Genomic DNA, 57,671 nt, shown 5'->3' with positions numbered 1-57,671 from the left:
CGTCGGAGAGCTTGAGCTTCATGGCGCCAAGATTGTCGGCCAGTTGCTCCGGCGTGCGGGCGCCGAGGATGACCGAGGTGATCGCCGGCTGCGCCGCCGTCCAGCCGAGCGCCACCTGCGCCATGCTGACGCCATGCGCCCTGGCGATCTCCTCGACAACGCCGATAATCGCCCAGGTTCGCTCCATCGCATTGCGCGGCGCATAGGACTCACCGCCGCGATTGGGATTTTCGCCGAGGCGGGTGGCGCCAGTCGGCATCTCGTCGCGCTTGTACTTGCCGGTCAGCCAGCCGCCGCCGAGCGGCGACCAGGGCAACAGGCCCATGCCGGCATCCTGGCAGGCGGCGACGATTTCGAGTTCGATGTCGCGCACCAACAGGTTATATTGCGGCTGCAGCGTCACCGGGCGGGTATAACCCCGCGCCTTGGCGATTTCGGATGCCTTGGCGATATGCCAGCCGACATAGTTGGAGAAGCCGTAATAGCCGATCTTGCCTGATGATACCGCATCGTCGAGGAAGCGCAGCGTCTCTTCGATCGGCGTCAGCGCGTCCCAAGCATGCATCTGGTAGAGATCGATCTGCTCGAGGCCGAGGCGGCGGAGAGAATCGTCGAGCGCCTGACCGAGATGCCGGCGCGACAGGCCGATGTCATTCGGTCCGTTGCCCATCGGAAAACGTCCCTTGGTGGCGACGATCGCCTGACGGGCTTCGGTCGGGCGGGCCTTCAGCCAGCGTCCGATGATCTCTTCCGACTTGCCGGCGCTATAGACATCGGCAGTATCGATGAAATTGCCGCCCCAGGCGAAATAATCGTCGAGCAGCTTGTGCGAGGCCGCCTCGTCGGCCTCCGCGCCGAAGGTCATGGTGCCGAGGCAATAGGCAGTGACGACGGTCCCGCTGGAACCGAGCTTGCGATAATCCATTTTTCCTCCTCATGCGGAGACCCACAGCCGACGTGCAAAACCGTCGGGGTAGAAGCCGGGGCTCCCGCAATCAATGTCAATATCGTGCTTGAGGCGGCCACTTGCCGCCGGATGACGTCTGGCGCCCTGGGCTCAATCTGGCGCAGGGGCGAGGGCAGCATAACCAATCCGACCGGTGCCACAAGTGGGAAAAAATATTCCCGCGGGCGCCACCGGCGACGGTTACGCTTTTCTCGAGAACGACCCGTCGATCAGATCGGCTGCAGCGACCCCGGTCTCATAGGCGCCGTGCGCCGTCGAGTAACGCGAGCGAGAACAGGCCTCGCCCGCAAAGAAGATCCGCTGGTCATGCGGTGCAGCGAGACGGCTGCGCAGATCGGAGGCGCCCGGCTCGGCATAGGAATAGGAGCCGCCGATATGGGGTGCAGCGGCCCAGGCCGACATTGCCGCCACCGACAATTCCTTGCGGATATCGGCGCCGAATGCTGCCGCCAGTTCATCCCCAGCGAAGGCAAAGGCGGCCTCTTTTCCCTCCCGCTCCAGATCATGCGCGAGGTCGCCGGCAAAATAGGCTTCGACGACGGCAGCGCCGAGTGGCCGGAGCTGATAGGTGCCGGTCGCGCCGCGGCTGATGGAGCCGAGCATATGGGTATCAGCCGGCAGCGCCTGCTGATTTGCGAGCCTGAGGAAGAGCTTGTCGGCGAGCCCGAGCGGCAACCGCGCCGCTGCCTCGATCTTCTCGGGCAAAGGCGGGTCGAAAACAATCTTGCCAGCGGCAAGCACATTCGTCGAAACCGTCACCAGCACCGCACGGGCACTGAGCCCACCCTGGTTCGTCTGAATGTCGATGCGGCCGGCATGGCGGTGATTTACGCGCGTCACTTCGACGCCGAGCCTCGTCGCAACCGGCCTGCCGTAACGGCAGATCAACGTCCCATAGCCCTGGCGCACCCGCCAATCGGGGCCAGGACCGGGGTCGTATCGGTTGTAGTCGAGGACCGACGAGCGTTCCAGCTCGGCGCCGGTGATATAGGTGCCGATCGCCCGGATCTGCCCGTTCCAGGAATTGCCGGGTTCGAGCATCTCGGCCAGATCGGTGTCATCGCCTTCATGGCTTTCAAGGCGTTCGAAATAGTCACCGATCGCCGCTCGCGCGGCGTGGGTCTCCGCATCGTCCCGCTGCAGCCGCCGGCCGCCGTTCCAGGGCGCCGGTGTATGGTCGACCGCCAGTCCGACCTCACCGGCGATCGCGGTCCAGGCGTTGGTCCGCGCCCCATGCAGCCAGCCGCAACCGAGATCGAGTGCGATATCGCCGGCTTCAGGCAGCCCGACGCTCCAGGCGCGGCCGCCGAGACGATCGCCCGCTTCAAGCAGCAGGATGGAAAGATCCGGGCGGATTGCCTGCAGGCGACGAGCAGCGGCAATGCCGGCGGCGCCAGCGCCGATGATGACGACATCCTTCTCGGCGCCCCTGCCGTTGTCACCAGGCATGCATTCTCCTCCCGCCGCTCACCGCTCAGCTAAGCCTCCGTGTCCCCGAAACGCAAGGGTGTATAGCGCCGCGCGCGATGGATTAAACTGCGTCTCCATGACATATAGATCCGATGAGCGTGAACAGAGATTCGCAACTCGACATGTTTGCCAAGGCATCGCCCGCGGTGGTCCAGCTACGCGACCCGTCGCGCCGGCGGCTATCGCAGCCGGCCGCCTATTCCGACGAAGAGATGGCGCGGGCGCTTGAAGAGAGCGGCAACTACCGCATCCTCAGGAAACTGACTGCCCGGCCGGTCGCAGCCGCCAGACGGCCGGAGTTTTCGCGGCTCGGCGTCATTCTCGATACGGAGACCACAGGTCTCAATCACCGCAGCGACGAGATCATCGAAATCGGCGCCGTCGCTTTCACATTCGACGACGGCGGTGCGATCGGCGACATCGTCGGCATCTATGGCGGCCTGCAACAGCCATCGCGGCCGATACCGCCGGAAATTACCCGGTTGACCGGCATCACCGATGCGATGGTCGAAGGCCAGGTCATCGATATAAGATCGCTAAGCGATCTGATCGAGCCGGCGGATCTGATCATCGCCCACAATGCCGGGTTCGACCGGCCGTTCTGCGAAGCCTTCTCGAAGGTTTTCGCCGGCAAGGCCTGGGCCTGCTCGGTTTCGGAAATCGACTGGAGCGCCCGCGGTTTCGAAGGCACCAAGCTCGGCTATCTCGTCGGCCAGGCCGGTTATTTCCATGACGGCCATCGTGCCGTGGACGACTGCCACGCGCTGCTGGAAATCCTCGATCGGGAACAAGGCGACGGCGAAAGCCCGTTCGCGGAGCTTTACAGCGCCAGCCAGTGCTGCCGCATCCGTCTCTTTGCCGAACACAGCCCGTTCGAGATGAAGGACCATCTGAAGGCGAGGGGTTATCGCTGGTCTGATGGAAGCGACGGCCGCCTGAAGTCCTGGTGGATCGAAGTCGGCGAAGACGATCTCGGCGACGAACTGTCCTATCTGCGCTCGGAAATTTACCGATGGAAAGAGGCGGAGCCGCCGATCGTCCGGCTGACGGCCTTCGATCGTTTCAAATCTTGAGCAGAAACGACTCCCAAATCTGACGACCCATGCAAGCGTCGCATAGGTGCAGTGATGCATTGGCGCTGCAACAATCGATCGGCTCGTATTATATACAAGTCATCGAAGCGAACGAAGCGCCAAGGACTGGCAGCTAGGCTTCGAAAGCCCATCGAAAGGGGATCATCATGAACGTAGCACGCTCTTTCAATAACTGGCGCAAGTACCGTCAGACGGTCGCTGAACTGGGCCGTATGTCCACGCGCGAACTGAACGACCTCGGCATCGGCCGCAGCGACATCAGCAACATCGCTCGCGCTGCCATCGCCCGCTAACGGCCCGCAGACTAAGCATTATCGACACTTGGCCAGCGCCTGCTTTCTCTAGAAGCGGGCGCTTTGCTTTTGGGCTCCCGGTTGATGGAACCACGGCGAGGGAGCCGCCCGCTTTTCGCATAGCGCATAGCTGCCTTGCAAAGAAATGCCTACCAACTAAGCACGAAATAAGTATGATTATTTCTATCGAAGCGATGCACCTCCTCCCGCATCCCTTCGACATGCGGGCGCCCCATCCTCCTCCTAGGGTCGTCTGCGGGAACGGCAGCATTCCTCCTCCCAGCTGTCGTTCGGTTTTTTTCGAAAGCCTGCCGCACCTCCTCCCGCGGCAGGCTTTTTCGTTTTTGGCCGATCGCGCCAAAACCGCCGCTCGCGATCCGTCGCCCGGCATTGGTGACTTTTTCCTGCTTATCGCTGATTTTACTCCCGATTCCTGCGGCCACCGCCCACTGCGAGCCGGTGCTGCAGAAACATATTGACTTCGAATTTGTCGTACAACTATGTAACCATTCGGTTCATTGCCGAGCGAAACGGCCGCCGAGCGGATCCGGCTCTCGCGGGAGCAACGACGCTTGACGACAACGAAACTGAAGGAATTTGACATGCAGATCGACGTGAGGCACTCCTCCCATCCCGAGGCCGTGCGCGAATACGACACGGAGACGCTGCGGCGTCACTTTCTGGTGGAAACCATCTTTGCAGGCGGCGAGATCCGGCTGACTTATTCCCACTACGACCGCATGGTCATCGGCGGCGCGACGCCGCTGGCCGATGGACTGGCGCTGACGGCGCCGACGGCGATCGGCCAGGAAACCTTCCTAGCCGAGCGCGAACTCGGCGCGCTCAACATTGGCGGCGCCGGCCGCATCGTCGTCGACGGCACCAGCTACGATCTTGCCAAGTATGATTGCCTCTATGCCGGCAAGGGCGCCAAGGACGTCCGGTTCGAGAGCGCGGATGCCGCCAATCCGGCAAAGTTCTATCTGGTCTCGACGCCGGCACATCAAGTGCACCCGACGGTGCTGCTCACCCGCGAGAAAGCCCGCCACCTGACGCCCGGCGACGCGGCAACGGCCAACAAGCGATCGATCTACCAGTTCATCCATCCTGAGGTTTGCCAGTCCTGCCAACTGACCCTCGGCTTCACCATGATCGAGCCGGGCAGCGTCTGGAACACCATGCCGGCCCATACGCATGACCGGCGCATGGAAGCCTATCTTTATTTCGATCTCGAAGCCGAGCAGCGCGTCTTCCACTTCATGGGCGAGCCGCAGCAGACCCGCCATATGCTTGTCGCCAACGAACAGGCGGTCATCTCGCCGCCGTGGTCGATCCATTCCGGCGCCGGCACCAAGAATTACAGCTTCATCTGGGCAATGGCCGGCGACAACAAGAGCTTCACCGACATGGACCATATCGCCATTGCGGATCTGAGGTGAGCACCGTGGCGAACCCCTTCGACCTTTCCGGCAGGACTGCCGTCGTCACCGGCGCCAATACCGGCATCGGCCAAGCCATCACGGCAGCGCTGGCCGAGGCCGGCGCCTCGATCGTCGCCGTCGGGCGCTCCTCGATGGACGAAACCGAGGCGCTGGTGAAGCGAGCAGGAAGCCGCTTCCACGTCGTCAAGGCCGATCTAGGCACGATCGAACCAGTCAAGGGGATCGTCGCTGAGACCATCCAGACCTTTGGCGGCCTCGACATCCTCGTCAACAATGCCGGCATCATCCGCCGCGCCGATGCGCTCGACTTCACCGAGGAAGACTGGGACGCGGTGATCGACGTAAACCTGAAGACCGCCTTTTTCCTGTCGCAGGCGGCCGGTCGCCATATGGTCGACAAGGGCAGAGGCAAGATCATCAACATCGCCTCGCTGCTCTCCTTCCAGGGCGGCATCCGCATCCCCTCCTATACCGCCTCGAAAAGCGGCCTTGCCGGCCTGACCAAGCTGCTCGCCTGCGAATGGGCCGGCAAGGGCGTCAACGTCAACGCCATCGCGCCCGGTTATTTCGTCACCAACAACACCACGGCGCTGCGCGAGGATGCCGACCGCAATACCGCCATCCTTGCCCGCATTCCGGCCGGGCGCTGGGGAACGCCGGATGAACTCGGCGGTGCCGCGGTGTTCCTGGCATCGTCGGCCTCCGACTACGTGCACGGCACGGTGCTGCCCGTCGACGGCGGGTGGCTGGCACGGTGAGCGGTGATCCGCATTATCCGGAGCTGCCGTGACTTACGTCGTTTTGCCTTTCCTGCCGGCATGCGTTAGCAAAAGGAAATGAGGCTGGCGCAGCCGCATCGGGGGCAGGATCGACACAAGATGACGGATAGGGACAACGCGGTTACCACCACTCGGCAGCCGCCGAACCTGCGCAGCGGCCTTGCCGACACGCTGATGGCGCAGATCGAATCCGGCGATCTGAAGCCCGGCCAGCGCCTGCCGACCGAACAGGCGATCATGAGGACGACCGGCGTCAGCCGGACGATCGTTCGCGAGGCGCTCGCCACCCTGCGCGCCAAGGGCCTGATCACCACGCGGCAAGGGCTTGGCGCGTTCGTCGCGAACGATCCGACCCCCAGATCCTTCTCGATCATTCCCAACGACCTGCAGTCGATCGACGAGGTTCTGCGCGTGCTGGAGCTGCGCATGGGGGTCGAATACGAAGCCGCCGGTCTTGCCGCGCTGCGGCGCACGCCTGAGGATCTCGACCGCATGCAGGATCGGCTCGATGCGCTCGACAAGGCGCTGGAGGAGGGCGGATACGGGGCGCAGGAAGACTACGCCTTTCACAGGTCCATTCTGGTCGCGACGCAGAACTCCTATTACGGCCGCCTCTTCGATACGTTCGGCGACCTCATGGTGCCGCGGCAATGGGCACGCTTGGACAAAATGACGGCGGCCGAGCGCAAGCGCCATGCGGCGCGCATGCGCCGGGAACACCATGCCATATTCGCGGCGATCCGCAACGGCGAAGAGGCCGCCGCCCGCCGCGCCATTCGAACCCACCTCTCGAAGAGTGCCGCCCGCTTCGAAGAACTGCGCGACGCCAGCACTTCGTCGTGAATATTACGCGTCGGGCTTCGGCTTCATTAGCCGCCGCCAAGCGGCATGATCCGTCCGCAACTCGACGGAGGCGTGAACCTCAGGCAACAGCGGTTTGCGTCTGCGCCGGCCGAAGCGCCGTTTGAAGCCGAGGATATTTTCGACAACGCTCCTGGTGTAGAGCCCGGGGCCGCTTGAATAGATCCGCCACCCGCCGTCGACGGCGATCTCTCCCGCCTTGACGCGCTCCCATTCGGCCGCGGCCTGATAACGGTCATGAAAGGCCGCATCGCTGCTGCTGAAATAGCTGTTGCGCTGGCGCAGCGAAGCATGCGGCAGCACTGGCGTGACCGAGATCGGGTTGACGACTGAAATCGCCTTCCAGAGTTCGTCGGCTTCGGCGTCCATTGCCAGTGTTTCGCAATAGCGCAGATGCGCATGCACATACATCAGCCCGATCTCGCGACCGACGAAGGAGGCGGATTCGGCGCGGCGAAACAGCGTCTCGGGTCCACCGGCATAGGTCGCGGGTTTCTCCATCAGCCGCACGCCGTCGGGGAAGCGCAGATGCTTGTCGATCAGCTTCATATGAGCGCGTCGCTGATCGGGTGTGAACAGGCCGCCGAGCATTGCCTGCGTCATCGAGATAAGCGAGTAGGACAGGCCGGTGCGCTTATCGCTCGGGTGCAGCAGCAATTCGACGCCGTCATGGGCGGGATCGAAGATGCCGTAGCCGGCAACGATGCCATCCCGCATCAGATGACGGTTGAAATCCCGGCGCATCGCCGTTGCTACCTTCCTCAACCCCTTGGCCTCGACGCCGTGGCCGAGTCGGCGCAGGATTGCGGAGTAACGGACAATCTGCTCGTAGAGCAGGGCAACGGTCCAACTGCTGACCATCCAGTCGCGCAGATGTGGATCGGCCGGCTGCAGGGAATCGTTCCAGTCTCCCTCGCCATAGCGGATCAGATGCGTTCCGGGGATGAAAGCTTCGCGGACGGTGTCAAGCAGTTTCTCGACATGGATCGCGATAGTGTCGGTTTGGGCCGCCCTCTGCATGGTTTTTTCATCGCGCCAGGAGAGCTTCTCGTCAAGGATGGCGAGATCACCCGTCGCTTCGATATAGTCGCAGAGCGCCTTCAGCGGCCAGACGACGATATCGCCGTGGCTGTCGCCCGCCCTGATGTTGGCATAGGGCTCCAGCATGAACCACTGCGGCCAGTCGCCCTTCTCAAGGTATTGTTCGCTGAAAACGGTCTTTAGCACCTCCTTGGCTTCGCGATCATGCTCATAGGCAAGCAGGAACTCGATCGGCCCCTGGCAGGCGTCGCGTGTGCCCCAGGCCGCACCGGTATATTGCTCGAGGCCGTGCGGCACGCTCACATGCACGATGGCATCATGCGCGAGCCAGGGCAGCAGGGTCGTCTGCGCGGCAAGGTCGGGCGAAGGGTCGCCGATCGCCAGGCCGCGCACGGTGTTGCGCCAGAATGTCGAGGCCGGCGCCAGCATGGCCTCATCGGTGACGCCGGCCTGATAACGCTCTGCCAGCCGCTCGGCTTCTTCGGCATCGGTCATCGAACCGACGACGGCCAGGGAGAGCGCCTGCGTCGGCCGGGATCTGAGCGCGACGAAGGCGCCGTTGCGCGTGACGCCATCGCCATAGAGCAGTTCGTCGCCGCCGATCTCCTCGATGGCATCGGGGGTCGCGCTCACCAGCCAATAGGCGGCCTCGGGATAACGTTCGCCCCAGAGCCAGGCCGGATCCGGCCGAAACAGGATGCGCTTGCCTGAGGTATCGAATTCGATCTGGCCGCCCGCGTCATATTCACGCTCGCCGAGCACGACATGGCCGAACACCAGGAAGCGGCACGGCTTGCCCTCGACCGAGACGGCCCACTGCATCGCCGCTTCCTCGCCGGAGGCGACCGCCGTTACAATGATGGTGCGGTCGGCGCACTTGTAGATCCAGCGGCAATCGCTGAGCCCCATTTCGAAAGCCGACGGCACCGCCAGCAGCTGCCAGCCGGCGCCAACATCCACCATGATGCGCAGCCCGCTGGCGCGCGTCAGGTTGTAGGGATCGCGGGAGACGGAAAACAGCTTGTGAAAGGAAGTGTTGCCGATCGTCAGCTGCGCGGCGAAAATGCCCTGCATCCAACAGGTGGCGGCAAGGGTCGAATCGTCGAGCAGCATATTCTGGCCGCTTCTGACGATCGCGCCGTGGCGGCGCGCCACCAAAAATTCCTTTTCGCGCAAGACGACATGGCGGTTGAGGACGCCGTCCGGCACGAAGAACGACAGCAGCTTTCCGTCGACGCGTTCCTCCAGGCTGCGCTGGGGATAGAGCCGGCCTATCGCCTTTTTGTCGAGCGGCTCGACCTCCAACAGTGACGCGTCCTGCAGCAGGCTGCGGGCCGGCGCCGTCTCCTCGATATCGGCGATCGCACCGTCTGCCGCCGCGAGCCCGCCGAGCCGCGCAAGATCGGCATCGCTCGACGCCTCGAGATGATCGGCGGCAAAGAGGGCGAAGAAGGTCGCGGTCGCGCCGCTTGCGGTGACAGACAGCAATTTCGACTGGATGGCGGAGCAGGCCGTTTCCTGCTGGCGCCGTTTGCTCGGCAGGCTGGTGCCGAAGCGGCCGACCAGCCGGTCGTCGAGACGGTCTCTCGCCTGCACCAGCTGGATCGCATCCGTGGCATAGGCAACTGCCCCGTCGAGGCAACCCTGCGCCAGCCAAGGATTGCGGCCACCTCCCTGTTTGAGATTTTGCCGGTTCATCACCACAGGTCCGAATGCCTGGTGATCGGCGATATGGTGATCGACATATTGCGAGGCATAGGCTTCGCTGTTCATCAGGAAGCCGCGATCGCCGAGACCGACATCCTGGATCAGCACCAGATCGACCGGCAACGTTCCATCCTTCAGATGCCGGATGGCGACACGCCAGAACCAGGCCGTCTCGGAAGGATGCAGCTCGAGCCGGACGTTATAGTGAATATCCCCGGCCTCACCACTCCAGGAGAAGCTGGTGGCCTTATGTCCGAAGCTGCCATTGGCGCGCGGCCCGACGATTTCGACGACATCGGGCCGAGCGCCGCCGACCCGCAGGTAAAGGCGGCCGATACCACCGATGAGCGGCGAGCCCTGGATCTGGTTGACCTGCACCGATCCCTTGTCGTCGGCATATTCGATGGCAAACAGCGTGCCGTTCGGCAGCGCCGATATCGACAGGCCGGAGCCGTTGCTGATCGCAAGGAGGCCAAGGTCGTCGCGGCGGGGCATTTGAAGACTGCGGTCAAGGTCCGGGGCCATTGAGATCTCGTCGATTGGCTTCAGAGGGGAACTGGAGGATGACGCAAAATGATTGAGAGAAATCTTACCGGCAGCCGGTCGATCGGGCAACCTGTCGTCCTATGTCACGTAGACGCCGGCCGCCTGGCGAAGGGCACGCAGAGCAGGGCGCAACTCGTGAGGACGGCGATGACCATCCAGGCTTCGTTGATCGCCTGCGCGCTTGCCGCGGTCTGGATCAGCGGATCGAGCAGCGCCGTGGTATCGGCGTCGAAACTGCCGCTATGTCCCGATATCGCCGGAAGGGGAGCGCCGACGAAGGTCGCAACCTCGATGTCGCCGGCTTGAAGACGGGTCCAGAGGCTTTGGCCCAGCGGTTCCGAGCGGGTGTAGATGATGGTGTCGATCAGCGCGATGCCGATCGCCCCGCCGAGATTGCGCATCAAATTGAAAAGACCGCTGGCATCGGGAATGCGATCGGCCGGGAGCGTGCCGAGCGCCAGCCGCGTCGGCGGCAGCAGGCAAAACATGATGGCGACGCCGCGCACGACCTGCGGCCAGAACATCGCGTCATAATCCGAACGCGGATCCTGAAAGGCGCTCATCCCAACGCCGATCGCAAACAGGGCGAAACCGGCGGCCGACAGCAGCCGCGCATCCAAACGCTTCTCCAGCGCGACCGCGACCGGCGCCGTGATCAGCTGGGCGATGCCGGTGACCAGCATTGTCATGCCGATCTCAAGGGCGTCGTGGCCCCTGACGAAAGCGAGAAAGACCGGCATCAGATAGACGGAGCCGAACAGGCCGATACCGAGCACGAAGCTCAGAACCGAGCCGACGAGAAAGTTCCGGTCAGTGAAATTGCCGAGATCGACGATCGGCCGGCCGCGGTGCAGCGTTCGCCGGATGAAAATACCGCCCGACGCCAGGCAGACCGCCAGCAGGCTCAGCACATAGGTCGAGGTCCAGCCGCTGGTCGGCGCCTCTTTCAGGCTGAGTTCCAGGGTCGTCAGCGCGGTTGCCATCAGCAGCAGCGACAGGCCGTCGAGATGCCGGAGTTCGGACGGATCGGCCGCCTGTCGCGGCAGGAAGAGCGCCGCCAGGATTGCCGAGGCAATGCCCGGCAGGATGTTGATCAGGAACAGCCAGTGCCAGGAATAGGTCTCGGTCAGCCATCCGCCGACGATCGGCCCGACGGTGGGCGCCAGCACCGCAAGCACGCCGGCGATCGTCGTCGCCAGCGCCTGCCGCTCGTTCGGGAAAAGGATGAACACGGCCGAAAACACCGAGGGGATCAGCGTTCCGCCGGAAAAGCCCTCCAGTACCCGCCAGGCCACCAGTTCACCGAAACTGCTGCTGGCAGCACAGCCAGCCGAGGCCGCAACGAAAACGCTGATGGCGGTAACGAACAGCCACCGCATCGTCAAAAGCCGCGTCAGCAGGCCGGTCAGCGGGATCGCCACCACTTCGGCGATGAGATAGGCCGTCTGTATCCAGCTCATCTGATCCGGATCGATACCAAGCGCTGACTGGATAGTCGGCAGCGATGTCGCCACCACCTGAACGTCGAGGATCGCCATGAACATGCCGATGCACATGGCGATGAAGCCGAGCCAGACGATGGCAGGCCTCGCATCGGGATGGGCAGGCTCAACTCGTTCCATGCGATGATCCCGCGCGCGCGGCATTTTCTGCCCCGGTGAGAAGACCGATCATGTTTGCGATCGAGACGATCGACAGTCAACAGGCATATCGGGGCAAAGAGCCATCTTTGGCCGGATGTCCGGCAGTTGCCGCGAAGGTGTCTGCTACGCACGGATTGGCTGCTTCGTCACCAAATGCGATCGCTCTGCGCCTTCGGTCCACCGGCCAATTTCTGAATGAAGCTCATCAAGACCCACCCGACGGTGACTTGCGGAAGATTTGAGATCGGCAATTGACGCGCCGGCGAAAAATTGGCTATCGATATTAAATCAATTTGATTGACTTCAAACTCCCAATTCGCTTCCGGCACTGCGCTGGAATGTTCAAGCCCTGATTTTCAAGAGGAAGAGAGACCATGTCCACACCGCGACCGAAAAACCTGCGGCTCGAAACCCTTTGGAACCCGGCTGCGGATGGCAAGGATTTTTCCTACGTCCTGCGCCTCAAAAATCTCGGCGCCGAGCCGCTTTCGAATTTCTCGCTCTGCGTCAGCGGTCCGGGCCGCGTCGATCCGGCCGGACGCGTCGAGGGCGCAACGGTCTCACAGCGGATCTCGAATTTCACCGAATTCCAGCCGCCGGCCAATTTCATACTCGGCGCCGGCGAGACGTGGACGATATCGGTCTACGCGCTGAGCCGGGATTTCCGGCACTGGACGGACGGCGCGACGAGCGGCTATCTCGCGCTTTCCGACGGCAGCACCATCGTGCTCGGCATCGAGCCGACGCGCTCTTCAGTCAGCAATGCGCCGCTGAAACGCGGCGCCGAGATCTATCCGGTACCCGTCAATGCGCCCGTCCAGGTGTCGATCATCCCTTGGCCGAACCATGTGGCCGTCACCTCGCGCCAGCCGCTGCCGGCCGGTTTTGCGCCGCAGGCACGGAGCGGGGAAGGGGAGGAGGCGGCGCGAAGCTTCGCGGCGCTGGTGGAGCATCTCTTCGCCGTCGAAGGCATCGTGCGGACTGAGGCGGAAGGCGCGGTCCCGGTTGCCCTGAAAGATGCCGCAGGGCTCAGTCCGGAGGCCTATCGGCTGAGCTTCGAGGGTGAGACGATCACGATCGAGGCAAGCAGCCGGACCGGCTTTCTCTATGGCCTCGTGACACTTGGCCAGATCTGGCGCGGTGCAAGGCTGCATCCCGGTGTCTTCCGGTTTCCGGCCTCGGGCGAAATTGTCGACGAGCCGTCGATGAGCTGGCGCGGCCTGCATCTCGATGTCGCCCGCCAATTTTACGGCGAAGCCGAGATCAAGAAGCTGCTGGCGGTGCTGGCCTGGAACAAGCTCAATCGTTTCCACTGGCATCTTTCCGACGACGAGGCCTGGCGCGTCGAGATCGACGCCTATCCCGCCCTGACCGAGATCGGCGCCTGGCGCGGCCACGGCCTTGCCGTTCCGCCGCTGCTCGGTTCCAGCCCGGCCCGTACAGGCGGCTATTACACCAAAGCCTCTGTCCGCGAGATCGTCGCCCACGCAAAGAGCTTCGGCATCGAGATCGTGCCGGAGATCGATGTGCCCGGTCACTGCTACGCGATGCTGCAGGCGATACCGGAGCTGCGCGATCCGGCCGAGGTCGGCAGCTATTATTCGGTTCAGGGCTTTCCAGACAATTGCATCAATCCGGCCCGCGAGAAGACCTACGAGATCGTCGAGACCATCCTTACGGAACTCATCGAGCTCTTTCCGTTCAAGACCATCCATCTCGGCGCCGACGAAGTTCCCCTCGGCGCGTGGTCCGGCTCGCCGGAAGCACTCGAGCGCCTGCGCACAGTCGCCGGCGGCGAGGTTGCCGATGCGCATGCCAAGCGGCTGAACGTCGTGACCAACACCCACGGCGCCGACGATATCCACGGCTCGGGTGCGGCCGTCCTGCAGGCGGAATTCCTGAACCGAGTCCAGCGCTTCCTGGCGAGCAAGGGCTGCATCACCGGCGGATGGGAAGAGGCGGCGCACGGCGATGTCATCGACAAAGCGAAGAGCTATCTCTGCAGCTGGCGCAATGTCGAGGTCTCGGCCGAACTCGCCGAACGCGGCTACGAGATGGTCGTCTGCCCCGGGCAGGTCTATTACCTCGATATGGCGCTCAGGCCCGACTGGGATGAGCCCGGCGCCAGTTGGGCGGGGACTTCGGATGCGGAAAAGCTCTACACCTTCGATCCCATCGGCGGCTGGACAGCGAGCCAGAAACAAAAACTGCTCGGCATCCAGGCCTGCATCTGGTCGGAACCGATGACGGATCGCGCCGTTTTCGACCGTCTGGTTTTCCCGCGCCTTTCGGCACTGGCCGAAACCGGCTGGACGAAACCGTCATCCAAGTCGTGGGAGCGTTTCAAGGCGCTGGCAGGGCTGATGCCGCTGCTTTATGGGCTGCAGGAATCCTAAAGCGCGTCGCATCAAACTTGATTCATGCGACGCGCTTTAGGCCTTTGTTTTTATGCGTGTCGTTATCCCGGAACCGCTGCACACTTCCGGGCGACATGCATTAAGGCGAGGATTGGGACCGTGATAGAATGTTCCTGGTCGGCGCCACCGAGCCGTCTTTCATACGCTTTGAGTAGGTCTGCGAGGTTGGCGGTCGGCCGTTGGGGCACCCGATCGGGTTAGCGTGGTAAGTATTGTAGAATATGCGAATGTGCGCATAATTTCTGCGGCTGGAGCTGCCAGGCAAGAACGATCGAGGGCTCTGGGAGATCCCAATGGAAACAATCGTCGAAGACGCCCATGTTGGCGTCGTGTCGCCCGAACTCGTGGTCGATGCCCTGTTTGCATGCCGAAAGACGGCGGCGATCAAGGCGGCCATCGAGCTTGATCTCTTTACTCATATCGGCGAAGGCAAAACGGCAGCCTTGTTGGCCTCGGCAACAAGCGCCTCGGAACGTGGAGTGCGCATCCTGTGCGACTACCTCGTGGTACATGGTTTCCTGACAAAGGAGAGCGGACAGTACCGGATGACTCCCGCGACCAGAATGTTCCTCGATCGCAATTCGCCGGCCTATATGGGCTCCGCTGTCGAGTTCGTCGCCGCACCCGAAATACTGGATAATTTTCTGCGCGATCCGGCCGCCGTCGTGCGAAACGGCGGTTCGGCCGGGCTTGCGAACATGTCGTCAGACAATCCCGTCTGGTTGAAGTTTGCGCGCGGCATGGGCTCCTTTACCGGGCTCAGCGCCAAAATACTGGCCGGCGAAATCTCCGGCTGGCCGAGGTCTCCCAAAAAGGTCTTGGACATCGCTGCAGGTCCAGGCATTTTCGGGATCGAAATTGCGAAAGCCTTTCCATCAGCGGAGATCGTCGCCATCGATTGGGCCGCCGTATTGGAGCTGTCGCGGCAGAATGCGGAAAAAGCCGGCGTGGCTGACCGGTACCGGACGATCGCCGGCAGCGCCTTCGATGTCGATTGGGGCACGGGTTATGATCTCGTCCTGCTTCCAAATTTTCTGCACCACTTCGATCTGCCGACATGCGCCCAGCTGTTGCGAAAGATCATCGCCGGCCTTGCAGAGGATGGTCGGATCGTCGCGGTAGATTTCGTGCCGAACGAAGATCGCGTGTCGCCGCCTTTTCCGGCAGCTTTCTCCTGGGAGATGCTCGCCAGCACCCCGGCGGGCCAGGCTTATACACAAAGTGAGCTGACTGAGATGGCAAGACAGGCCGGTCTTGCCGACGTCACAGTCAAACCGATGCCGCCGACTCCTTCAAGTATCATTCTGTTTGAATAGCCGGTCGACCGTCGCTGTGTCGCCGCGCGCGCCGTAGCCCGGCTCTACGACCAAGCCGGCTATCGGCTAAACTCAATTTAGCCGACCGGCTTTTGCAGAACGTCGAAGCGCGGATTGGTTTCGGAAAAGATCGGCAGGGCGGCGGCGCCGAGGATGGCGGTATCCTTGCCGGTCATGCCGATCATGACGCGGGGGATGGTCCGCTTCTGGCCGGGATCGATCGGGACGTGCAGCGGCTCCAGCCGTTCTGCGAGCCGGCGCATCAGCGATGTCGATACGCTGCCGCCGAGCACGATGGTCTGCGGATCAAAGGCCAGTTCCAGAAAGTCGAGGGTCTGTCGCAGCGGCTGGACGGCCTGATCGAGCCAGGCGTCCAGGCCTTCGCCGCCCTTGGCGATCAGCGCGTCGAGATCATCGGGCGAGAGTTCCTCGGCATTGGCAATGCCCATGAATTCGTAGGCGACGGTCGGCGAGATGTAACGATCCAGACAGCCGCGCTTGCCGCAGCTGCAGAGCTTGCCGTGCGGCTCGACGATGATATGGCCGATCTCGCCGGCATTGTTGCGGCTGCCCTTGTAGAGGTGGCCGTCGAGGAACATTCCGGCGCCGATGCCGCCGCCGCCGGCAAGAAACAGATAAACGAAGCTGCCCAAACCGCGGGCGACGCCATGAAGGCGCTCGCCGATCGCCGCCGCCGTCGCGTCGTTTTCGACCAGCACAGGCACCTTGACCCGCTGTTCCAGCTCATGCCCGACGGGAAAATCCTGCCAGCCGGGCAGGCTTTGCGGGCTGAGAGAGGTGATGCCGCTATCGGCATAGCGGCCGGGCAGGGCCATGCCGACGCCGAGCAGCCGGTTTCGGTCGAAGGCGAAGGCCTGCTGCAGATCCTCGACGATCGCCTGCAGGGCGGGCATTGCCCTTTGCGGATCGGCATGTTCGACGTGGCGCTCGATGCGCGCGCGGACGGCGCCGGAAAGATCCGTCAGAACCCCGCTTGCCCGTTGACGGCCAAGTTCCAGGCCGATCGAATAGGCACCGGCGGGATTGATCGAATAGGGGATGATCGGCTGGCCGCGCGCCAGCTTCTGTGCCTCGGCCGGGACGAGAAGATGCGACTTCTCCAGCTCCTCGACGATGTTGGATACGGTCTGGGCAGTCAGCGCGGTCATCCGGGCGATCGCCGCGCGCGACAACGGACCGTTCGTCCGCACGGCCTCGATCACCACACGCCGGTTGTGAGACTTGGCCTGCTCGAGATTGGTGCCGGAGATCGCCTTCATGTCGCCTTCAAAGCAAATGGTGCCCCACCCTTGTCACAAGATGGAAAACGATGAAAGCCGCATTCTTCGTCAGGCCTATTGAACCCCGGCGTCAACCGGCGCAACGGCATTGCGTCTCTGCAGCAGGCCGAGGATCGTTATCCCCAACAGGCCGGTGACCGCGCTCATCAGCGCGGTTCCGGAATAGCCTGTCACCCAGGTGCCGGCGGCAAAAACCAGCGCGCCGATCCCCGCACTGGCAAAGATATTGACGGAGATCAGCGCGCTGCCGAGGCCCGGCCGATCGGCGATGAGATCCTGCAGATAGGTGATCGGAATGCTGATGATCGCCGCGGCGCCGATGCCGGCGATCAAGGTCAGCGCATAGAGGTGCCAGGGCTCAGAGGCAAAGCCGAGAAGGCTGAGGAACACCGCATAGATGACGGTGCCGGCGGCAAGCGCCGTCATCTGCCCGGTTTTCCGTGCAATCCGCGACCAGACGATGATGAAGACGATTTCCAGCAATGCGACGATGCCGACAAGAATGCCGACATCGCTGAGCGCGCCATGGGCAGCACCGGTGGCGATCAACGGCAGAAGGGCGTCGTTCAGATGCAGCGTGCTGGTGATCAGCGCCACACCGGCGATATGCGCTGAAATCCGCGGCGAAATCACCTGCCGCAGGGCGCCGAGATAGGTGAGATGATGAACCGCGGCCATCTCCGTTCCCACCCGTTTCGGCAAGGCGAAGAGGATGATGCCCTGGCAGAGAAGGCAGGAGATGGCGGCAAAGAGATAGGCCGGCAGCATGCTCGATGCGCCCGAAAGCAGCAGGCCGGTCACTCCCGGAATCAGCACCCAGGAGAGCGAGATCATGGCGCGCACGCCTGAATTGGCCGTCACCATGTCGCTCCGGGTCATCCCGTGCATCGCCGCGCGTGCATTGGCAAACAGCAGCGAATTCAAAGCCCCGTAGATCGGCAGCGGCAGCAACCCGCTGATGATGAAGACCGCCGCGCTCGGAAAGGTATAGACCATGCCGTAGCCGACGATGCCGAAGATGCAGGCGCCGATCATCGCCGAACGGTACTCGCCGAGCCGATCGGCGAGATTGCCGAGCAGGATGCTGATGACCACGTTCACGGCCGCCGAGGCGAAGCTCAGCACGGAATAGAGACCGTCGCTCAAGCCCAATTCGCGGATGCCCACGATGGAACGATAGGGCGCGGTCATTGCGCCTGCCATTCCGAAGGTGAAAATGGCGATCATGCTGGCGCGGATCGCCGGTTTGCGGAAGACGTCGGGGAAAAGCCGGCTCATGCGCTCATCTGAATGTCAGTAATGTTCCGATTGCGAGAAGGTCCGCGCCAGCTCGGCCTGACCGGCCGTCAGGCCGCAATCGACGGGCAGGCAGACGCCGGATATGGCTGCGGCGAGCGGACCGGCAAGGAAGCCAACGGCATTGGCGACATCCTGCGGATCGACGACCCGCTGCAGCGGATACCAGCGGCGGGCTTCCTCGAAAACATTCGGATTGGCGGCGGCGCGTTTCTCCCAGGCCTGCGTCTTCACCGTGCCGGGGGCGACGGCGTTGGAGCGGATGCCGAACTTGCCGTATTCGACGGCGACCAGCCGGGTGAAATGCAGAAGCCCGGCCTTGGCGGCGCTATAGGCCGGGTGTCCGAAGACATTCATGCCGTTGACCGAGGCGATGTTGACGACGGACCCTTTCGACGCCTTCAGCATCGGCTCGACGGCACGGAAACATAGGAATGCCGCTTCGAGATTGAGCGCAACGTCCGCCCGCCAGATTTCGGGCGTCGTCTCGTGCAGGCTGGTGGCGCGGGCCGCCCCGGCATTATTGACCAATGTTCGCACCACGCCGGCGTCGGCGGCGCGTCTGACCAGTTCCGCAATGCTCGCCTCGCTGGTCACATCACATCCGACGGCCACGAAGCGATTGTCCTGCCCGAGCTTTGAGGCCGTGACAGCCGCAGCGGCGGCATCGATATCGGCGAGCAACACGACATCATGGTCATCGGCGAGCCGCGCGGCGATCGCAGCACCTATATCGCCCGCAGCGCCGGTGACGATCGCTATCGACTTCGTCATTTTCTGTCGCTCCCGTTCATGAACCTCAATCTCCAAGCAATTGCCGGTCGTCGCCGTCGCGGTGGAGGACGAGCTGCTGCTTGATGCGCCGAAGCGTGGTCGTCGCCTTCGGCTGCACCGCATAGGCGACCAGGCTCGACAGGATATCGACCGTCGCGATGTAGGCGATGCGTGTCGAAGTCGGGCGATAAATGTTGTTGCCTTCGGGAAGGTCGATCGGCACGACGATTTCGGCAGCCTTGGCAACCGGGCTTGCCGTCTGGGTCAGGGCAATGGTTTTCACCTTGGCCCCGCGGGCAAGCTCGAAGGCCCGCACCAGCTCCATATTGCGCCCTGAGAAGGACGAGCCGATCAGCACGTCGCCCGGCTTCGCCGCGGCCGTCATCATCAGCTGCATGCTGTGATCGGAACTGGCGGTGATGCGAAGCCCGAGACGGAAGAGCCGGTTCTGCAGCTCGTCGGCGATCATCGACGAATTGCCGCCCGAGCCGAAGGCATAGATCATATCGGCCTTGGCGATGTGAGAAACGGCGGCTTCGATCGCCGCCAGATCGAGCGACCGGTGCAGGAGAAACAGCGCGTTCTGGGCCTTGGTGATGATATCCTGGGCGACATCGGCCGGATCGGTGCTTTTCGATTCCGGTTTCAGATAGCGAACGCCGATATGGGCGGTCCGGGCGAGCTGCACCTTGAAGTCGGAAAAACTCTCGCAGCCCAGCCGCCGGCAAAAGCGGGTGACGGTCGGCGGCGATACCGCGGCCCGTTCGGCGAGCTCGATGATCGAGGCATTCACGGCGAACTCGAAGTCGTTGACGATGATCTCCGCGATGCGGCTCTCGGAGGGGGAGAGCTTGCTCTTGTCTTCCTGCAATGTCGAAAAGATATCCAAGCCCGTTCCCACCCTTATTCCTCAAGCATCCTTCTTCTTATAGGCCACGCAGTCGATCTCAACCTTGCAATCGACCATCATCGACGATTGCACACAGGCACGCGCCGGCGGATGCTCGCCGAAATACTCCTGATAGATCTTGTTGAAGGTCCAGAAGTCGCGCGGATCGTCGAGCCAGACGCCGACGCGCACGACATCCTCGACGCCATAATCGGCCTCCTCGAGAATCGCCAGAACATTGGCGATCGTCTTATGGGTCTGGGCGATGATATTGCCGTCGATGATTTCGCCGTCTTCCATCGCAACCTGGCCGGAAACATAGAGCCATCCGTCGGCTTCGACCGCCCGCGCGAAAGGCAGCGCCTTGCCGCCGGCGCCCGTTTGAACAGTGCCATAGCGCTTGATGGGCATGCCGATGTCCTTGCAAATTATTTTCTTGATAAGTTGACAAATGACCATAGAAAGCAGAATTTGACCAGTGAAAAACATGAATTATGAAAAGAATTTCAATCCGGGGCAGATATGCGCGATCCTTTCCTGAATCCTTTTCCCTCCGACAGCGCCCGGCAGGCGATCTGGGAAATGCTCGTTATGCGCGATATCGATGCTTTTCTCGCCGCCGATTGGTCGATGGTGGAACATGATTTCGTCGAAGAGGGCTTCATCGGCATCGATGCCCAGAAGCAGCTCAGCCCCGACAGATGGCGGCTCGCCTTCCCGACGCTGTCGGCCTATCGCCAGGAATGGCTGAGGCAGGCGAAGGATTTCGCCGAGCAGAGCTTCGCGGAAGATCCGCGCACGGCGATCTTCACCACGACGACGCTTGAGGATATCGAGATCGAAGGCGACATGGCGCTCGTTCGCAAGAAGTTCGACGGCGGCATTTCCAAGTCCGACGGCACCCGAGACGTCCTGCAATGGCAGACGCTTTATTATTGCAGGCTGCACCAAGGACGCTGGAAAATCTCAGGTTTCACCGGCTACCTGCCGAACCCGATGGGGTAAAGCAGGGGCCGATAACACGAAGGCCACTTTCTTGCGCATTTTCACGGCAGCATTGGCGACCGAGACCAATACATTTTCCCCGATCTGCGTGGATCGCCGCGCGTTCGAAGCCTCTCTTTATGCCCCGCCCGGCCAACATCCGGAAACACCGACGCTCTGCACCGCGCCGATCACCGTCGGAAGGCGCGTCACCCGAGAGAAGGGTTGGCAGCTGATCGAGGGAACGGCCACCTGGGCCGATCCCGCCGGCCTCGTCAACCGTGCAACTTACGAGGAATTGCGTGACGAAATCCTCGGCCAGCTTCGCGCGGCAATGCCGGTCGATGCCGTCGTCATGGGCCTGCATGGCGCCATGGTGGCAGCCGGATACGAGGATACCGAAGGCGATCTTCTCCAGCGCATGCGCGAGATCGTCGGGCCCGATGTGCTCATCTGCGCCGAGCTCGATCCGCACAGCCACCTGACCGCCAAACGTGTCGCCGCGCTTAATTTCGCCGTCTATTTCAAGGAGTTTCCGCATACGGATTTCGTCGACCGCGCCGAGGACCTCTGGCGCATCGCCGTCGACACGCTCGAAGGCCGGATCAAGCCTGATATCTCGGTGTTCGACTGCCGGATGATCGACGTCTTCCCGACATCGCGCGAGCCGATGCGCTCCTTCGTCGACAAGATCATGCGGATCGAGAAGGACGACCCCGATATCCTGTCGATCTCGGTGGTCCACGGTTTTATGGTCGGCGACGTTCCCGAAATGGGGACGAAGCTGCTTGTCGTCACCGACAACAAGCCGGAAAAGGGCGCGGCTCTGGCGCGTGAGCTCGGCCTCGAGCTGTTTTCGAAACGGGGCACCTTCATGGTCCCGCAGATCGACGAGAAGCAAGCCGTCGCGCGGGCGATGACTGCCACCGCATGGCCCGTCGTCATCGCCGATGTCTGGGACAATCCGGGCGGCGGCACGGCCGGGGATGCGACGGTTATTCTTGGAGAACTTCTGGCCCGCGGGGTCACGAGTGCGGCGATCGGCACCATCTGGGATCCGGTGGCCGTGCAGATCTGTTTTGCAGCCGGCGAGGGGGCGGAAATTCCGTTGCGCTTCGGCGCCAAGTCGGCGCCCGGCACCGGCAATCCGATCGATGGCACGGTGAAGGTCGTCAAGCTCTTGAAGAATGCCGAGATGCAGTTCGGCGAAAGTCTCGCCCCTTTCGGCGATGCCGCCCATATTGTCCTCAACGGCATCGACATCATCCTCAATTCGACCCGCGCCCAGAGCTTCGACCCCAGCCTGTTTTCGGCGATGGGCATCGACCCTACGCGGCAGAAGATCCTGGTGATCAAATCCACCAACCACTTCTTCGCCTCCTTCTCGAAGATCGCGGCGGAGATCCTTTACTGCTCCGCCGGAACGCCCTATCCCAATAATCCGGCGACGACGCCGTACCGGCGGGCGCCGAAGACCATATGGCCAATCGTCGCCGATCCACATGGAACACAACGCGGAGCCGCCTAGATGCATGATGCCCGGTTTGCCGTCGTCGCCAAGCCAGGCGACAGGATCGCCGATCTCTCGACGCCGCGTCCTGTCATCGACGAAGACCGGCTGGCCGCCAACATCAACCGCGTTCAGTCCTATATGGATCAGCACGGACTGAACTTCCGCCCGCACATCAAGACGCACAAGATCCCGGCATTGGCCGTGGCGCAGATTGCCGCGGGCGCCAGGGGCATCAATTGCCAGAAGGTCACGGAAGCCGAGGTCTTCGCCGAAGCCGGCTTCGGCGACATCCTCATCACCTTCAACATCCTCGGACAGCAGAAGCTCGAGCGCCTGGCCAGGTTGAACGAGAAAATCCCGGCCCTGAAGGTCGTCGCCGACAGCGAAACGACGGTCGACGGGCTGGCGGCGCATTTCTCCGGCCACAAGCCGATCACCGTGCTGGTGGAATGCGACACCGGCGGCGGCCGCTGCGGCGTGCAGACGCCGGAGGAGGCCGCCTCGCTCGCCAAGCGCATCGCCGCTGCCGACGGCCTCACCTTCGGCGGCATCGTCACCTACCCCAAGCCGCAATCGGCCGCCGCCGTCGAAGCCTTCATCACCGAAACACTGGACCACCTGAAACCGGAAGGCATAACCTGCCCGATCGTCAGCAATGGCGGTACGCCGAGCCTGTTCGAGGCGCATCTCGTCACATCAGCGACGGAACACCGCGCCGGCACCTATATCTACAACGACCGCCAGATGGTGCGCATGGGCCATTGCACCGAGGATGACTGCGCCATGCATGTGCTGGCGACCGTCGTCTCACGGCCAAACGCCGACCGCGCCGTCATCGATGCCGGCTCGAAAGCCCTGACCTCGGATCTTCAGGGCTTTGGCGATTACGGCCTGATCGTCGGTTATCCCCAGGCACGGATCAGCAGCCTGTCGGAAGAACACGGCGTGATCGATCTCGCAAACTGCACCACCCCACGGCCGCAGATCGGCGAGAAGCTCTTCATCATCCCGAACCATACCTGCGTGGTGTCCAACCTGTTCGATACGATGGTATTTCATCGGGGTGGCGTGGTGACCCGCGTCGAGGATGTCGCCGCTCGCGGCCTCGTTTGGTAGGGCGCGGGTCCGGTTGAGGGCGAAATGGCCGTGGTTATAGGTGGTTTTCTCGCGATCTCGGTGTCTGTCCGACTTGGCGATGCGACATCAGCCAATCGCGTACCTTGGGCGTGGCACAGCTCAGTTCGCGCGATTTCGCGCCAGACCACGTCGCTGCGTCATTTCAAGTCTGCTGGCGGCTTCCCAATCAACGGGAGGCCGCGATCCCTTGAGACCTCTTATCACTTCGAGTACGACAAGGGCCAACGAAGCTGAACCGAAGCGTCAAAGCAACATAGGCACGAAGAGACGGCAGATCGACACCCTCGGCCTCAAGCACCTTACTCCAGTCTTCAAACTCAGATAGAGCACCAACGGCATCGCGATTTCGGAGCGCCTCGCGATAGCCAGCCCAATCTTTTGCCGGACCAAGCGCTGAAACAATCTGGTGTATGTGGTCCGGTTTTGCTGTAGCCAATGCGAAAAGGCCCGCGAAAGCGCGATAACCTTTTTTGGAGACGAGTTCGTCAAAGTTTTTTTGATCTAAAGCCGCTCTAGCCACTTGATAGCTGTTGATCAGTCGAAGGACGCGGCGCGGTGTCATTTCCAAAACTCTGCACGTTCGTTCTAAGAACTCAATTTCTTCATCCGTAATCGTCAGTAATTCGTTGACCGGGGGACGCGCGCCCTCCAACTTGTTTTCAGGGCTGTCGACGCTGTTCTTCGTTTCCGGGCTCGTATCAATAGGAAGGGGATTTTGGCTGCTTGCTCCATTGGACAAAACCCCACCGCGTTGAGCATCTGTGCTTTGCTCAGATGCACGGCCCCGTTCAGAACCCGCAAGGCGGTTTCGGATCAATTGTCCAATATCATCGGCATCGAACTTCTGTGTCCAGATCGCCAGTTGGAAGATTTTTTCCAGGTACTCAAGGGCCTTCAGATCGATGCCCTCACCCTCAAATTGCTTATGTCTGTCTTTCAAAGCGGTCTCCAGCCACCGAACGTCGACTGCCACGATGACAACGAACAGCGGAAATGCCATCAACAAATGCACCGCTTGAAGCACATCGATGACTTTGTCTGGAGGGCAACGATCAAGGTCATCGATGTAGAGGACGATGCGATCTAAGCGCTCGACCTCGGCCATCGAGATGGTGCCACCTCGCAAGGTTTCGATCTCATCTGGTGTCAAAACGTCGGGGAAATCCGTCCGTAGCTGCTGAATATCTTTTTCGAAGTTTTCATCGGCTTCAGTGCGGCCGGAGGCATCATGATCAGTCTTGGAATACATCAAGTTCGAAAGGTCGGCGAAATCCCGACGGATCGTGCCAATCAAGCCTTGCTGACTCCTATAGGGGCCGTCAACCCCGGCCTTTGATTTGACGAATGCCCGCAACCGTTCGGCCGGGGTGTCTCGGGCCAACTCATTGGCCGCATTTGCCTGTGAACTGATAGCCTCGCCCAAAGAGGCCTGCGCCGCCGCAATCTTGAGTCTTGCTGCATCGAGCTTTTCTCGAGCGGCCTTCAATTCCTTTTCATTCACATGGGCATTTTTGCTTGCGGCGTCTTTGTATCCAGTCACCGCGGCGACCACAGTGTCACGAGCAAGCACCGCCTTCCTGGTGATGCGAGCCGACCAACTCGCGGCTGTCACCAAAAATCCGGAGCCTGCCAGCAAGAAGGGATTGAATTGCTCCACCTTTTTCAAGAAATCAGTCGGTAGGACTGACGTGCCCCAGAACGAGATCGTCAAGAGCGCTACGAAAATAGCAAGGCAAGAAAGCATGGGTCTCCATCCGCCAATATCGCGACGGATTGCAAGCCACACAACTGCATCTTTCTGCAGGGAGTTCAATGCGGTCTGCGGATCGCCCCATTGAGCCATCATTTCGGGCAGGCTCTGTCCATAAACACCTTGCACGAGCTTTTTCGCTTCGGGGTCTTCGGAAGCTGCAGCCCAAGCTGCTTTGGCTCCGCCTGCAGCATCCTTAATCATCTGAGAAATACTTGATCGCTTGGCCTCGAAATCGGCTTCAGCGCGCCGAAGTTCCTCTTTCGCATGCAGAGCGCCCTGTCGCTTTGCCGCCAAATCCCGTGCTGACGCAATGGTGAGTTCTCGCGCGGTCGTAAGCCGGTTCAATATGCCGTCTCTGGACGCATTCTTGGGTGGCGATCTCCGGTCGAGCGTCTCGAAAATCTCCCCCACTAGATTTGCCCACAAGCTGGTGTCGACGTAGTGCCAGGCATTGAAAGGAACTTCGACAATTTGAGAGTGAAACGCAGGGCTTTGCAGATTGCGTAAGACGGCGATCTCCTGTTCGATGCGCCGCATCAGAAAGCTTTTCCCTGAACCCCAATGCCCGAAGACTCCGACCGCCAATGGCGGGCGAAAATTCTTGGAGGCAATCACTCGGGCCAGCGCCTCTGCGGCGTCGTCAATGCCGACAATGTCTTGTTGCTCCAAGCTTCTCGGATCGTCATTGCGCAAACGAGCGATCGGATCGAGTTGATGGGTGGGGCTTCGCAGACCGTCAGCCCTTTCGATCGAAGTTGACGCTTGTGCCGACGAAGCTGGTGCTACGGACGCGGTGAGGGGCGATTTCGAATTCACGCTTTTCTGCTCAGCGCTTGACGCCCCCAATGCTTGCGCTGCGTCTGCGTACCCTCGATCCCGCAGTATCAATACCCACTGTTCTAGTGACTCATTTGGCTCCAACGAGTTCAGCAGAATAGGCGTCAAGTTCATCAGCAAGGCATTCAGGTCGGTTCTTTTCACCACTTGCATCGCCATTCCGAGCTCTTCGGCGACTATCCTTTTCTGCGATGTAATCAAAGACACCAAAACGTGGCGCGCGCCGATGAAGTCGTCCTTGCCACCCGTTTGGCGTCGAATAGCGAACGCATCGTCGAACGCTGCCGAAAGCCCCAGCGACACACGCATTGAGGTCGGACTGCGAACGGGCGGACGAATGACGCTCAAAAGTTTGCCTGTGCCGATAGCCTTCTCGAGATACTTGAATACAAAGCCGTGGCTGTTGTCTGCCTCCTTCTGTCCCAGCCGCAGGACTTGCTCAACGTAGCTGGAGATGTCGGCTGTCGGCTGTTGGGGAAAGTGCCGGCTCGGAGTCATACCCTCCAACACTTTCCGGATCGACGCCGAGACCTTGTCGGCTTTCAATTCGGAAACGGTAGCCCACGTGCGACCTTCCATTTGCCTCCCCCAAAAGTGCAACGATCTCAAATATTCCACGCTGGGGGATTTTCCGCAACACGCCAATATGCCTTTTAACTTGCAGTCTTCGCTTCTTGCAACGAAGCGATGAACTCTAAAGTGTTGATATCCTCAACTTCTGATGGGCGTTAACCAGAGTGGGCATCGCTCGAAGCAGGAGATTGTTCGCCGCCTTTGGCCATCAACATTCCGATGTCCGCTTTGGACCGGACTCTGTCATCTGGAAGATGATTGCCCAACGAGGTTCGTAGAGGAAAATCACCCCCGAACTGCCGCCGGCAGCCACATTGTCTAGGGTGTCATTTCGCCCCGGGCCCGACCCCTGGCAGGACGAACCGCCGGCAGGGAGCCAGCCGCTTCAAGCCGCCGTCGGGTTGATCACGTTCATATCGATTTCCGTCAGCTCCACGCGCCGCTCGAAGGCAATGCCCGCCTCATCGAAGAGGTGGCAATCGGCGGCATTGATGCCGGTCGAAACAGGCGCGTCCGGACGGATACCGACGCTGCCGGGCAGCATGGCGCAGAAATTTTCGCCCTCGCCGTTGAGCGAGGCATAAGCGACCGTATTGGCCCCGAGGCGCTCGATGACCGTCGGCGTCACGGTAAAGACGATATCGCCGCCGTTGAGTTGGATATGTTCCGGGCGGATGCCGAGGGTCAAAGCCTTGCCGGCCATGCCGTCGCGCGGCGTCACCGGCAGAACGGCCGTCTGGCCGAGATAATCCACCTCGACGCCATTGGCGCTGACGCCTTTGCAGGTCACGGGCAGGAAATTCATTTTCGGATTGCCGATGAAGCCGGCGACGAACTGGTTTGCCGGCTTGTGATAAAGCTCCAGCGGCGCGCCCGTCTGGGAGATATCGCCGGCGTCGAGCACGACGATACGGTCGGCCATGGTCATGGCCTCGACCTGGTCGTGCGTCACATAGATCATCGTCGCCTTCAACGCCCGGTGCAGCTTGGCAAGCTCGATGCGCATGTCGGCGCGCAGCGCCGCGTCGAGGTTTGACAGCGGTTCGTCGAACAGGAATATTTTCGGTTCGCGCACGATGGCGCGGCCGATTGCGACGCGCTGGCGCTGGCCGCCTGAAAGCACGCCGGGTTTCTGCTGCAGCCGTTGTTCCAGGTGAAGGATGCGCGCCGCATTTTCCACCCTGGCCTTGAGCTTTGCCTCTTCCATCTTTTCGACGCGAAGCGGGAAGGCGATGTTTTCGAAGACGGTCATGTGCGGGTAGAGCGCGTAGGATTGGAACACCATGGCGATGCCGCGCTTGACCGGTGGCAGGTCGTTGACCCTGACGCCGTCGATGACGATATCGCCCGCCGTGGTCGCGTCGAGACCGGCGATCATCCGCAGCAGGGTGGACTTGCCGCAGCCAGACGGGCCGACGAAGACGACGAACTCGCCGTTCTTAACATCGAGCTGTACGCCCTTCAGAACTTCGTAGTCGCCATAGAATTTCTGAACTTTGTTGAGAAGGAGCTGTCCCAAAAATCTGTCTCCGCCGGCGGCCTGGTCGCATGTTCGATCATGATAGTGGAGGGGCCGCGGCTTATGCCGCCGCGACCCCAGGAGAGGCTTACTTGAAGGCTTCGATTTCGCCGGCAGCCTTCTTGAGCGCTGCTTCCGGCTGGGCCTTGCCTGTTACCACCGACTGGATCATCTCGATTATCGAGTTCTGGAAGCCCTTATAGTCGGTGAAGAGCGGCTCGGGACCACCGTAGCTGATGCCGTCGATCAAAGGCTTCCAATTGGCATCCTTGGCGACGAACTCGTCGACCTTGGCGGAGGGGCGCAGCGGGGTGAGGCCGGCGCCGCCCTGCAGCTCGTATTCCGGCTGGACATCAGGCGAGGTGATGAACTTGGCGAATTCTATCGCCTTGTCCTCGACTCCAGAACCCTTGAAGATCGCCAGGCTGTCGGTGATCAACAGCGTGCCCGGGCCCTTGGCGTCGGGACCGAGCGGCAGCGTCGTGATGCCCCAGCTGATCTGCGTCTTCTTCAGACGGTCGGCTGCACCGGAGCCGGCCTGGATCATCGCCACCTTGCCGTCGAGGAAGATGGCGCGGACTTCGTTCTGCTCATAGGCCGTCGGGCCTTCTTCGGAGTAGGGGACGATGTCCTTATAGGCTTTCAGCGCGGCGAGAATCTGCGGGCTGTCGAGCGTGACCTTGCCTTCGGCATCGGTCACCGCACCGTTATTGGTGTAAACCCAATGCATGAACTGGTGCATGGTATTGTCGAAGGTCTTGGCGGAGAGACCGAAGCCCGGAATGCCGGTCTTTTCCTTGATGGTCTTGGCCATCTCGATTTCTTCGGCCCAGGTCTTCGGCGGCGTCTCGGGGTCGAGGCCGGCCTGCTTGAAGAGATCCTTGTTCCAGTACAGCGCCTTGGTGGAGAAGGCGATCGGAACGCCCCACTGGTTACCCTCGAACGTCACCGTGTCGACGATGTGGGGATAATAGGCCTTCTTCTCGTCATCGGTCATCGGCACCGGCACGATAAGATCGTTCTGGGCGAATTCCTTCAGCGTGCGCGAGCCGACATAGGCCATGGCGACCGGCGTGCCGGCGGCGGCAAGCGTCGTCGCCTTGTCCTGGCACTGCGCCCAGCCGACGACCTCGGGGGCGATCTTCCAGCCTGCGTTCTTTTCTTCCCACTGCTTGATGTATTTGGTGTGGACCGGGTCGATCGTGTCGCCGCAATAGATCCAGCTGATTTCCTTGTCGGCTGCATGGGCAGTGACCGCGGTCAGTGCCGTCGAACCGAGCAAAGCGAGCGCCATAAGGCCTGTCTTGATTGTTATGCTCACGTCGTGACTCCCGTTCTTGTGTTAGCTGTTCACTCGTTTTTTGGTCTTATTGTTTCACCGCACCGGCGGTCAGCCCGCCGACAAGGTAGCGCTGAAGGAAGAAGATGACGACCATCGCCGGCGCGATGCCGACGAAGGAAGCCGCCATCAGTTCGTTCCAGATGACCTCCTGCTTGCCGAAATAAGCAAAGAGCCCCACCGGCAAGGGCATGTATTCAGTCTTCGAGTTGAACGTCAGCGCGAAGATGAATTGCTGGGCGTAAGCGCCGATGAAGGTGGTGATGGCGACGACGATGATGCCCGGCATCGCAATCGGCAGGATGACGCGGCGAAGCGTGTAGAAATGGCTGGCGCCATCCATATAGGCCGCTTCGTTGAGTTCCTGCGGGATACGGATCATGTAGGTGCGCAGCAGCCAGATTGCCGAGGGGATCAGGAAGGCGACTCCCGGCACGATCATGGCGAGATAGGTGTTGAGCACGCCCAGGCTGCGCATCAGCCGGAAGAGCGGGATCAACAGCACGGCGCCGGAAAACATGTTCACCGTCAGGAAGGCGCCGAGCAGGATGCCCATGCCCTTGAATTCAAACTTGGCGAAGGCATAGGCCGCCGGAATGACGAGGCAGAGCACGACCAGCGTGACGATGATCGAGATGAAGAACGAGTTGAAGATATAGCGTCCGAAGCCGGGAACGCTGACCCACATCGTCCGGTAAGCCTCGAACGAGCCGTTCTCCGGCCAGAAGCGGTAGGGCGAGGAGAAGAGCTGGCTGAGCGGCTTCAGCGAAACCATGAAGCCTTCGAAGAAGGGCGCCAGCACGAAGAACAGAAACAGGGCGATGCCGCAATAGATCAGGATGATTTCCCACCAGCGGTAACGGTCGATCATGGCGGGGCTGCTCATGCGCGCTTCTCCGGGTTGAGGCGGCGGGTAACGCGGAAATAGGCAAAGCAGAAGAGCGACAGGAAGATGCAGATCAGCACGGCGCGCGCCGCCCCTTCACCGTATTTCTTCGAGCCGATCGCAGTCTGATAGGTATCGATGATCATCGTCGTCGTCTCGCCGCTCGGGCCGCCCTGCGTCAGGATCCAGATGATATCGAACGAATTGAAGGTGGCGATCAGCGACAGCATCGACATGGTGATGATCGCCGGCACCATCAGCGGCAGGGTGATGCGGCGGAAGCGATACCAACGGCCGGCGCCGTCGGTCCAGGCGGCCTCGTAGAGATCCTTCGGAATGGATTGGATTGCCGCCAGGAAGTAGATCGTCACCAGCGGCACGCCGATCCACACGTCGGTGATGATCGTCGCCCAGAAGGCGGTGCTGCCATAGGCGAGGAAGGCGACCGGACCGTCGACCAGACCGAAGCGTTGCAAAACGCCCGATATCATCCCGAACTGGCCGTTATACATCCAGCCCCACATGAAGATGCCGATTGCCATCGGCACGATCCAGGGCGGCATGGTCAAAAGCCGGAACAGCGAGCGGCCGGGCACCGCGGCATTCAGCATGCATGCGCCGAAGGTGCCGATCACCATTTTCAGCGCGACCGAGAAGAACGTCCAGATGAAGGTGCGGATGATGACTTCCGCGAACCGCTCGTTGAAGATCTTCTCGTAATTGATCCAGCCCACCCAATTGGTGGTCTTTCGGAGCGACGCATCGGTGAAGGAGAGAATGAACGTATCGACGAGCGGATAGGCGACGATGGCGAGAACATAGAGCACGGCCGGAAGAAGCAGGATGCAGGCGAAGATGAAGGTGCTTCGTTGAACACTCATCCTGCCGCCCTCCTCAAGCCGCTCTTGCGTGAAGGGCTTCGTCGAAGCGGTCCCAGACGGGACGCAGGTCGACGACCGTTTTCTTCATCCTTGCTTCGTCCATCGCCAAAGCGAGAATGCCGGCCTCAAGCGCATTCAGCGTGGAAACGGGAAGTTCGAGCCCGGTGCGCACGCTTTCCAGCAGATCGCTCGCCATCTGTTCGTCGGCGCCGTAATGCTGGGAGAGCTCGGTAGCGGCATATTTGTTTTCGACGATCCTGTTGCCGGTCAGCTGTTCGTGCACGTCGAGATAACCTCGGACGAAATCGCCTTCGGCCATGCCGCGCGAGCCCATGATGGCGAAACGGCGGAACTGGTCGGGCACGTTCAGATTGGTATGGAAGTTCATGCCGACGCCATTTTCATATTCGACGATCGCCACCTGATAGTCGATGATATCGGCATCGCTGTCGAAGACCTTGTCCGATCCCATCCAGCCGCTCGGCTTGCGATGGAAAAGCTCGAGATCGTTGATGCCTTCGCGGGCCGGGTCGTTGGCCGGAATGAAGCTCTTGCGGCCGCCGAAACTTGCCACGCGCTCGGGCCGCGCGCCGACGACGCCATTATAAAGGTCGAGGTCGTGGCAGCATTTCTCCAGCATGAAGCTGCCGGAATAGCGCTCATAGCGGCGCCAGTCGCGCATGAAGAAGGCGCCGTGATAGGGCTCGATATGTTCGGAAGCCTCGATCGACACGATCTGACCGAGTTTGCCCTCGGCCTGGATGGCGCGGAGATCCTTATAGAGTGGAGAATAACGCAGCACGAGGCCGACCATCAGCCGCTCATGGCCGAACTTCGCCATCAGATGGGCAAGCTCGATGCTTTCGGCGATGGTGGTAACGATCGGCTTTTCGCAGAAGACTTTGAGACCGGCTTGAAGTCCGAGCCTGATATGATCGAGATGCAGGTGATTGGGGGAGCCGATCATCAGCAGATCGAGCTTTTCGGAAGCCAGCAGCTCCTCCGGCGAACCATAGGCCTTGCCGACAGAGACACCCTTTTCCGTCAATCCGGGAAGTCCGGCGGGTTCCGGATCGACATAGCCGACAATGTCGAAGCTGCTATCGATCGCTTTGAACACATATCCGAGATAGCCGAGCCGGAATCCCAGCCCGATGATTCCCACTTTCATGCCGATCAAGTTCCCAATTAAGTAATTTATTTTCTTTAAGTTGGGACAAAAATCGAGAGGCGTCAATAGAAAACGGGCCTCAAAGCGCGGGTATGAAATTAATTTTCATAGACCGGCAGACGGCGGCCGATTGTCGGCTGCGACCGGCCGGACGCGGATTGCCGAATGGAATAGCGCGCACCGCTTGAAGCAGCGGCGGCGAATTCATCGTATTTTGCCCAGGCGGCGATCGTCCCGACAACCACACGCGGGACTCGCGAAATGTTGAAAAGACACGTGAGTTTACGTGTGTAGGATGGCACGAGACCCGAAGGCAAGGAGGAGCCATCATGACCCGCATGACAGCCAAGGATTTCCCTCAGGAACTTCTCGAACTCTACGATTATTACGCGCACGGGAAGATTACCAAGCGCGAATTTCTCGACCGGGCCGGCAAATTTGCGGTCGGCGGGCTGACCGCAGCCGCCATTCTTTCGTCGCTGAGCCCCGACTATGCGCTGGCGACCCAGGTCGAGTTCACCGATCCCGACATCGTGGCCGAATACATCACCTATCCGTCGCCGAAAGGAAATGGAGATGTCCGCGGTTATCTCGTGCGCCCTAAAAACGCCGCCGGCAAAGTAGCGGCCGTGGTGGTCGTTCACGAAAACAGAGGCCTGAACCCCTATATCGAGGATGTGGCGCGACGCGTGGCAAAGGCGGGTTTCATCGCACTGGCGCCTGATGGACTCACTTCGGTCGGAGGTTATCCCGGCAACGACGAAAAGGGGCGTGACCTGCAGCAGAAGGTCGACCCGGAAAAGCTGATGAACGACTTCTTCGCGGCGGTCGAATTTCTGATGAAGAGCGACCTCACCACCGGCAAGGTCGGCATCACCGGCTTCTGCTACGGCGGCGGCGTCGCCAATGCTGCGGCGGTCGCCTATCCCGAACTTGCCGCAGCCGTGCCCTTTTACGGCAGACAGCCGCGCGCCGAGGACGTGCCGAAGATCAAGGCCCCCTTGCTTCTCCATTATGCCGGGCTGGACAAGGGCATCAACGAAGGCTGGCCGGCCTATGAAGCTGCGCTGAAATCCTCGCAAAAAATCTACGAAGCCTATGTCTATCCCGACGTCAATCACGGCTTCCACAACGACACCACGCCGCGCTACGACGAAGCAGCCGCCAAGCTCGCCTGGCAGCGCACGGTCGACTGGTTTACGAAATACCTAGCCTGAGGAGGCAGTGGCTTGAACGATGCTGCGGCGGGGAGCCATTCCCCGCCGCCTGGGGCGGTCCTGCGACAACCCTATGATTTCCGTTCACATCTAGATTGCTCTGCGGTTCGACCCGCGCGGGGAAACGGCAGGCCTTGCCTGCCGGCTCGCGGACTGGAAGGGACCCCGGCGGGGACACCATGGTATGATCGATCGAAAAGCCCTTCTGTGGTTCTATGGGCAAGCCTATGATCGCGAGAGCCACCGGAGGACGTCACTGGAGCACCCTCGCGAAGAGACGGGCTCATCATGCAGCCATCCTCTATCGATCTCGAAATTGCGGTGATGATCATTCGGGAGAAATGTCATGGTACGCTTGCTTTCCGTCAATGTGGGCCTGCCGCGCGACATCACTTGGCAAGGCAAGATCGTCAACACCGCCATTTGGAAAACGCCGGTCGATGGCCCGCGCATGGTGCGGCGGTTGAACGTGGACGGCGATGGACAAGCCGACCTCGCCGGCCATGGCGGTGAAGGCCGTGCGGTCTTTGTCTATCAGATCGATTCCTACCGGTACTGGCAGGAGCAGTTGCGCCGCGACGACTTTGTCTACGGGCAGTTCGGAGAGAATTTTACCATCGATGGTTTGCCTGACGCAGAAGTCTGCATTGGAGACCGTTATCGGATCGGCGCCGCGCTGTTCGAGGTGACGCAGCCGCGCGTCACTTGCTACCGGCTTGGTATACGCATGGACGAGCCGCAGATGGCCGCGTTGCTGGTCAAACATGGCCGTCCCGGCTTCTATTTGCGTGTGCTCGAAGAAGGAGACGTGCGGGCAGGCGACGAGATCACGAAGGTTGCGTCCGGCCCCGAAGGCATGAGCATTTTTGCGATCAACGCGCTGCTTTACATGCCCGGCCATCCTCGTGACCAGTTGGAGCGCGCGCTGCGCATCCCGGCGCTGAGCGCCGGCTGGCGTGGTTCATTCGAGGCGCTGCTCAAGCAGAGGCGGGAGGAGGGGGCAACGACGGGAAATGCCGGGCTCGCCGCCGCATCCGGCCCGCCGCCGGCATGGCGCGGTTTCCGCCCTATGCGTGTGTCGCGCAAGGTGCGGGAAAGCGGCAACGTGACCTCCCTCCTGCTCGAACCGACGGATGGCCAACCCGTTACCGCGGCACTGCCTGGGCAGTTCGTGGTGCTGCGGTTCGGGCCAGCTTCTGCGCCGGCGATGATGCGTAGCTATTCGCTGTCAGGCGAGCCCAGCGCCAGCCATTATCGCGTCAGCGTCAAGCGGGAGCCCCATGGCCTTGCCGGCTGTTACATCGATGACGAACTGCAGATTGGAGACATCGTGCAGGCAAGCGCCGCACGCGGCAGTTTCACGTTGCGGCCGGGCGCCTCGCCAATAGTTCTCTTGAGTGCGGGTATCGGCGTGACACCGGTGCTGGCGATGCTTCACGTTCTGGCGGCCGAAGCGTCGACCCGGCAAGTCTGGTGGTTATACGCTACCCGCAACGGCCGCGAACATCCGTTTGCCGAGGAGGCGCGCGGGCTGCTCGGGACGCTTGCTCACCATCGCAGCCACATTCGCTACAGTTTGCCCGACCCCGAGGATCGGCCGAAGCTGGATTTCGACGCTTACGGCCGTCTGGATGTGCAGTCGCTAAGAGCACTCGACCTGCCGCGCGATTGTGATGTCTATATCTGCGGGCCCTCGACATTCATGAGCGATCTGACCGTCGGACTGATAGCCCTGGGCATCGCCCCGGATCGCATCCACAGCGAGATGTTCGGCGCCGGTCCGTCGATAACCCCCGGAATGTCTGCTTCGCCGCCTCGTCCACCACATTCACCGGCGGGGTCTCCAGGCTCGGGGCCGCTGGTGTCGTTTGCGCGCACCGGTCTTAATGTGCGCTGGGAGCCGACATTCCAGAGCCTGCTCGAACTGGCGGAGGCCTGCGACGTGCCGGTGCGATGGTCGTGCCGAACCGGCGTCTGTCACACCTGCGAGACCGGGCTTGTAGCAGGGAGCGTCGACTACCGGCCCGACCCGGTCGATGCGCCGGCGGACGGCAACGTGCTGATCTGCTGCTCGAAGCCTAAGGGCGACATCGTGATCGATTTGTAGAGGCAGGATTCTTAGTGGTCTTTCTGGCGGATGCCTGATTGTCCCTACCTTGCAAGCATGGCGATGCGATGCTGCCCAAAGGCGAACGAACATTCGTGGCGGAGGATACGGAAGGCTTCCTCGCCTCTTCATGACGCGCAAAGAGCGCTGCAACAGCTTGAATCGCGGCACAATCCTCAAGTCGCTTCCGATTTAAGCAATTATGCGGTAGCCTGCCCGCTGGCTTTCATCGAGCGAAGGTTTTCGCTCGACGCTGGAGACGGCTTCAGACGACGAAGTATCGACCGTCGGGATTACGTTCTGTCATCGATGATCAGGCCAAAATGCGATGTGCACGGAACAAGGATGCCTGTCATTGGGTTTCGAACCTTAGCGTTCAAAAGGAGGAGCATTCATGCCTACGGTTGCTGCGACACCCATCACCCCACCTGACCAGCACGTCGTCACCGCGCGCGAAGCCATCGAGCCGCTTTATGAGAAGCTCGAGCTCCAAACGGAATCGCTGGTTCTATCCGCGGCACTGGAAGCGGGATGGTCTCCGGATGAGGCAACGAGGGCACTTGCGGCGCTGAGACTGCAGGACGCTCTTTCCACCTTGGACGAACGAACCAGCCGTTAAACTCCGAGAATATCCACTGCCTCCGACAACTCCGACAGGGGTTGCCGTGCTGTTCGACGCGCACAGCTATTGCGAGCCGCCGGCTTTGCGTCGCCGCCGGCTGACCATCATTCCGCCGACGATGAGAACAATTCCGGTGGCGTTCGCCCAGAACGACGTCGGCACGGCGCGCAGATAATCAAACGCCACCCCCGTTACCATCTGGCCGCCAATGATCAGCAGAGCCGCATTGACCGCGCCTATCCGAGCAATCGCCCAGCTGCCTGCCGCCACGAAAACGACGCCGATCGGACCACCCAAAAAGACATACCAAGGCGCCTCGGCGGCTTCAGCTGGAAGCAGGCCTCCGACAACGAGACCAAGGCATGTAAGAACCGCAAAGCCTACGGCGTGATTCCAGAAGGATGCGATCAGCGGCGTTGTGGATATGCTCAACCGCCCATTGAGCTGACGACTGAGGCCGACGAGCACGCCGCCGAGGCAAGCCAGGAGAACGAACACTGTCACGCCGCACCTCGCCCAAACAGGATAATGAGTGCGCCGCCGGTGACGACCAGGCCGAGCGCGGCGATGTCCCGCATGTCCGGGCGCCGCTTGGGCAGTCCGAATAGACCCCAACTGTCGGCCGCCAGGCTGAAGGCGACCTGGCCTGCCAAACCCAAAGCCAAGGTGCCGGAGAGCCCGAGCGGCGAGTTGACCGCGGTCGAGGTCAGAATAACCGTTGCGGCCCCGGATACACCACCGAGATAGGCCCATAAGGGCGCTCTGTCGGTTTTACCCACCATCGGAGCGCGGCGGCGGTTGAGCGCTAAAAGAAGAATGACGGCGGCGACCATGCCTGTGCCGTGAGCGGTCCAAGATGAGAACATGGGATTGCCGACCCGTGCCAACTCACCGTTGAGATGCACCATGAACGTTAAGAGCCCACCCGTCGCAAAAGCTCCGATGAAGTAGATGGGATGCGAATTACGTGCTGCTTCGATGGTCATTGCAGATCCCGTCAAAGAATCGATTGCGCCGGATATTTTTCAAACTGCCATTACCGAACGCGCGTCTTGCACCTGGCCGGAGCTATCAGCATCGACATGGGAGTGCTAAACGGCGACCTTTGCATATAAGGAAATATCGTGAAAAAATTAGTTCGCCTGCTGCTGACGATCGCTCTTGCTCTCGTCGTTTTTACCGGTTTCCGCTGGTATCGCTATATCTCCAACACCGATAGCCCCTATGACGAAATCGGCATCACCCTCAACAATTCCATGCCCGGTCCGATCAACAGCTGGGGCTGCGCCAAGCTGAAAATCACCTTTGCCGGTTCCCTGCCGCCATATGGCTGCGCTGCCGCCGACGCGACGCAGTGGAAATAACGCACCAAGGCTGCGCCGATGGCCCAGCCTGAATTGCCTCGCGGAGTAGGCCGACCCCGCCGGCTCACATCGGCCAGACCGCCAGCAGGGCGGGCACACTGACCAGCACGACAATGAGCGAGAGCGGCAGGCCCAATCTCGCATAGTCGCCAAATCGATATCCGCCCGGCCCCATAACCAGCGTATTGCACTGATGCCCGATGGGCGTGAGGAAATCACAGCCGGCACCAATGGCCACCGCCATCAGAAAAGCATCGGGCCGAAAGCCCAGCTTGGCGGCAAAAGTCGCGGCGATCGGCGCCATGACCAGAACAGTTGCTGCGTTGTTCAAAAATGGGGTCACGGCCATGGCCGCAACCAGGATCAGAGCCAGAGCGCCGAACGGCGGGAGCATCTCGGCGATCCGCGACAGGAGGTCCGCGATGATGTCGGTGGTTCCCGTGGTTCTCAGCGAGTCACTGATCGGGATGAGAGCGGCCAGCATGATCAAAATGGGCGCATCAAGATGATGATAGACTTCGCGCAAGGGAATAGATCCGGTGACCACCATCAGAAAGGCGGCGGCAAAAAATGCTGTCGCGACAGGAATGCCGCCGAAGGCTGTCGCCCCCATGGTGGCCAAGAGGATGATGACGGGGATCATGCCGTTGCGGGCGTTGCCGAGCTTCAAATCCCGTACGACCAGCGGCAAACATCCCCATTCGCGTAAAAGATCCGGCAGCTTCTGCAAGTCGCCCTGCAAGACCACGACGTCGCCGTTGCGGATCTTGATCTCGCCCAGACGCTCGGTGAAGCGCCTGTCCCGGCGGCTGACGGCAAGAAGGTTGAGGCCGGTATTGTGGAAGAGAGAGACGTCTTTTGCGCTGACGCCGATCAAACGGGAATGTTCGCCGACGATGGCTTCAACGGAACTGATGTCCTGGCGTGTCTCCGGCTCGTGTTTACGATCGGACAGTTGAAGCCTGGCTTCACTGACGATCTTGTCGAGAGCGCTCTGCTCGCCCTCGATGATAAGACGGTCGCCATCCTTGAGCACTGTGTCGGGAAGCGGCGTTCGTCTTTGGCCGCTGCCACCGATAATTGCGGTCACCATCGCATCGCCGCCGGCGGGCTTCTGCAGCCAGCTGACGGACCGGCCAATCGCCGCCGACGGCGTGACGACCTTGGCCTCGGTCGTGTAGTTTTTGATCGCCACCGCCTCATCCATCGAGGTTTCTGCCCGGGTTCTTTCCGGAAGCAGCTTGTAGAACAGCCCCAGAAAGACAACGCCGGTGACCGCGAGCGCCAGGCCGACGGGCGTATAGTCGAACATCGTGAACGGCTGCCCGGTGATTTCCTCACGCACCCGGGAAACGATGATATTCGGTGATGTGCCGATCTGCGTCATAAGCCCTCCGAGCAGAGAGGCGAAAGACATCGGCATCAGGAACATCGACGGCGATACGCGTGATTTCCGCGCCATTTGCACGGCAACCGGGATCATGATTGCCAGCGCCCCGATATTTTTGACGAAAGCTGACAGGGCGGCGACAATGGCAACCAAAATGATCAGCTGCATCCGCGGCTCGCGTCTTTCGGGAGAAAATCGGCGCAACGCGACATCCATGATCCCCGATCTGGATATCGCCGCACTGACGATGAGCGCGCTGCCAACGATGATAACAATGTCATCGGCAAAACCGGAAAAGGCAGCTTTGGCAGGCACGATGCCGGCAATGATGGCAACGAGCAGCGAACTCACGGCGACGATATCGTATCGATAACGACCCCATACGAAGGCGCCCATCATGAGCGCGATGATGAGAAGGGAAAGCCATTGGTCAACGCGCATGTTTGCATCCCGGTGGTAGCAATTAACGTTTGAGGCATGAGAACGATACGACGCGACGGCGAATTTTTTTCATCGCCTCGCCGCTTCCTGTGGCCGACAATCGGTGGGTGCCGGTTTGTTCGGCCCGGTCGGCACGCCTGGCCGTCATTCGAAGTATCGAAGGCCACGTTCGCGATGCGGTGAGGCTTGGAATAGACGCGCGTGTTGCCAATATTCAGCAAGAGCAGGCCACCATGGAACTTCCAGCCGCCAGCCGGCATTCCATGCTCGGATATGCTGTTTGGGGAACGACCATGGCCAGTGACAACCTCTCGACATATCGATCGAAGCGCGACTTTCAAAAGACGACGGAGCCGAGCGGCGATAAGCAGAGCGCGCGCAGCAATCGCCGTCGCTTCATCATCCAGAAACATGATGCCACCCGGCTGCATTACGACCTGCGGCTCGAACTCGACGGCGTCTTCAAATCATGGGCGGTCACCAGGGGCCCATCGCTCGATCCGCACGACAAGCGGCTGGCTGTCGAGGTCGAGGATCACCCGCTCGATTATGGCGATTTCGAAGGCACGATCCCGAAAGGGCAGTATGGCGGCGGCACGGTGATGTTGTGGGACCGCGGCTATTGGGAGCCGGAGGGAAAGAAAAGTCCGGAGCAGGCGCTCGCCAAGGGTGACTTCAAATTCACCCTGGAAGGCGAAAGGCTGCACGGAAGCTTCGTGCTGGTGCGCATGCGTAATGACCGCGATCGCGGCAAGCGAACCAACTGGCTGTTAATCAAGCACCACGACGAATTCTCGGTCGATGAGAATGGCGCAGCGATCCTGGAAGAGAACGACACCTCGGTCGCCTCCGGCCGAGCGATGGATATGATCGCGGCCGGCAAAGGCCGCAAGCCAAAGCCATTCATGATCAAGGGTGGTGATGTTCAAGCGAATGCCGTCTGGGACAGCAATCACGGGCTGGCCGCCGAAGAGCGAAAAGAGGACGCCCGAGCCGACAGGAAGCCCAAGACGGCAGCAAGGGTCGACCTTCCAGACTTCATTGAGCCGCAACTTTGCCAGGCCCTGGAGCGGCCGCCGGCCGGCACCGGCTGGATTCACGAGATCAAGTTTGACGGCTACCGCATCCAGATGCGCACGCTCGAGGGCGAGGTGACGCTGAAGACGAGGAAAGGCCTGGATTGGACCGGCAAATACCCACAGATCGCCGAGGCGGCATCGGTGCTGCCTGATGCCATCATCGACGGCGAGATCTGCGCGCTCGACGACCATGGCGCACCGGATTTCGCAGCCCTACAGGCAGCCATTTCGGAGGGCAGGACCGGCGATCTCGTCTATTTCGCCTTCGATCTTCTTTATGAGGGTGGCGAGGATTTGAGATCTCTGCCTCTCATCGAGCGCAAGGCGCGGCTTCGAAGCTTTCTGTCGGATGCCGGCAGTGATCCCCGCCTGCGTTTCGTCGAACATTTCGAGACCGACGGCGATGCGGTCCTTCGCTCTGCCTGCAAGCTCTCACTGGAAGGCATCGTCTCCAAACAGGGCGATGCACCCTATCAATCGGGCCGCACCGAAAGCTGGGCGAAATCGAAATGCCGCGCCGGCCACGAAGTGGTGATCGGCGCCTATGCCAAGACCAATGGCAAATTCCGATCCCTGCTGGTCGGCGTCTATCGCGGCGACCACTTCGTCTATGTCGGCCGCGTCGGCACGGGCTATGGCGCGAAAAAGGTGGAAACGCTGCTTCCGAAGCTGAAGGCGCTCGAGACGGCAAAATCGCCCTTTACCGGGATCGGCGCGCCGAAAAGGGAGGCCGAGGTCACCTGGTTGAAGCCGGAACTCGTCGCCGAAATCGAATTCGCAGGCTGGACCGCCGACGGTCAGGCCCGCCAGGCCGCCTTCAAGGGTCTGCGCGAGGACAAGCCGGCCAGGGAAGTCAAGGCCGAACGGCCGGCGAAGCCCGCACAGACTGAAGTGCCGGAGCCCGCGGTGGCGGCGAAGACCAGACCCATCCGCCGCAAAGGCGCCAAGGCCGAGGTGATGGGCGTACTGATCTCCAATCCCGACAAGTCGCTGTGGCCGGATGCCAATGATGGCAAAGCCGTGACCAAGGAGGATCTGGCCCAATATTATGAAGCCGTCGGCACCTGGATGATCGAGCACATCAAGGGTCGCCCCTGTTCGATCATCCGAACGCCCGACGGGGTTGGCGGCGAGCAGTTTTTCCAGCGCCATGCGATGCCCGGCACCTCGAACCTTCTCGAACTGGTCAAGGTCTTCGGTGACAAAAAGCCCTATCTGCAGATCGACCGGGTCGAGGGTCTGGCTGCCGTCGCGCAGATCGGCGCTGTCGAGCTGCATCCCTGGAATTGCGAACCGCATAAGCCGGAGGTGCCCGGCCGGCTGGTGTTCGACCTCGACCCCGGCCCCGACGTGCCGTTCTCCACAGTCGTTTCCGCCGCCCGCGAAATGTGCGATCGTCTCGACGCGCTGGGTCTGATCAGCTTTTGCAAGACGACCGGCGGCAAGGGCCTGCACGTCGTCACGCCGCTTGCGATCAACAAGCGCAAGCCGCTTTCCTGGGCAGAAGCGAAGAGCTTCGCGCACGACGTCTGCCAGCAGATGGCGCGCGACCATCCGGAACTTTATCTGATCAAGATGACGAAGAGCCTGAGGAACGGCCGCATCTTCCTCGACTATCTCCGCAATGACCGGATGGCGACGGCCGTGGCACCTTTATCGCCCCGTGCGCGCCCGGGCGCAACCGTCTCGATGCCGCTGACCTGGAGCCAGGTCAAATCGGATCTGGACCCCAAACGCTTCACCATCCGCACCGTGCCGGCACTGCTGTCGAAATCGTCAGCCTGGGAGGATTACTGCGACGGCCAGCGCCCGCTGGAGCAGGCAATCAAACGCCTTGGCAAAGTCTCGAACGCGGCCTGAACGCGAATAACAGTCCGCCCGTGGTCAGCTGTCCCTGTCGGAATGAATTTTCTCTGAGGGCCGATATTGCCCTTCGCAAAACCGCTCCAAATTACAGCGGAGTGGATCGTGGACATCAAGCGTTGACAATCCTTTGCCCTCGAGGTCTACTGGCCCACTTATCGGACCAGCAGACCTCAGGGGGAGGGCATGGCGATGGATGTTCGAGCCATGCTCGAAGACGACGTTGCGACGCTTGGTGGAGCGCCGAAGAAGTCGATGAAAGACTTCGTCGTCCAGAAGATTGCGACCTTCATCGCCACCGGCATCCTCAAGACAGGTGACCCGCTTCCGAGCGAACGTGAACTGGCTGCCGCGCTCTCGGTCAGCCGCGAGACCGTCCGCGGGGCGATCCTGATCCTTTCCACGCATGGAATTCTCTCGGTTGCGCAGGGAACGCGCACGGTGGTGGCGTCTGAAGATGTCGGCGAATTGGCTGTTCAGGCGGCGCGCTATCGCGACATTGCGGCCTACAGTCTCGACAATGTTCATGAGGCGCGGCTGCTGATCGAAGCGCAGGTCGTCAGGGCTGCCGCGGTCAGGATGGAACCTTCAACGCTTGATTATCTCCGCCAGTCGATCGCAGCACAGGAAGCCGCCTGTGACGATCCTGTTCGCTTCTTGATCTGTGACCGGGAATTTCACACCGCCATCTATCGCTCCAGCGGCAACGCGGTGCTGGCTGACATGGCCGCCGACCTCTATTCCTACCTTCTCAGCCACCGAAGGCGCGTTGTATCGCAGCCCGGGACGATCGCCACCAGCATCGCCGATCACCGGTTGATCCTCGCCGGTTTGGAGACTGGGGATCCGGACGCCGCATGCGCGGCCTTCGCGCTCCACGAAACCCGCATTTATACGACAACCAAGCTGCTCCTAGCCTAGGCCGCAGGCGAAGAGCAGGAGAGACAGAAGTCGAAGACAGGGGGAATACGATGCATATTCTCATTATCGGGGCGGGAGGCATGATCGGCCGGAAGCTCGCTGCCAGCTTGGCGCGCAGCGGTTTCCTCGGCGCCGATACGATCACCCGCATGACGCTCGCCGATATCGCCCCTCCGCCTGTGCCAGCCGGCGTCGTTGCGTCGGTGGAAGCCCTAGCCGCCGATATTTCCGCAGGCGATGCCGCGGAAGCCCTGGCGGCTCGCCGGGCCGACGTGATCTTTCATCTCGCCGCGATCGTTTCCGGCGAGGCCGAGCGCGATTTCGAACTGGGCTACCGGGTCAATCTCGATGGCACGCGAGCTTTGTTGGAAGCGATCCGTCGTGAAGGAAGCCGGCAAGCCTATGTTCCCCGGTTCGTCTTCTCCTCGTCGATTGCGGTCTATGGCTCGCCGTTTCCCGATCCGATCCCCGACGATTACGTCCAGGCGCCTCTCACCAGCTACGGCGTGCAGAAGGCGATATCGGAGCTGTTGCTCGCCGACTATTCGCGGCGCGGCTTCATCGACGGCGTGGGAATTCGATTGCCGACCATCGTGATCCGGCCGGGTGCCCCGAATGCCGCCGCATCCGGCTTCTTTTCCGGAATTCTGCGGGAACCGCTCGCCGGCCAGCGGGCTGTTCTTCCCGTGGAGGAAACGGTCAAGCACTGGCTGGCAAGCCCACGTTCCGCCGTCAAATTTCTGATCCACGCCGCGACGCTCGACACATCGTCGCTGGGTGCGCGGCGCACGCTGACCATGCCGGGGGTTGCAGCCACCGTTGCCGACCAGATTGCCGCGTTGCGCCGGGTTGCCGGCCCCGAGGCGGTTGAGTTGATCGACCGTCGCCGCGACGAGGTCATTGAAGCGATCGTCGCCGGATGGCCGAAATCCTTTGCGCCTGATCGTGCGACGCAACTGGGTTTCACCGCCGAAACCAGCGTCGACGAGCTGATCGAGGTCTACCTCGCCGAAGACGCTCCGGGTGCGTCGCGAGGAGATTGAGGAGAGGGGCGGGAGCCTCATTATAACGACAAGACGAAGACACAGCATGTAGCGCTCGATTTCTGGGAGGAGTGAGTATGGCAGGCGTTCAATTCGCGGATGTGCGGAAATCATTCGGGGCATTTCCGGTCATCAAAGGCGTCGATATCGACATCGCCGATGGTGAGTTCGTGATCCTGGTCGGCCCGTCGGGTTGTGGTAAATCCACGCTGCTGCGGATGCTGGCGGGACTTGAGAACATTTCCGGCGGCGAGATCAAGATCGGCGGGCGCGTGGTCAACACGCTGCCGCCGAAGGACCGCGACATCGCCATGGTGTTTCAGAACTATGCGCTCTATCCGCATATGACGGTGGAGCAGAACATGGGCTTCTCGCTGATGCTGAACAAGGCGCCGAAGGCCGAGGCCGAGAAGCGGGTGAAATACGCCGCCGGCATCCTCGGTCTCGACAAATTGCTCGACCGTTATCCGCGCCAGCTTTCCGGCGGCCAGCGCCAGCGTGTCGCCATGGGCCGGGCGATCGTGCGCGATCCGGAGGTCTTCCTGTTCGATGAACCGCTGTCCAACCTCGATGCCAAGCTGCGCGTCGCCATGCGCGCCGAAATCAAGGAGCTGCATCAGCGACTGAAAACCACTACCGTCTACGTCACCCACGACCAGATCGAGGCGATGACCATGGCCGACAAGATCGTCGTCATGCATGACGGTGTCGTCGAGCAGATCGGCACGCCGCTCGAGCTTTACGACACGCCGGCCAATCTCTTCGTCGGCGGCTTCATCGGCTCGCCGGCGATGAATATGATCAAGGGCAGGCTCGATCCGGAAAACCCGACGCAATTCAGGGCATCCGACGGCACGACGCTGCCGGTCGCCCATCCGCCGGCCGGCGCCATCGGCCGCGACCTCGTCTACGGACTTCGCCCGGAATACATCTTGCTCGACGCCAATGGCCTGCCCGGCGAAATCGTGGTGATCGAGCCGACCGGCTATGAGACCCATCTCACCCTCAAGCTCGGCGGCAGCGATGTCAGCTGCGTCTTCCGCGAACGCGTCAACGCGCGGCCGGGCGAAATTCTGCGCGTTGCGATCGACGCCGCGCATGTTCATCTCTTCGATGCCGAGAGCGGCCGGAGATTAACCGACTGACGCCGTCCGGCAGCGGCGGGGCGGAGGAGCTCTCGCAGCCAGCAGGTTGGTCGCATCCCCTCTCAGGGATGCAAGGACCGTCGTTCACCAAGCGGGAGGTGAGCGCCGGGGAGTTCGCACCCGCGTTTTGATGAGGAGGAATCTCATGAGGATCAAAAGACGTGACTTTCTTGCCGCCTCGGCTGCCGTCGCCGGCGCCGCCGGCCTCGGCATTCGGCCATCTCTCGCCCAGGCCGAACCGAGCTACACGCCGGAAAGCGGTGCCAGCCTTCGTCTGCTGCGCTGGACACCCTTCGTCAAGGGCGACGAGGAGGCCTGGATCGCCAACACCAAGAAGTTTACCGAAGCGACCGGCGTCGAAGTGCGCATCGACAAGGAAAGCTGGGAGGACATCCGTCCGAAGGCCGCCGTTGCCGCCAATGTCGGCTCCGGCCCCGATCTCATCATGTGCTGGTTCGACGACGCGCATCAGTATCCGGACAAGCTGGTCGATCTCACCGAACTCGGCAATTATCTCGGCAATAAATATGAGGGCTGGTACGACGGTGTTAAGGGTTATGCGACCCGCGGCGACACCTTCATCGCCATGCCGCTGACGGCGATCGGCAACGCCGTCGTCTATCGCGACAGCCACGTCAAGGCCGCCGGTTTCAACGAATTCCCGAACGATACCGCAGGCTTCCTCGAACTCTGCAAGGCCATGAAGGCAAAGGGCACACCGGCCGGCTTCCCGCATGGCAAGGCCGTCGGCGACGGCAACAACTACGCCCACTGGCTGCTGTGGAGCCATAACGGCATGATGGTTGACGAAGGCGGCAAGGTAACGATCAACAGCCCCGAGACGCTGGCTTCGATCAACTATGCCAAGGAGCTCTACGCGACCTTCATTCCGGGCACGGAGAGCTGGCAGGACGTCAACAACAACCGCGCCTTCCTGGCCGGCCAGGTCTCGCTGATCGCCAACGGCGTCTCGGTCTATTACACCGCCAAGAACGACCCGAAGCTCGCCGAGATCGCCAAGGACATCCGCACGACGAACTTCCCGATCGGACCTGTCGGCAAGAGCGTCGAACTTTGCCAGACGAGCTCGCTGCTTCTCTTCAAGCACACCAAATATCCAGAAGCGGCCAAGGCCTACATCAAGTTCATGATGGAAGCCGATCAGATGAATGCCTGGATCCAGGGCTCCAGCGCCTATTGCTGCCAGCCGCTCAAGGCCTTCGCCAAGAACCCGATCTGGACCGCCGATCCGGTGCACGCGCCCTATGCGCGCGCCTCGGAGAAGCTGCGCCCGAACGGCTATGCCGGCCCGCTCGGCTATGCCTCAGCAGCGACCATGGCCGACTATGTTCTGGTCGACATGTATGCCGCCGCCGTCACCGGTCAGATGTCGCCGGAAGATGCGATGAAGGAAGCTGAACGCCGGGCAAACCGCTACTATCGCGTCTGACCCGCGCGTCGGAGCATGATGCCATCATGCTCTGACTATTCCTAAAGCAAGCGGGGTGCCGGCCTTCGGCATGCCGCAGCCTCCTCCGGGAGTTCAAACGCGATCTGGAGATAAGCAATGTCGATGGCAAATTCGAGGGATAGACGTGGGCCGGTCTCTTCGCTCCTGCAGAACAACAATGTGCTCGGCTTCCTGTTCATGCTGCCGGCGGCAGTGTTCCTTGTCTGCTTTCTTACCTACCCGCTGGGGCTCGGCGTCTGGCTCGGCTTCACCGATACCAGGATCGGCCGCGACGGCGTCTTCATCGGGCTGGAAAACTACCAGTTCCTGATGGACGACTCGGTCTTCTGGCTGTCGGTCTTCAACACCATCCTCTATACCTCCGTCGCCTCGGTGCTGAAATTCGCGCTCGGCCTCTGGCTGGCGATGCTGCTCAACCAGCACCTGCCCTACAAATCCTTTTTCCGGGCCATAGTCCTGCTTCCTTGGGTGGTGCCGACGGTGCTGTCGGCGCTGGCCTTCTGGTGGATCTACGATGCGCAGTTCTCGATCATCTCCTGGTCGCTGATGAAGCTGGGGCTGATCAGCGGACCGATCAACTTCCTCGGCGACCCGATCAATGCGCGCATATCCGTCATCGTCGCCAATGTCTGGCGCGGCATTCCCTTCGTGGCGATCTCGCTGCTTGCCGGGCTGCAGACGATCCCAGCCTCGCTGCAGGAGGCAGCCTCCCTCGACGGCGCCACGAGTTGGCAGCGTTTCCGCTATGTGACGCTGCCGATGCTGACGCCGATCATCGCCGTCGTGATGACCTTCTCGGTGCTTTTCACCTTCACCGATTTCCAGCTGATCTACGTGTTGACCAAGGGCGGCCCTGTCAACGCGACGCATCTGATGGCGACACTCTCGTTCCAGCGCGGCATTCCCGGCGGCCAGCTTGGCGAGGGTGCGGCGATCGCGGTTGCAATGGTGCCCTTCCTGCTCGGCGCGATCATGTTCAGCTTCTTCGGCCTGCAACGGCGCAAATGGCAGCAGGGCGGCCAGGATTAAGGCCAAGGATTAGGAGAGTGACGATGTCGACAAATTTAACCACCGCCGATCAGGTCGTGACCGACAACGCAGAAGGCATGAGCTATCTGAACCGCCTGCCGCGGCGGATCGTGATGCTCTACCTGCCGATGGCCGTCTTCGTCTTCGTCCTGCTCTTCCCGTTCTACTGGATGGCGGTCACCGCGGTGAAACCCAACGACCAGCTGACCGACTACAACAATTACAGCCCGTTCTGGGTGGTGGGACCGACGCTCGCGCACATCAAATACCTGTTCCTCGAGACATCCTATCCGGGCTGGCTGTGGAACACGATGCTGGTGGCGGTCTGCTCCACCTTTCTCTCGCTTGTGGCTTCGGTCTTGGGCGCCTATGCCATCGAGCGCGTCCGCTTCACCGGTTCGCGTTCGGTCGGCCTGGTGATCTTCCTCGCCTATCTCGTGCCGCCCTCGATCCTCTTCATCCCGCTTGCCTTCATCGTCTTCAAGCTCGGGATCTACGACTCCCGGCTGGCGCTGATCTTCACCTATCCGACCTTCCTCATTCCCTTCTGCACCTGGCTGCTGATGGGTTATTTCCGCTCGATCCCTTTCGAGCTGGAGGAAAGCGCGCTCGTGGACGGCGCCAACCGGTGGCAGATTCTCACCAAGATCATCCTGCCGCTCGCCGTGCCGGGGCTGATTTCGGCCGGGATCTTCGCCTTCACACTGTCCTGGAACGAATTCATCTATGCTCTTACGTTCATTCAGTCCTCGGAGAATAAAACTATTCCCGTCGGCGTGCTGACCGAACTGGTGCGCGGCGATGTCTTCGAATGGGGGGCGCTGATGGCGGGAGCCCTGTTCGGCTCACTCCCGGTGGTCATCCTCTACTCGTTCTTCGTGGATTATTACGTGTCCTCGATGACCGGGGCGGTGAAGGAGTGACAGCGGCAAATGGGATGCCGAACCACATTCGGCGGTCTCAATGTCGAGCACTGGGCCTTCTTGCGACACGTGGTATAGTTAAATGTCGGTCATCCATCTGGACGATACGATAAAGGAATTATTCCATGGGAGACCAGAAACGCCCGCTGCAACCTGGAGAAGCCGCGCCCGGGTTTGCACTAGCCACGGCCAACTTCGACGGAACAGTCTCTTTCGCCGACTTGAGCGGTCGCCCGTTCCTGATCGGCTTCTTTCGCGGGCTCCACTGCCCGTTCTGCCGGCGTCAGCTGGAACAGCTTGCCGGCGTAGAGCCGACCCTGCGTGCCGCCGGGGTGGAGACCGTGGCCGTTATCAACACGCCGGTGGAACGTGCCCGCCTGTATTTCCGCCACCGGCCGACGCCGGTAACGCTTCTATGTGACCCGGACTGCCGCACGCATCGGGCCTACGGTGTGCCGCATGCCGGGTTCCTGCCCGATGGGAGTGGCGAGCAGCCCGAATGGCCCTATAGCGCGACGATGGCGCAGTTCCAGGCGGCACGCATCAACCCTACCGGCGAACTGCCGGAACCGCGGCACCCGATGGAAGCCAACGCCATACTCAACGCCAAGGACCGCTTCGAGCTTACGGAAGCCGATCATGCGATCTTCGCGAATCACGCTACCCAACTCGTCGGGCACTTCATGGTCAATGCGAACGGCACCGTCGGCTGGGCACGAATCGAGGCGCTCGACGGACCGAACAGCCTCTCCATCTTCCCCACCGCGGCGGAGATCATCGCCGCCGCCGGCAGCCTTGCACGCTGACCTGCAGCGAACGATCACAAACGCTGCAAAAGCAGACCTGCCGCCAAGGCATGAAAGGCGTCGACCGCTTTCGGCAGCACGTTTTGCGGATTTTCGCTGGCAGCAATCCAGAGAGCAGCATTGAGAGCCGCGCCGCTCAGCAGCCGGGCCGTCGCCTCTGCGTCAAGCGGCTTGAGGACGCCCCGTGCGATCAGCCGCTCCACGTTGCTTTTGGTCACCTGCAGACAAGTGTTCTGGCTCGGCCATTGCGAGGGATCGCCTAACACCGCAGGTCCGTCGAGCAGAACGATGCGTTGGACTTCCGGATTGAGCGCCATCTGGATATAGGCCGCACCCTCGGCGAGCAGGCCCCGCCAATCGTTACCCGCCAGAGCCCCGATCTCTTTGGCGCGCGCCGCCATTTCCATGTCGATCTGATCGACAACCGCTGCCAGCAGCCCGCGCTTGTCTCCAAAATTGTGGTAAAGCGCGCCCCGTGTCAGGCCGGCGTCAGCGGTCAGTTCGTCCATCGATGCGGCGGAGTACCCCTTTTCCGCAAAAGCCTTTCGCGCGGCCGCGATCAACTTGGCGCGGTTTTCCTGCATCGTTTCGCTGCGTGTTTTCGCCATCCGACCCCTCAAATTCACATACGTAACGTATATAGGATTGACATACGCTGCGTATGCGAGATATCACACATACGTACCGTATATCAAATAGTGCGCGAGCCTGTGAAGCGTTACGCCGCGCTGATCGGTCGTTGCCAACAAGAAAGAGAGACCAGAATGACTGAACGCGAAGCAATCTTTCCTGCCGACAGGCACGCTCTTTACGAGCAGCACGGCTATTCGGCCGCGATCCGATCCGGTGATCTGCTGTTCGTGTCCGGACAGGTCGGCAGCCGTTCGGATGGAACAGCCGAACCCGATTTCGAACGCCAGGTCCGGCTGGCCTTTGAAAACCTGAAGGCCACGCTCAGCGCAGCCGGCTGCACGGTCGATGATATCGTCGATGTCACCACCTTCCACACGGATCCTGAAAACCAGTTCGCAACCATCATGGCCGTCAAACAACAGATTTTCAGCAAGCCGCCCTATCCGAATTGGACCGCACTCGGCGTCAACTGGCTCGCCGGCTTCGACTTCGAGATAAAGGTCATCGCCCGTATTCCAGCAAGCAACTGATATCGCCAGGTTCCGGCGGCACGGGACGCCCTCAAGGTGAAAGCGCGCAACTTTCATTGCGCCGCTGGTCGAGAACTTGCCGACATCGGGAGTCGCTCCTATCTCATGTCCAATAGACTGATGGAGCGACGAGATGGTGGAACTTGTGGCTGACACTCAATTCGATACGACGATCGAGATCATTCCTCCGGAAGACACAAAAGACCAGTCCGATGGCCGTATTTGCCTTTGCTGTAAACGCCGGTGTCGATGGATGGACGACGACGGCTGCGGCATCTGCGAGGAATGTCTGGCCTCGTGATGAAAGCAGGAAGGGCACAACGCGATGGCAATCCGCAGCGCCGGACTTCTGATTTATCGGCGCGTGTCCAATGACCTCGAAGTTCTCCTCGTCCATCCCGGCGGTCCCTTCTGGGCTGGGAAAGACGAGTCTGCCTGGTCGATCCCGAAGGGATTGGTCGAGCCGGAAGAGGATGAACTGGCGGCGGCAATGAGGGAGACTGCCGAAGAACTGGGTGTTGCAGTCGACGGCATAGTCACACCGCTGGGCGAATACCGGCAGCTTGGCGGCAAGATCGTCGTCGCGTGGGCGATCGAAGCCAATCCGGCATTGGACGTGAACGCCATACGGAGCTCTGAATTTCAAATAGAATGGCCCCCGAAATCGGGCCAGCTAAAGAGCTTTCCGGAGGTTGACCGCGCGGGTTGGTTTTCCCTAGGCGACGCGGGAACAAAGCTTTTGAAAGGCCAGCGCCCGATGCTTGCCGACCTCCTGAAGCATCAGGAATGATCGGCGGGAAATGATGAATTGAGCCACCCCGCTCGCCGCACGCATGCGTGAAGCGCGCAGCAGCTATGAGTTGTTTCTACAGACGTCCATCTCCATCTGACAGTCAAAGCCCTCTGACTCAAATCGAGAAAATCGGCGCTCCGACCCGGCTTGGGCACGCGCGAGGAGACAATCATGAACGAGATTTCGAAAACCCTGAACGACATGACGCTTGTCGAACGGTCGAGCCTGCTCGACACCGTCGCCGACGCCCTTGAGGCAACCGCTGAGGAGGCAGGAGGGGAGGGCGACGCCCGCTTCGTCGCCAACTCCATCTGCATCGCCAATACGATCCGGGGACTATCGGGGAAGCTTGCGCCCCGCGATCTGCGGGCGGCCGAATTGCTCCTGGAGCAGGGTATCATGCTCGTCCACCAATTTTCCAACAGGACGAAACCAGGCGGAATGGTCCACTAGCCGTAGCGCTTGGCTACGACGCGCGCCGGCCGGTCGACCATCCGACTCCGTTTGAGCCAACAGAATGCGTTAATCTAACCAGGAAAGGCTCTAGGTGTTTAGTCCCGGCCCTTCATGGTGCATGGGCCAGAGCGATGGCATCGGCGACTTCCTCGCAGCGATCGCTGAGCGTGCTGGTCGCGACACGAATATGGCTGCTTGGCAGGACGGAGAACTTGCTGCCCGGATTGACGGCGATATTGCGTGCGGCGAGCGTCACCATTGCGAATGGTTCGGACACAACGGGCACCCAGAGGCACAGGCCCTGGCCTGCGGGTATCGGTATTCCCCGCTCGCGGAGCGCATCGGCAAGAGCGTCGCGCCTCTGCTGATAGCGGTCGCGCGCCTCGGCGATGAGCCGCCAGCTTGCCGGATCGCGCAATAGCCAGGCGGCGGCCCCTTGCAGGATGCGGCTGGTCCAGCCGGCGCTGAAGGAGCGGTAGGACTGGATCTGGTCGACGATAGGCGCAGAACTCGACAAGACGGCGAGACGCAGATCCGGTCCGAGGCTTTTCGAGTGTGACAGGATATGGATCGTCCGTTCCGCAAATCGACCACCCAGGGGATGCGGAGGTGCTGCCGACACGTCGCCGACGCCGTCGTCCTCGATAATCAGCGTATCGCTGTCCTCCAGCACGGCTCCGAGCTGGTCGAGGCGGGATGCACTGACGGTAACCCCTGTCACGGAATGCAGCCGCGGCTGAAACAGGAAGGCTGCCGGGCGCTGTCGCAATGCATCGCGAAGCAAATCCGGCAAGGGACCGTCGTTGTCGCAGGCGACGGGAATGATCCTGACGCCGAGATCTTCCAGGATATCGAGCAGCCGCATCGCGGTCGGATGTTCGATCGCCACCGACGAACCCGGAGAGACCAGCGCATGCAACACCGTATAGACGGCATTGTAGCCGCCATTGGTGGCAAGAAACGCCTCCGCCTCATAGGGCCATCGCTCCGAAATGGCATCCTTCAGCTCCGGCACGATACGGCTGCGCTCATAGCTGTTGAGGTCGGCGGCTGACGCGCCATGGGCCATTGCTTTGGCCAGACCGGGAAGAAGCGCTGCATCCGGCCCGGCAGAGGTAAGGTCGAGTACACCCGCCGCATAATTTCCCGAACTCGCAAGACGCTCCGGCTTGGCGACAAAGCGGTCGCCGCTGACCCAGGTACCGTTGCGCCCCCGGCCGCTGATGATCTTCTGGCGCCGCAATTCACTCCAGGCTTCCGAGATCGTTGCCGGGCTGATGCGCAATTCATAGGCGATATCGCGGATCGCCGGCAGACGCGTGCCGACGGGCAAGGCGCCGGCACGGATCAGTGCACTCGTTTCGAGAGCGATCCCGCGGATGCTGCGGTCGGTTATTTTTTCGGCAAACCAGGAGGCTTCGACCGCGTCACCCATTTTGTTCTCACTTTAAATGTTCAATAACGTAATAACATTTGTACTCATCAATTTGAACATTTAATTTGCCCTTCGTCGAGCAATTTCGTGAGTTCTTCGCATGCCTGTAACGCTTCGCATCGCCCTCAGAGACTGGGATTACATGACACCGCTGGTGCTCGGTGATGTCAGGTCTTCCCGTCTCGAAATCAAAGTGGATCGTGTGGGCACGCTGGTCTCCAGTCTCGCCGATGACGAGGCTCATGATGCCGCAGAAATGTCCTTCAGCCGCTATTCGCAGATGCGGCTTGATGGCGATGCTCGGGTCGTCGGCATTCCGAACTTCATCATGCGCGGCTTCCGCCATCGCTGCATCATCACTGCCAAGGGCAGTCCGATCCGCAAGCTGTCCGATCTGGGCGGCAAGAATATCGGCGTGACCGGTTGGCGCGATTCCGGAAACACCTGGACCCGCGCTGCGTTGCGCCGCGAAGGCGTCGGTGTCGAGGACGCCACATGGTATGCCGGGCGCCTGACGGAGGCTCATCCGATCGTCGACCGGCTCGATGGCTTTGGACGGTCCGGCCGTATCGAAGCTGCTCCCGGCGAACGCCCTATGGTCGATCTGTTGTTGGATGGTCGGCTGGACGCCGTTTTCACGCCTTTCATGCCGAAGGGCTTTTTCGATCAGGGTTCGCCGCTGCGTCAGGTGCTGGATGATTTCCGCTCCGCTGAAGTCGCTTACTTCCACGCGGTCGGCTATATTCCGGGCATGCATCTGATCGGCTTCAAGGCGGAAATCGTCATGGAGCATCCCTGGATCATGGATGAACTCAGCGAGCTGATCGACGAATCCCAGCGTATCTGGCTGGAGAAGCGCGAGAAATACGCCGACACCACGCCGTGGATGATCGACGAATTGCGCCGCTGCGCAGCCGACCTGCCGCCCACCTGGAACGTCAGCGGGCTTGCCGAGAACGAGGCAATGATCGCCGGCTTCGCCGAGGAACTTTACGAACAGAAGATCATGCCGCGCCTTTTGACACCCGCCGACCTGTTTCCGTGGCACGCCAAAGCCCGGTGAAACTCCTCGCAGGCCTCATCGTTGAGCCACCATTTTCGCAAGACCAAAAAGGGGAATGACATGCATTCGAAACTGATCGCTTCCGCCGCCCTGTTGGGCCTGATGATGACGACGTCGGTGTTCGCCCAGGAAGCCGCCGTTCCGAAACAGACCGTCAACGACGCGCTTCGCGCCCGCCTGCCGGAGAAGATCCGCACAGACGGCAAGATGATCTCCGTCAATAATGGTTCATTTCCCCCTTATGAGATCGTCACCGGCACGGAACTGACCGGCGCCAGCGCCGATCTTACCGATGCGATCGGCCAGATGCTCGGCGTCAAGATCGAGCACGAAACCGTTAGCGGATTGACCGCGTTGCTCGCCGGCATCAACTCCGGCCGATACCAGTTCGCCTTTGGCCCGATCGGTGACTTCAAGACCCGCGAAGAGGCCAATGATTTCGTCGACTGGGTTCAGGAATACGTGGTCTTTTCCGTCCAGAAGGGCAATCCGAAGGCCATCGGTTCACTCGACAGCGCCTGCGGCAATCGCATTGCTGTCATGGCCGGCGGCTCCGCCGAAAAGGTGATCCAGGCTCAGGTCGAAAAGTGCAAGACGGACGGCAAGCCCGCGCTTGAAGTGCAGTCCTACACCGACCAGCCGAGCTCGATCCTGGCGGTCCGCTCCAAACGCGCCGATGCCTTCTTCTCCTCGCAGGCGCCGCTGACCTATTTCGTGTCTCAGGCAAACGGCCAGCTGGAACTGAGCGGCGTCGGCCAGAAGAATGGGTTCGACGATCTCTATCAGGGCGCCGTCGTGCCGAAAGGCTCGCCGCTCGGCCCCGTTCTGCTCGACGCGATCAAGGCGTTGATGGATAACGGCGCCTATGCCGCCATCATGAAAAAGTGGGGTCTTGAGAACAACATGATCAAGCAGCCCGGCCTCAATCTTGGTGGAGCCCTGCCGAAATGAGCAATGACCGCACGACTGCCACACCGCCTTCGGGCGGTGCGGACTTTCGGGATGTCGCCAACGCCCACAAGCCCTTTCGAACCGGCCGGCTCGTCCTGTGGGTGGTCGTGCTCCTCGTTGCCGCGAACTTCCTGTGGATCGTCGCCCACAACGAGAATTTCGGCTGGCCTGTTGTCGCGGCCTATTTCTTCGATCCGACAGTCATCAAAGGCCTTTACGTCAGCCTGGGCCTCACCGTGGTCGCGATGGCCATCGGCATCGTTCTCGGCCTCGGCCTGGCGATCGCCCGGCTGTCGAATGACCGGCTCGCAAGGTCGCTGGCATCGCTGTTCATCTGGTTCTTTCGCGGCACGCCGCTCTTGGTACAGCTGATCCTCTGGTACAATTTCTCGACCCTTTTTCCCGAACTTTCGATCGCCATTCCGTTCGGCCCAACGCTGGCGAGCTGGGAGACCAACTCGGTGATCACGCCAATGACGGCGGCGATCGGCGGCCTGGCTCTGAACGAAGCGGCCTACATGGCCGAGATCATTCGCGGCGGCCTTCTCTCCGTCGATCGCGGCCAGTTCGAGACGGCGGAAGCCTTCGGCATGACCAAGGGCAGGGCGCTGTGGCGGATCATCATTCCGCAGGCGATGCGCTCGATCGTCCCGCCGACGGGCAACCAGCTGATCAGCATGATCAAAGCGACGTCGCTCGTCAGCGTCATCGCCATGGCCGATCTGCTCTATTCCGTCCAGTCGATCTACAACCGTACGTTCGAGATCGTGCCGATGCTGCTTGTCGCGGTCCTCTGGTACCTCTTCATCACCTCGATCCTCAATCTCGGCCAGAGTTATATCGAGGCCTATTACGGCCGCAGCGAACGGCGCAGCAATACCGCAGCCGCCAAATCCGAGACCCTTGTCGAGGAGGCAAGCCATTGACCGCCGCCGAAACCACAAAGCCTCTCGTCAGAGCCCGCAACGTCCACAAGTCCTTCGACCAGCTCGACGTGCTGAAGGGGATCGACCTCGACGTCATGCCGGGTGAAGTCGTCGTGGTGCTCGGCCCGTCCGGATCGGGAAAATCGACCTTCCTGCGCTGCATCAATCATCTCGAAGCGATCAATCAGGGGTTCATCGAGGTCGATGGCGAACAGATCGGCTATCGCGTCCGCAAGGACCGGCTGGAAAAGCTGTCCAGCAACGGGATCGCCCGCCAGCGGCGCAAGATCGGCATGGTGTTCCAGCAGTTCAATCTCTATCCGCATATGACGGTGCTGCAGAACATCACCGAGGCCCCGGTCGGCGTGCACGGAGAAAGTCGCAAGGCTGCGACGGAGAATGCCCTGCGGCTTTTGGAGCGGGTCGGTCTGTCGGAAAAGGCGGCCAGCTATCCTCGCCAGCTCTCCGGCGGTCAGCAGCAGCGCGTCGCCATCGCCCGCGCCCTGGCGATCAAGCCGAAGCTGATGCTGTTCGATGAGCCCACCTCTGCGCTCGACCCGGAGCTGGTCGGCGAAGTGCTGGCCACCATGCGCGATCTCGCCAAACAGGGTCTGACGATGATCGTCGTGACCCACGAGATCGGTTTTGCCCGTGAGGCGGCCGATCGGGTCGTGTTCATGGACGGCGGCAATGTCGTTGAGATGGGCAAGCCTGAGGATGTCATCGGAAATCCGCACCATCCTCGCACCCAGGCCTTTCTCGCCCGATTTCTCTGACTGGCACCACTCAGCTGCTTCGACCCGCAGGCCGGAGCAATGGTTCTTTTCGATCACGACTGGATGTGTTCATGCCCACGCTCGATAATGCCTATGCCCGCGTTTCCGATTTCGAAGCTATGGAGGCGGAGCTGAAGGCGACCCGCCAGTATCTGCATGCTCGTCCGGAACTCTCTTTCGAAGAAGCGGAAACGGCATGTTATGTCGCCGAAAAGCTGGAAGGCTGGGGTTATGACGTGACCCGCAATGTCGGGGGCC

General features: G+C 61.1%; 50 protein-coding genes (2 of these 50 cut by a window edge). 30 read left to right on the top strand and 20 right to left on the bottom strand.

Annotated features, from left to right (window positions below; genetic code table 11):
- Both HJB83_RS12000 and HJB83_RS11995 read right to left on the bottom strand, forming a co-directional pair.
- A protein-coding gene (locus HJB83_RS12000) for an aldo/keto reductase (RefSeq protein ID WP_207585314.1) crosses the window boundary here: on the bottom strand, positions 1-925 show its 5' portion. The gene continues 107 nt to the left of window position 1, outside the view; the window shows 925 of its 1,032 coding nt (coding positions 1-925); it begins with the start codon at positions 923-925; its stop codon lies off the left edge, out of view.
- A 222-nt stretch (positions 926-1,147) separates the two neighbouring features.
- On the bottom strand, positions 1,148-2,416 hold the full coding sequence (locus tag HJB83_RS11995) for an NAD(P)/FAD-dependent oxidoreductase (protein ID WP_207585313.1): 1,269 nt from the start codon (positions 2,414-2,416) through the stop codon (positions 1,148-1,150).
- A 113-nt stretch (positions 2,417-2,529) separates the two neighbouring features.
- On the opposite strand from HJB83_RS11995, the gene HJB83_RS11990 reads away from it, so the two are divergent.
- The 5 genes from HJB83_RS11990 (at position 2,530) to HJB83_RS11970 (ending at position 6,888) form a co-directional block, all read left to right on the top strand.
- Positions 2,530-3,510 (top strand): 3'-5' exonuclease, encoded by a 981-nt coding sequence (locus tag HJB83_RS11990; protein ID WP_207585312.1) that lies wholly within the window; start codon positions 2,530-2,532, stop codon positions 3,508-3,510.
- A 167-nt stretch (positions 3,511-3,677) separates the two neighbouring features.
- Entirely contained in the window at positions 3,678-3,824 is a 147-nt protein-coding gene (locus tag HJB83_RS11985) for a DUF1127 domain-containing protein (RefSeq protein WP_207585311.1), read from the top strand.
- Between the two features lie 602 nt (positions 3,825-4,426).
- Positions 4,427-5,263 (top strand): 5-dehydro-4-deoxy-D-glucuronate isomerase, encoded by an 837-nt coding sequence (gene kduI, locus HJB83_RS11980; protein ID WP_221131958.1) that lies wholly within the window; start codon positions 4,427-4,429, stop codon positions 5,261-5,263.
- Positions 5,260-6,024, top strand: coding sequence for a 2-dehydro-3-deoxy-D-gluconate 5-dehydrogenase KduD (gene kduD, locus HJB83_RS11975; protein WP_311044280.1), 765 nt, complete (start codon positions 5,260-5,262; stop codon positions 6,022-6,024). Before kduI ends, kduD begins: the two co-directional genes overlap by 4 nt.
- Positions 6,025-6,144: 120 nt before the next feature.
- The gene (locus HJB83_RS11970; protein ID WP_221131939.1) at positions 6,145-6,888 is read left to right on the top strand and encodes a FadR/GntR family transcriptional regulator; all 744 of its coding nucleotides are present in this window, start codon (positions 6,145-6,147) and stop codon (positions 6,886-6,888) included.
- Between the two features lie 3 nt (positions 6,889-6,891).
- On the opposite strand, the gene HJB83_RS11965 is transcribed toward HJB83_RS11970, so the two are convergent.
- Together HJB83_RS11965 and HJB83_RS11960 are read right to left on the bottom strand one after the other, a co-directional pair.
- A complete protein-coding gene (locus HJB83_RS11965) occupies positions 6,892-10,179 on the bottom strand; it encodes a GH36-type glycosyl hydrolase domain-containing protein (protein ID WP_221131938.1) in 3,288 nt (1,095 codons plus the stop codon).
- A gap of 104 nt (positions 10,180-10,283) precedes the next feature.
- The gene (locus HJB83_RS11960) at positions 10,284-11,822 is read right to left on the bottom strand and encodes a DHA2 family efflux MFS transporter permease subunit (RefSeq protein WP_221131937.1); all 1,539 of its coding nucleotides are present in this window, start codon (positions 11,820-11,822) and stop codon (positions 10,284-10,286) included.
- Between the two features lie 395 nt (positions 11,823-12,217).
- Here HJB83_RS11960 and HJB83_RS11955 point away from each other — a divergent pair, with 395 nt between their 5' ends.
- Both HJB83_RS11955 and HJB83_RS11950 read left to right on the top strand, forming a co-directional pair.
- A complete protein-coding gene (locus HJB83_RS11955) occupies positions 12,218-14,239 on the top strand; it encodes a beta-N-acetylhexosaminidase (protein WP_221131936.1) in 2,022 nt (673 codons plus the stop codon).
- Between the two features lie 314 nt (positions 14,240-14,553).
- On the top strand, positions 14,554-15,576 hold the full coding sequence (locus HJB83_RS11950; protein ID WP_207585303.1) for a bifunctional 2-polyprenyl-6-hydroxyphenol methylase/3-demethylubiquinol 3-O-methyltransferase UbiG: 1,023 nt from the start codon (positions 14,554-14,556) through the stop codon (positions 15,574-15,576).
- A gap of 77 nt (positions 15,577-15,653) precedes the next feature.
- Here HJB83_RS11950 and HJB83_RS11945 read toward each other — a convergent pair whose 3' ends face one another.
- From HJB83_RS11945 to HJB83_RS11925, 5 genes are all read right to left on the bottom strand, one after another.
- Positions 15,654-16,856: an ROK family transcriptional regulator gene (locus tag HJB83_RS11945; protein ID WP_221131935.1), complete on the bottom strand. Its 1,203-nt coding sequence runs from the start codon at positions 16,854-16,856 to the stop codon at positions 15,654-15,656.
- 75 nt (positions 16,857-16,931) lie between these two features.
- Positions 16,932-18,155 carry an MFS transporter gene (locus HJB83_RS11940; protein WP_221131934.1) on the bottom strand — a complete coding sequence of 408 codons (1,224 nt, stop codon included), beginning with the start codon at positions 18,153-18,155 and terminating at the stop codon, positions 16,932-16,934.
- Between the two features lie 15 nt (positions 18,156-18,170).
- Positions 18,171-18,947 (bottom strand): SDR family oxidoreductase, encoded by a 777-nt coding sequence (locus HJB83_RS11935; protein ID WP_221131933.1) that lies wholly within the window; start codon positions 18,945-18,947, stop codon positions 18,171-18,173.
- A gap of 25 nt (positions 18,948-18,972) precedes the next feature.
- Positions 18,973-19,836 (bottom strand): MurR/RpiR family transcriptional regulator, encoded by an 864-nt coding sequence (locus tag HJB83_RS11930; protein ID WP_221131932.1) that lies wholly within the window; start codon positions 19,834-19,836, stop codon positions 18,973-18,975.
- 21 nt (positions 19,837-19,857) lie between these two features.
- Entirely contained in the window at positions 19,858-20,247 is a 390-nt protein-coding gene (locus HJB83_RS11925) for a RidA family protein (protein ID WP_221117745.1), read from the bottom strand.
- Positions 20,248-20,358: 111 nt separating this feature from the next.
- On the opposite strand from HJB83_RS11925, the gene HJB83_RS11920 reads away from it, so the two are divergent.
- Genes HJB83_RS11920 through HJB83_RS11910 form a run of 3 tightly spaced genes read left to right on the top strand, consistent with a single transcriptional unit; the run spans position 20,359 to position 23,449 of the window.
- Positions 20,359-20,841 carry a hypothetical protein gene (locus HJB83_RS11920; protein ID WP_221131931.1) on the top strand — a complete coding sequence of 161 codons (483 nt, stop codon included), beginning with the start codon at positions 20,359-20,361 and terminating at the stop codon, positions 20,839-20,841.
- 31 nt (positions 20,842-20,872) lie between these two features.
- Positions 20,873-22,348, top strand: a complete 1,476-nt coding sequence (locus tag HJB83_RS11915) for a M81 family metallopeptidase (RefSeq protein WP_221131930.1) — start codon at positions 20,873-20,875, stop codon at positions 22,346-22,348.
- A complete protein-coding gene (locus HJB83_RS11910) occupies positions 22,349-23,449 on the top strand; it encodes a D-TA family PLP-dependent enzyme (protein WP_221131929.1) in 1,101 nt (366 codons plus the stop codon).
- Between the two features lie 187 nt (positions 23,450-23,636).
- Here HJB83_RS11910 and HJB83_RS11905 read toward each other — a convergent pair whose 3' ends face one another.
- The 6 genes from HJB83_RS11905 to HJB83_RS11880 all read right to left on the bottom strand — a co-directional run bounded on the left by HJB83_RS11905 (position 23,637) and on the right by HJB83_RS11880 (position 32,429).
- A complete protein-coding gene (locus HJB83_RS11905; protein ID WP_221131928.1) occupies positions 23,637-26,678 on the bottom strand; it encodes a P-loop NTPase fold protein in 3,042 nt (1,013 codons plus the stop codon).
- A 340-nt stretch (positions 26,679-27,018) separates the two neighbouring features.
- Positions 27,019-28,152 (bottom strand): ABC transporter ATP-binding protein, encoded by a 1,134-nt coding sequence (locus HJB83_RS11900; protein ID WP_221131927.1) that lies wholly within the window; start codon positions 28,150-28,152, stop codon positions 27,019-27,021.
- Positions 28,153-28,240: 88 nt separating this feature from the next.
- Positions 28,241-29,446, bottom strand: coding sequence for an ABC transporter substrate-binding protein (locus HJB83_RS11895; RefSeq protein ID WP_221131957.1), 1,206 nt, complete (start codon positions 29,444-29,446; stop codon positions 28,241-28,243).
- A 73-nt stretch (positions 29,447-29,519) separates the two neighbouring features.
- On the bottom strand, positions 29,520-30,377 hold the full coding sequence (locus tag HJB83_RS11890) for a carbohydrate ABC transporter permease (RefSeq protein WP_221131926.1): 858 nt from the start codon (positions 30,375-30,377) through the stop codon (positions 29,520-29,522).
- Positions 30,374-31,258: a carbohydrate ABC transporter permease gene (locus HJB83_RS11885; protein WP_221131925.1), complete on the bottom strand. Its 885-nt coding sequence runs from the start codon at positions 31,256-31,258 to the stop codon at positions 30,374-30,376. Before HJB83_RS11885 ends, HJB83_RS11890 begins: the two co-directional genes overlap by 4 nt.
- Before the next feature lie 13 nt (positions 31,259-31,271).
- Positions 31,272-32,429, bottom strand: coding sequence for a Gfo/Idh/MocA family protein (locus HJB83_RS11880; protein WP_221131924.1), 1,158 nt, complete (start codon positions 32,427-32,429; stop codon positions 31,272-31,274).
- Between the two features lie 329 nt (positions 32,430-32,758).
- On the opposite strand from HJB83_RS11880, the gene yghX reads away from it, so the two are divergent.
- From yghX to HJB83_RS11865, 3 genes are all read left to right on the top strand, one after another.
- Positions 32,759-33,646, top strand: coding sequence for a YghX family hydrolase (yghX, locus tag HJB83_RS11875; RefSeq protein WP_207585288.1), 888 nt, complete (start codon positions 32,759-32,761; stop codon positions 33,644-33,646).
- A gap of 346 nt (positions 33,647-33,992) precedes the next feature.
- A complete protein-coding gene (locus HJB83_RS11870) occupies positions 33,993-35,753 on the top strand; it encodes an MOSC and FAD-binding oxidoreductase domain-containing protein (protein WP_207585287.1) in 1,761 nt (586 codons plus the stop codon).
- 394 nt (positions 35,754-36,147) lie between these two features.
- Positions 36,148-36,372 (top strand): hypothetical protein, encoded by a 225-nt coding sequence (locus tag HJB83_RS11865; RefSeq protein WP_207585286.1) that lies wholly within the window; start codon positions 36,148-36,150, stop codon positions 36,370-36,372.
- A 66-nt stretch (positions 36,373-36,438) separates the two neighbouring features.
- On the opposite strand, the gene HJB83_RS11860 is transcribed toward HJB83_RS11865, so the two are convergent.
- Both HJB83_RS11860 and HJB83_RS11855 read right to left on the bottom strand, forming a co-directional pair.
- Positions 36,439-36,879: a DMT family transporter gene (locus tag HJB83_RS11860; protein WP_207585285.1), complete on the bottom strand. Its 441-nt coding sequence runs from the start codon at positions 36,877-36,879 to the stop codon at positions 36,439-36,441.
- Positions 36,876-37,361, bottom strand: a complete 486-nt coding sequence (locus HJB83_RS11855; RefSeq protein ID WP_221117736.1) for a DMT family transporter — start codon at positions 37,359-37,361, stop codon at positions 36,876-36,878. The genes HJB83_RS11860 and HJB83_RS11855 overlap by 4 nt, the downstream gene beginning before the upstream one ends.
- Positions 37,362-37,499: 138 nt before the next feature.
- On the opposite strand from HJB83_RS11855, the gene HJB83_RS11850 reads away from it, so the two are divergent.
- Positions 37,500-37,739, top strand: coding sequence for a hypothetical protein (locus HJB83_RS11850; protein ID WP_207585283.1), 240 nt, complete (start codon positions 37,500-37,502; stop codon positions 37,737-37,739).
- A 64-nt stretch (positions 37,740-37,803) separates the two neighbouring features.
- Here the strand turns inward: HJB83_RS11850 and HJB83_RS11845 are convergent, their stop codons facing one another.
- Positions 37,804-39,570 (bottom strand): SLC13 family permease, encoded by a 1,767-nt coding sequence (locus HJB83_RS11845; protein ID WP_221131923.1) that lies wholly within the window; start codon positions 39,568-39,570, stop codon positions 37,804-37,806.
- Between the two features lie 293 nt (positions 39,571-39,863).
- On the opposite strand from HJB83_RS11845, the gene ligD reads away from it, so the two are divergent.
- The 8 genes from ligD (at position 39,864) to HJB83_RS11805 (ending at position 49,850) form a co-directional block, all read left to right on the top strand.
- Positions 39,864-42,509 (top strand): DNA ligase D, encoded by a 2,646-nt coding sequence (gene ligD, locus HJB83_RS11840; protein WP_221131922.1) that lies wholly within the window; start codon positions 39,864-39,866, stop codon positions 42,507-42,509.
- Between the two features lie 195 nt (positions 42,510-42,704).
- The gene (locus tag HJB83_RS11835; RefSeq protein ID WP_207585633.1) at positions 42,705-43,433 is read left to right on the top strand and encodes a FadR/GntR family transcriptional regulator; all 729 of its coding nucleotides are present in this window, start codon (positions 42,705-42,707) and stop codon (positions 43,431-43,433) included.
- A gap of 50 nt (positions 43,434-43,483) precedes the next feature.
- On the top strand, positions 43,484-44,476 hold the full coding sequence (gene denD, locus HJB83_RS11830) for a D-erythronate dehydrogenase (RefSeq protein WP_207585280.1): 993 nt from the start codon (positions 43,484-43,486) through the stop codon (positions 44,474-44,476).
- Between the two features lie 77 nt (positions 44,477-44,553).
- Positions 44,554-45,621 (top strand): ABC transporter ATP-binding protein, encoded by a 1,068-nt coding sequence (locus HJB83_RS11825; RefSeq protein WP_207585279.1) that lies wholly within the window; start codon positions 44,554-44,556, stop codon positions 45,619-45,621.
- Between the two features lie 145 nt (positions 45,622-45,766).
- Entirely contained in the window at positions 45,767-47,071 is a 1,305-nt protein-coding gene (locus HJB83_RS11820; protein WP_221117733.1) for an ABC transporter substrate-binding protein, read from the top strand.
- A 117-nt stretch (positions 47,072-47,188) separates the two neighbouring features.
- The gene (locus HJB83_RS11815; RefSeq protein WP_207585277.1) at positions 47,189-48,121 is read left to right on the top strand and encodes a carbohydrate ABC transporter permease; all 933 of its coding nucleotides are present in this window, start codon (positions 47,189-47,191) and stop codon (positions 48,119-48,121) included.
- Positions 48,122-48,144: 23 nt separating this feature from the next.
- On the top strand, positions 48,145-49,044 hold the full coding sequence (locus tag HJB83_RS11810) for a carbohydrate ABC transporter permease (RefSeq protein ID WP_221117732.1): 900 nt from the start codon (positions 48,145-48,147) through the stop codon (positions 49,042-49,044).
- A gap of 125 nt (positions 49,045-49,169) precedes the next feature.
- On the top strand, positions 49,170-49,850 hold the full coding sequence (locus HJB83_RS11805; protein ID WP_221131921.1) for a redoxin domain-containing protein: 681 nt from the start codon (positions 49,170-49,172) through the stop codon (positions 49,848-49,850).
- A 14-nt stretch (positions 49,851-49,864) separates the two neighbouring features.
- On the opposite strand, the gene HJB83_RS11800 is transcribed toward HJB83_RS11805, so the two are convergent.
- Entirely contained in the window at positions 49,865-50,458 is a 594-nt protein-coding gene (locus HJB83_RS11800) for a TetR/AcrR family transcriptional regulator (RefSeq protein ID WP_221131920.1), read from the bottom strand.
- A 156-nt stretch (positions 50,459-50,614) separates the two neighbouring features.
- On the opposite strand from HJB83_RS11800, the gene HJB83_RS11795 reads away from it, so the two are divergent.
- The 3 genes from HJB83_RS11795 (at position 50,615) to HJB83_RS11785 (ending at position 52,259) form a co-directional block, all read left to right on the top strand.
- Positions 50,615-51,013, top strand: a complete 399-nt coding sequence (locus HJB83_RS11795) for a RidA family protein (RefSeq protein ID WP_221117730.1) — start codon at positions 50,615-50,617, stop codon at positions 51,011-51,013.
- A 325-nt stretch (positions 51,014-51,338) separates the two neighbouring features.
- The gene (locus HJB83_RS11790; RefSeq protein ID WP_221131919.1) at positions 51,339-51,803 is read left to right on the top strand and encodes an NUDIX domain-containing protein; all 465 of its coding nucleotides are present in this window, start codon (positions 51,339-51,341) and stop codon (positions 51,801-51,803) included.
- Between the two features lie 174 nt (positions 51,804-51,977).
- Positions 51,978-52,259: a hypothetical protein gene (locus tag HJB83_RS11785; protein ID WP_207585272.1), complete on the top strand. Its 282-nt coding sequence runs from the start codon at positions 51,978-51,980 to the stop codon at positions 52,257-52,259.
- Between the two features lie 112 nt (positions 52,260-52,371).
- On the opposite strand, the gene HJB83_RS11780 is transcribed toward HJB83_RS11785, so the two are convergent.
- Positions 52,372-53,697: a PLP-dependent aminotransferase family protein gene (locus HJB83_RS11780; RefSeq protein ID WP_221159555.1), complete on the bottom strand. Its 1,326-nt coding sequence runs from the start codon at positions 53,695-53,697 to the stop codon at positions 52,372-52,374.
- Between the two features lie 100 nt (positions 53,698-53,797).
- Here HJB83_RS11780 and HJB83_RS11775 point away from each other — a divergent pair, with 100 nt between their 5' ends.
- The 5 genes from HJB83_RS11775 to HJB83_RS11755 all read left to right on the top strand — a co-directional run.
- Positions 53,798-54,760, top strand: a complete 963-nt coding sequence (locus HJB83_RS11775; RefSeq protein ID WP_207585270.1) for a nitrate ABC transporter substrate-binding protein — start codon at positions 53,798-53,800, stop codon at positions 54,758-54,760.
- Positions 54,761-54,820: 60 nt separating this feature from the next.
- Positions 54,821-55,711, top strand: a complete 891-nt coding sequence (locus HJB83_RS11770) for an ABC transporter substrate-binding protein (RefSeq protein ID WP_221131918.1) — start codon at positions 54,821-54,823, stop codon at positions 55,709-55,711.
- Complete coding sequence (locus HJB83_RS11765; protein WP_221115712.1) at positions 55,708-56,637, top strand: amino acid ABC transporter permease; 930 nt, start codon at positions 55,708-55,710, stop codon at positions 56,635-56,637. Before HJB83_RS11770 ends, HJB83_RS11765 begins: the two co-directional genes overlap by 4 nt.
- Positions 56,634-57,413, top strand: a complete 780-nt coding sequence (locus HJB83_RS11760) for an amino acid ABC transporter ATP-binding protein (RefSeq protein WP_221131917.1) — start codon at positions 56,634-56,636, stop codon at positions 57,411-57,413. Before HJB83_RS11765 ends, HJB83_RS11760 begins: the two co-directional genes overlap by 4 nt.
- Positions 57,414-57,484: 71 nt before the next feature.
- Positions 57,485-57,671, top strand: the beginning of a protein-coding gene (locus HJB83_RS11755) for a M20 aminoacylase family protein (protein WP_221131916.1). 1,004 nt of this gene lie beyond the right edge of the window; the window shows 187 of its 1,191 coding nt (coding positions 1-187); it begins with the start codon at positions 57,485-57,487; the stop codon falls past the right edge of the window.

It is taken from the genome of Rhizobium sp. NZLR11 (assembly GCF_019685115.1).
In the GTDB taxonomy this organism is placed as follows: Bacteria; Pseudomonadota; Alphaproteobacteria; order Rhizobiales; family Rhizobiaceae; genus Rhizobium.
Note: the sequence above shows the minus strand (reverse complement) of the source record. Positions and strands in the feature narration are given on the sequence as shown.

What these genes read in the sequence shown, in the direction of transcription:
- HJB83_RS11960 (WP_221131937.1), bottom strand. Translation starts at nt 11,822, where the DNA reads ATGGAACGAGTTGAGCCTGCCCATCCCGATGCGAGGCCTGCCATCGTC.
- HJB83_RS11770 (WP_221131918.1), top strand. Translation starts at nt 54,821, where the DNA reads ATGCATTCGAAACTGATCGCTTCCGCCGCCCTGTTGGGCCTGATGATG.
- HJB83_RS11925 (WP_221117745.1), bottom strand. Translation starts at nt 20,247, where the DNA reads ATGCCCATCAAGCGCTATGGCACTGTTCAAACGGGCGCCGGCGGCAAG.
- HJB83_RS11940 (WP_221131934.1), bottom strand. Translation starts at nt 18,155, where the DNA reads ATGAGCCGGCTTTTCCCCGACGTCTTCCGCAAACCGGCGATCCGCGCC.
- HJB83_RS11835 (WP_207585633.1), top strand. Translation starts at nt 42,705, where the DNA reads ATGGATGTTCGAGCCATGCTCGAAGACGACGTTGCGACGCTTGGTGGA.
- HJB83_RS11865 (WP_207585286.1), top strand. Translation starts at nt 36,148, where the DNA reads ATGCCTACGGTTGCTGCGACACCCATCACCCCACCTGACCAGCACGTC.
- HJB83_RS11780 (WP_221159555.1), bottom strand. Translation starts at nt 53,697, where the DNA reads ATGGGTGACGCGGTCGAAGCCTCCTGGTTTGCCGAAAAAATAACCGAC.
- HJB83_RS11855 (WP_221117736.1), bottom strand. Translation starts at nt 37,361, where the DNA reads ATGACCATCGAAGCAGCACGTAATTCGCATCCCATCTACTTCATCGGA.
- HJB83_RS11845 (WP_221131923.1), bottom strand. Translation starts at nt 39,570, where the DNA reads ATGCGCGTTGACCAATGGCTTTCCCTTCTCATCATCGCGCTCATGATG.
- HJB83_RS11880 (WP_221131924.1), bottom strand. Translation starts at nt 32,429, where the DNA reads ATGAAAGTGGGAATCATCGGGCTGGGATTCCGGCTCGGCTATCTCGGA.
- kduI (WP_221131958.1), top strand. Translation starts at nt 4,427, where the DNA reads ATGCAGATCGACGTGAGGCACTCCTCCCATCCCGAGGCCGTGCGCGAA.
- HJB83_RS11995 (WP_207585313.1), bottom strand. Translation starts at nt 2,416, where the DNA reads ATGCCTGGTGACAACGGCAGGGGCGCCGAGAAGGATGTCGTCATCATC.
- HJB83_RS11970 (WP_221131939.1), top strand. Translation starts at nt 6,145, where the DNA reads ATGACGGATAGGGACAACGCGGTTACCACCACTCGGCAGCCGCCGAAC.
- HJB83_RS11805 (WP_221131921.1), top strand. Translation starts at nt 49,170, where the DNA reads ATGGGAGACCAGAAACGCCCGCTGCAACCTGGAGAAGCCGCGCCCGGG.
- HJB83_RS11800 (WP_221131920.1), bottom strand. Translation starts at nt 50,458, where the DNA reads ATGGCGAAAACACGCAGCGAAACGATGCAGGAAAACCGCGCCAAGTTG.
- HJB83_RS11965 (WP_221131938.1), bottom strand. Translation starts at nt 10,179, where the DNA reads ATGGCCCCGGACCTTGACCGCAGTCTTCAAATGCCCCGCCGCGACGAC.
- HJB83_RS11950 (WP_207585303.1), top strand. Translation starts at nt 14,554, where the DNA reads ATGGAAACAATCGTCGAAGACGCCCATGTTGGCGTCGTGTCGCCCGAA.
- HJB83_RS11945 (WP_221131935.1), bottom strand. Translation starts at nt 16,856, where the DNA reads ATGAAGGCGATCTCCGGCACCAATCTCGAGCAGGCCAAGTCTCACAAC.
- HJB83_RS11825 (WP_207585279.1), top strand. Translation starts at nt 44,554, where the DNA reads ATGGCAGGCGTTCAATTCGCGGATGTGCGGAAATCATTCGGGGCATTT.
- HJB83_RS11870 (WP_207585287.1), top strand. Translation starts at nt 33,993, where the DNA reads ATGGTACGCTTGCTTTCCGTCAATGTGGGCCTGCCGCGCGACATCACT.
- HJB83_RS11785 (WP_207585272.1), top strand. Translation starts at nt 51,978, where the DNA reads ATGAACGAGATTTCGAAAACCCTGAACGACATGACGCTTGTCGAACGG.
- HJB83_RS11955 (WP_221131936.1), top strand. Translation starts at nt 12,218, where the DNA reads ATGTCCACACCGCGACCGAAAAACCTGCGGCTCGAAACCCTTTGGAAC.
- HJB83_RS11765 (WP_221115712.1), top strand. Translation starts at nt 55,708, where the DNA reads ATGAGCAATGACCGCACGACTGCCACACCGCCTTCGGGCGGTGCGGAC.
- HJB83_RS11775 (WP_207585270.1), top strand. Translation starts at nt 53,798, where the DNA reads ATGCCTGTAACGCTTCGCATCGCCCTCAGAGACTGGGATTACATGACA.
- HJB83_RS11990 (WP_207585312.1), top strand. Translation starts at nt 2,530, where the DNA reads ATGAGCGTGAACAGAGATTCGCAACTCGACATGTTTGCCAAGGCATCG.
- HJB83_RS11820 (WP_221117733.1), top strand. Translation starts at nt 45,767, where the DNA reads ATGAGGATCAAAAGACGTGACTTTCTTGCCGCCTCGGCTGCCGTCGCC.
- denD (WP_207585280.1), top strand. Translation starts at nt 43,484, where the DNA reads ATGCATATTCTCATTATCGGGGCGGGAGGCATGATCGGCCGGAAGCTC.
- HJB83_RS11810 (WP_221117732.1), top strand. Translation starts at nt 48,145, where the DNA reads ATGTCGACAAATTTAACCACCGCCGATCAGGTCGTGACCGACAACGCA.
- HJB83_RS11910 (WP_221131929.1), top strand. Translation starts at nt 22,349, where the DNA reads ATGCATGATGCCCGGTTTGCCGTCGTCGCCAAGCCAGGCGACAGGATC.
- HJB83_RS11890 (WP_221131926.1), bottom strand. Translation starts at nt 30,377, where the DNA reads ATGAGCAGCCCCGCCATGATCGACCGTTACCGCTGGTGGGAAATCATC.
- HJB83_RS11815 (WP_207585277.1), top strand. Translation starts at nt 47,189, where the DNA reads ATGTCGATGGCAAATTCGAGGGATAGACGTGGGCCGGTCTCTTCGCTC.
- HJB83_RS11885 (WP_221131925.1), bottom strand. Translation starts at nt 31,258, where the DNA reads ATGAGTGTTCAACGAAGCACCTTCATCTTCGCCTGCATCCTGCTTCTT.
- yghX (WP_207585288.1), top strand. Translation starts at nt 32,759, where the DNA reads ATGACCCGCATGACAGCCAAGGATTTCCCTCAGGAACTTCTCGAACTC.
- HJB83_RS11895 (WP_221131957.1), bottom strand. Translation starts at nt 29,446, where the DNA reads ATGGCGCTCGCTTTGCTCGGTTCGACGGCACTGACCGCGGTCACTGCC.
- HJB83_RS11790 (WP_221131919.1), top strand. Translation starts at nt 51,339, where the DNA reads ATGGCAATCCGCAGCGCCGGACTTCTGATTTATCGGCGCGTGTCCAAT.
- HJB83_RS11935 (WP_221131933.1), bottom strand. Translation starts at nt 18,947, where the DNA reads ATGACGAAGTCGATAGCGATCGTCACCGGCGCTGCGGGCGATATAGGT.
- HJB83_RS11795 (WP_221117730.1), top strand. Translation starts at nt 50,615, where the DNA reads ATGACTGAACGCGAAGCAATCTTTCCTGCCGACAGGCACGCTCTTTAC.
- ligD (WP_221131922.1), top strand. Translation starts at nt 39,864, where the DNA reads ATGGCCAGTGACAACCTCTCGACATATCGATCGAAGCGCGACTTTCAA.
- HJB83_RS11920 (WP_221131931.1), top strand. Translation starts at nt 20,359, where the DNA reads ATGCGCGATCCTTTCCTGAATCCTTTTCCCTCCGACAGCGCCCGGCAG.
- HJB83_RS11985 (WP_207585311.1), top strand. Translation starts at nt 3,678, where the DNA reads ATGAACGTAGCACGCTCTTTCAATAACTGGCGCAAGTACCGTCAGACG.